This window comes from Pseudomonas sp. BMS12, assembly GCF_001592875.1.
Lineage (GTDB): Bacteria > Pseudomonadota > Gammaproteobacteria > Pseudomonadales > Pseudomonadaceae > Aquipseudomonas.
On the sequence record NZ_LSOF01000004.1, the window covers coordinates 100,421 to 154,764 of the forward strand.

General features: G+C 65.4%; 58 protein-coding genes and 1 pseudogene (1 of these 59 cut by a window edge). 32 read left to right on the forward strand and 27 right to left on the reverse strand.

Annotation, left to right across the window (positions count from 1 at the left end):
• From rluB to AYB31_RS02755, 6 genes are all read right to left on the reverse strand, one after another.
• Positions 1-907, reverse strand: a 907-nt coding sequence (rluB, locus tag AYB31_RS02730) for a 23S rRNA pseudouridine(2605) synthase RluB (RefSeq protein ID WP_068825546.1), incomplete at its 3' end; no start/stop codon positions are given.
• Positions 908-1,014: 107 nt separating this feature from the next.
• A complete protein-coding gene (locus AYB31_RS02735; RefSeq protein WP_068825548.1) occupies positions 1,015-1,200 on the reverse strand; it encodes a DUF1289 domain-containing protein in 186 nt (61 codons plus the stop codon).
• A gap of 91 nt (positions 1,201-1,291) precedes the next feature.
• Entirely contained in the window at positions 1,292-2,080 is a 789-nt protein-coding gene (gene scpB, locus AYB31_RS02740) for an SMC-Scp complex subunit ScpB (RefSeq protein WP_068825550.1), read from the reverse strand.
• Positions 2,080-2,778: a segregation and condensation protein A gene (locus AYB31_RS02745; protein WP_162492996.1), complete on the reverse strand. Its 699-nt coding sequence runs from the start codon at positions 2,776-2,778 to the stop codon at positions 2,080-2,082. Before AYB31_RS02745 ends, scpB begins: the two co-directional genes overlap by 1 nt.
• Before the next feature lie 110 nt (positions 2,779-2,888).
• Entirely contained in the window at positions 2,889-3,521 is a 633-nt protein-coding gene (locus tag AYB31_RS02750) for an L-threonylcarbamoyladenylate synthase (protein WP_068825554.1), read from the reverse strand.
• Between the two features lie 13 nt (positions 3,522-3,534).
• Positions 3,535-4,395 (reverse strand): PHP domain-containing protein, encoded by an 861-nt coding sequence (locus AYB31_RS02755; RefSeq protein WP_068825556.1) that lies wholly within the window; start codon positions 4,393-4,395, stop codon positions 3,535-3,537.
• A 66-nt stretch (positions 4,396-4,461) separates the two neighbouring features.
• Between AYB31_RS02755 and AYB31_RS02760 the strand changes: the two genes are divergently transcribed.
• From AYB31_RS02760 to AYB31_RS02785, 6 genes are all read left to right on the forward strand, one after another.
• A complete protein-coding gene (locus AYB31_RS02760; protein ID WP_068825558.1) occupies positions 4,462-5,052 on the forward strand; it encodes a septation protein A in 591 nt (196 codons plus the stop codon).
• 1 nt (position 5,053) lies between these two features.
• Positions 5,054-5,353, forward strand: a complete 300-nt coding sequence (locus tag AYB31_RS02765) for a YciI family protein (RefSeq protein ID WP_068825560.1) — start codon at positions 5,054-5,056, stop codon at positions 5,351-5,353.
• A 187-nt stretch (positions 5,354-5,540) separates the two neighbouring features.
• Positions 5,541-5,930, forward strand: coding sequence for a hypothetical protein (locus AYB31_RS02770; RefSeq protein WP_068825562.1), 390 nt, complete (start codon positions 5,541-5,543; stop codon positions 5,928-5,930).
• A gap of 25 nt (positions 5,931-5,955) precedes the next feature.
• Positions 5,956-6,633 carry a response regulator transcription factor gene (locus AYB31_RS02775; protein ID WP_068825564.1) on the forward strand — a complete coding sequence of 226 codons (678 nt, stop codon included), beginning with the start codon at positions 5,956-5,958 and terminating at the stop codon, positions 6,631-6,633.
• A gap of 105 nt (positions 6,634-6,738) precedes the next feature.
• The gene (locus AYB31_RS02780) at positions 6,739-7,185 is read left to right on the forward strand and encodes a Spy/CpxP family protein refolding chaperone (RefSeq protein ID WP_068825566.1); all 447 of its coding nucleotides are present in this window, start codon (positions 6,739-6,741) and stop codon (positions 7,183-7,185) included.
• Positions 7,186-7,233: 48 nt separating this feature from the next.
• On the forward strand, positions 7,234-8,544 hold the full coding sequence (locus AYB31_RS02785; protein WP_068825568.1) for a sensor histidine kinase: 1,311 nt from the start codon (positions 7,234-7,236) through the stop codon (positions 8,542-8,544).
• Positions 8,545-8,786: 242 nt separating this feature from the next.
• Here AYB31_RS02785 and AYB31_RS02790 read toward each other — a convergent pair whose 3' ends face one another.
• The gene (locus AYB31_RS02790) at positions 8,787-9,344 is read right to left on the reverse strand and encodes a nitroreductase family protein (RefSeq protein ID WP_068825570.1); all 558 of its coding nucleotides are present in this window, start codon (positions 9,342-9,344) and stop codon (positions 8,787-8,789) included.
• A 39-nt stretch (positions 9,345-9,383) separates the two neighbouring features.
• Positions 9,384-9,755, reverse strand: a complete 372-nt coding sequence (locus AYB31_RS02795) for a YkgJ family cysteine cluster protein (protein ID WP_068825572.1) — start codon at positions 9,753-9,755, stop codon at positions 9,384-9,386.
• Positions 9,756-9,908: 153 nt separating this feature from the next.
• Between AYB31_RS02795 and AYB31_RS02800 the strand changes: the two genes are divergently transcribed.
• The 3 genes from AYB31_RS02800 (at position 9,909) to AYB31_RS21005 (ending at position 13,789) form a co-directional block, all read left to right on the forward strand.
• Positions 9,909-11,363 (forward strand): TrkH family potassium uptake protein, encoded by a 1,455-nt coding sequence (locus AYB31_RS02800; RefSeq protein WP_068825574.1) that lies wholly within the window; start codon positions 9,909-9,911, stop codon positions 11,361-11,363.
• Positions 11,364-11,368: 5 nt separating this feature from the next.
• Positions 11,369-12,823, forward strand: a complete 1,455-nt coding sequence (locus tag AYB31_RS02805) for a TrkH family potassium uptake protein (RefSeq protein ID WP_068825576.1) — start codon at positions 11,369-11,371, stop codon at positions 12,821-12,823.
• Positions 12,824-13,096: 273 nt separating this feature from the next.
• Positions 13,097-13,789, forward strand: a complete 693-nt coding sequence (locus AYB31_RS21005) for a 4'-phosphopantetheinyl transferase family protein (protein ID WP_082805179.1) — start codon at positions 13,097-13,099, stop codon at positions 13,787-13,789.
• Positions 13,790-13,868: 79 nt separating this feature from the next.
• On the opposite strand, the gene cysK is transcribed toward AYB31_RS21005, so the two are convergent.
• Positions 13,869-14,843: a cysteine synthase A gene (gene cysK / locus AYB31_RS02815; protein ID WP_068825580.1), complete on the reverse strand. Its 975-nt coding sequence runs from the start codon at positions 14,841-14,843 to the stop codon at positions 13,869-13,871.
• A 211-nt stretch (positions 14,844-15,054) separates the two neighbouring features.
• On the opposite strand from cysK, the gene AYB31_RS02820 reads away from it, so the two are divergent.
• The 3 genes from AYB31_RS02820 to AYB31_RS02830 all read left to right on the forward strand — a co-directional run bounded on the left by AYB31_RS02820 (position 15,055) and on the right by AYB31_RS02830 (position 17,794).
• Positions 15,055-15,900 (forward strand): AAA family ATPase, encoded by an 846-nt coding sequence (locus AYB31_RS02820; protein ID WP_068825582.1) that lies wholly within the window; start codon positions 15,055-15,057, stop codon positions 15,898-15,900.
• A 141-nt stretch (positions 15,901-16,041) separates the two neighbouring features.
• The gene (locus tag AYB31_RS02825; protein ID WP_068825584.1) at positions 16,042-17,220 is read left to right on the forward strand and encodes a vWA domain-containing protein; all 1,179 of its coding nucleotides are present in this window, start codon (positions 16,042-16,044) and stop codon (positions 17,218-17,220) included.
• 79 nt (positions 17,221-17,299) lie between these two features.
• Entirely contained in the window at positions 17,300-17,794 is a 495-nt protein-coding gene (locus AYB31_RS02830; protein WP_068825586.1) for a PaaI family thioesterase, read from the forward strand.
• Positions 17,795-17,822: 28 nt separating this feature from the next.
• Here the strand turns inward: AYB31_RS02830 and AYB31_RS02835 are convergent, their stop codons facing one another.
• From AYB31_RS02835 to AYB31_RS02855, 5 genes are all read right to left on the reverse strand, one after another.
• On the reverse strand, positions 17,823-18,683 hold the full coding sequence (locus AYB31_RS02835; protein ID WP_068825588.1) for an SDR family NAD(P)-dependent oxidoreductase: 861 nt from the start codon (positions 18,681-18,683) through the stop codon (positions 17,823-17,825).
• A 270-nt stretch (positions 18,684-18,953) separates the two neighbouring features.
• A complete protein-coding gene (locus AYB31_RS02840) occupies positions 18,954-19,487 on the reverse strand; it encodes a DUF2937 family protein (RefSeq protein ID WP_068825591.1) in 534 nt (177 codons plus the stop codon).
• 2 nt (positions 19,488-19,489) lie between these two features.
• Positions 19,490-20,269: a class II glutamine amidotransferase gene (locus AYB31_RS02845; protein WP_068825592.1), complete on the reverse strand. Its 780-nt coding sequence runs from the start codon at positions 20,267-20,269 to the stop codon at positions 19,490-19,492.
• Between the two features lie 3 nt (positions 20,270-20,272).
• A complete protein-coding gene (locus AYB31_RS02850) occupies positions 20,273-20,716 on the reverse strand; it encodes an HIT family protein (protein WP_068825594.1) in 444 nt (147 codons plus the stop codon).
• 76 nt (positions 20,717-20,792) lie between these two features.
• Positions 20,793-21,278 (reverse strand): MFS transporter, encoded by a 486-nt coding sequence (locus AYB31_RS02855; RefSeq protein ID WP_068825596.1) that lies wholly within the window; start codon positions 21,276-21,278, stop codon positions 20,793-20,795.
• Positions 21,279-21,373: 95 nt separating this feature from the next.
• On the opposite strand from AYB31_RS02855, the gene AYB31_RS02860 reads away from it, so the two are divergent.
• Together AYB31_RS02860 and AYB31_RS02865 are read left to right on the forward strand one after the other, a co-directional pair.
• Positions 21,374-23,410: a S9 family peptidase gene (locus AYB31_RS02860; RefSeq protein WP_068825598.1), complete on the forward strand. Its 2,037-nt coding sequence runs from the start codon at positions 21,374-21,376 to the stop codon at positions 23,408-23,410.
• Positions 23,410-24,777 carry a TIGR01777 family oxidoreductase gene (locus AYB31_RS02865; protein WP_082805180.1) on the forward strand — a complete coding sequence of 456 codons (1,368 nt, stop codon included), beginning with the start codon at positions 23,410-23,412 and terminating at the stop codon, positions 24,775-24,777. Before AYB31_RS02860 ends, AYB31_RS02865 begins: the two co-directional genes overlap by 1 nt.
• A 7-nt stretch (positions 24,778-24,784) precedes the next feature.
• Here AYB31_RS02865 and AYB31_RS02870 read toward each other — a convergent pair whose 3' ends face one another.
• On the reverse strand, positions 24,785-25,087 hold the full coding sequence (locus AYB31_RS02870; RefSeq protein WP_068825600.1) for a hypothetical protein: 303 nt from the start codon (positions 25,085-25,087) through the stop codon (positions 24,785-24,787).
• A gap of 84 nt (positions 25,088-25,171) precedes the next feature.
• Between AYB31_RS02870 and AYB31_RS02875 the strand changes: the two genes are divergently transcribed.
• Positions 25,172-25,510 (forward strand): YajD family HNH nuclease, encoded by a 339-nt coding sequence (locus AYB31_RS02875; protein ID WP_068825602.1) that lies wholly within the window; start codon positions 25,172-25,174, stop codon positions 25,508-25,510.
• Positions 25,511-25,583: 73 nt separating this feature from the next.
• Positions 25,584-26,054: an RNA methyltransferase gene (locus tag AYB31_RS02880; protein ID WP_068825604.1), complete on the forward strand. Its 471-nt coding sequence runs from the start codon at positions 25,584-25,586 to the stop codon at positions 26,052-26,054.
• Positions 26,055-26,201: 147 nt separating this feature from the next.
• On the opposite strand, the gene AYB31_RS02885 is transcribed toward AYB31_RS02880, so the two are convergent.
• On the reverse strand, positions 26,202-27,422 hold the full coding sequence (locus tag AYB31_RS02885; RefSeq protein ID WP_068825605.1) for a hypothetical protein: 1,221 nt from the start codon (positions 27,420-27,422) through the stop codon (positions 26,202-26,204).
• Positions 27,423-27,453: 31 nt separating this feature from the next.
• The gene (locus tag AYB31_RS02890) at positions 27,454-27,903 is read right to left on the reverse strand and encodes a YcgN family cysteine cluster protein (RefSeq protein ID WP_068825607.1); all 450 of its coding nucleotides are present in this window, start codon (positions 27,901-27,903) and stop codon (positions 27,454-27,456) included.
• Positions 27,904-28,105: 202 nt separating this feature from the next.
• On the opposite strand from AYB31_RS02890, the pseudogene AYB31_RS22205 reads away from it, so the two are divergent.
• Together AYB31_RS22205 and AYB31_RS22210 are read left to right on the forward strand one after the other, a co-directional pair.
• Positions 28,106-28,639, forward strand: a pseudogene (locus AYB31_RS22205) (Tar ligand binding domain-containing protein); the annotation flags it as partial.
• A 384-nt stretch (positions 28,640-29,023) separates the two neighbouring features.
• Entirely contained in the window at positions 29,024-29,728 is a 705-nt protein-coding gene (locus AYB31_RS22210) for a methyl-accepting chemotaxis protein (protein ID WP_442961787.1), read from the forward strand.
• Positions 29,729-29,731: 3 nt separating this feature from the next.
• Here the strand turns inward: AYB31_RS22210 and AYB31_RS02900 are convergent, their stop codons facing one another.
• The 3 genes from AYB31_RS02900 to rnd are packed head-to-tail and all read right to left on the reverse strand — an operon-like array spanning position 29,732 to position 32,051.
• Positions 29,732-30,646: a D-2-hydroxyacid dehydrogenase gene (locus AYB31_RS02900; RefSeq protein ID WP_068825611.1), complete on the reverse strand. Its 915-nt coding sequence runs from the start codon at positions 30,644-30,646 to the stop codon at positions 29,732-29,734.
• A complete protein-coding gene (locus AYB31_RS02905; RefSeq protein ID WP_068825613.1) occupies positions 30,646-30,939 on the reverse strand; it encodes a YcgL domain-containing protein in 294 nt (97 codons plus the stop codon). Before AYB31_RS02905 ends, AYB31_RS02900 begins: the two co-directional genes overlap by 1 nt.
• The gene (gene rnd, locus AYB31_RS02910; RefSeq protein WP_068825614.1) at positions 30,936-32,051 is read right to left on the reverse strand and encodes a ribonuclease D; all 1,116 of its coding nucleotides are present in this window, start codon (positions 32,049-32,051) and stop codon (positions 30,936-30,938) included. The genes AYB31_RS02905 and rnd overlap by 4 nt, the downstream gene beginning before the upstream one ends.
• 123 nt (positions 32,052-32,174) lie before the next feature.
• Here rnd and AYB31_RS02915 point away from each other — a divergent pair, with 123 nt between their 5' ends.
• Positions 32,175-33,233: an SMP-30/gluconolactonase/LRE family protein gene (locus AYB31_RS02915; protein WP_068825616.1), complete on the forward strand. Its 1,059-nt coding sequence runs from the start codon at positions 32,175-32,177 to the stop codon at positions 33,231-33,233.
• Positions 33,234-33,291: 58 nt separating this feature from the next.
• Here AYB31_RS02915 and AYB31_RS02920 read toward each other — a convergent pair whose 3' ends face one another.
• Entirely contained in the window at positions 33,292-34,083 is a 792-nt protein-coding gene (locus AYB31_RS02920; RefSeq protein ID WP_068825618.1) for a lysophospholipid acyltransferase family protein, read from the reverse strand.
• A gap of 118 nt (positions 34,084-34,201) precedes the next feature.
• On the opposite strand from AYB31_RS02920, the gene AYB31_RS02925 reads away from it, so the two are divergent.
• Positions 34,202-35,056, forward strand: coding sequence for a sulfurtransferase (locus AYB31_RS02925; protein ID WP_068825620.1), 855 nt, complete (start codon positions 34,202-34,204; stop codon positions 35,054-35,056).
• A 131-nt stretch (positions 35,057-35,187) separates the two neighbouring features.
• Here AYB31_RS02925 and AYB31_RS02930 read toward each other — a convergent pair whose 3' ends face one another.
• Complete coding sequence (locus AYB31_RS02930; RefSeq protein WP_068825622.1) at positions 35,188-35,937, reverse strand: AraC family transcriptional regulator; 750 nt, start codon at positions 35,935-35,937, stop codon at positions 35,188-35,190.
• A gap of 666 nt (positions 35,938-36,603) precedes the next feature.
• On the opposite strand from AYB31_RS02930, the gene AYB31_RS22215 reads away from it, so the two are divergent.
• The 6 genes from AYB31_RS22215 to AYB31_RS02960 all read left to right on the forward strand — a co-directional run bounded on the left by AYB31_RS22215 (position 36,604) and on the right by AYB31_RS02960 (position 42,335).
• Positions 36,604-37,170 (forward strand): methyl-accepting chemotaxis protein, encoded by a 567-nt coding sequence (locus AYB31_RS22215; RefSeq protein ID WP_442961788.1) that lies wholly within the window; start codon positions 36,604-36,606, stop codon positions 37,168-37,170.
• Positions 37,167-37,913 (forward strand): hypothetical protein, encoded by a 747-nt coding sequence (locus AYB31_RS02940; protein WP_068825626.1) that lies wholly within the window; start codon positions 37,167-37,169, stop codon positions 37,911-37,913. Before AYB31_RS22215 ends, AYB31_RS02940 begins: the two co-directional genes overlap by 4 nt.
• Positions 37,910-38,623: a hypothetical protein gene (locus tag AYB31_RS02945; RefSeq protein ID WP_068825628.1), complete on the forward strand. Its 714-nt coding sequence runs from the start codon at positions 37,910-37,912 to the stop codon at positions 38,621-38,623. Before AYB31_RS02940 ends, AYB31_RS02945 begins: the two co-directional genes overlap by 4 nt.
• A 54-nt stretch (positions 38,624-38,677) precedes the next feature.
• Positions 38,678-41,050, forward strand: coding sequence for an endopeptidase La (gene lon, locus AYB31_RS02950; RefSeq protein ID WP_068825629.1), 2,373 nt, complete (start codon positions 38,678-38,680; stop codon positions 41,048-41,050).
• Positions 41,051-41,157: 107 nt separating this feature from the next.
• Positions 41,158-41,556, forward strand: a complete 399-nt coding sequence (locus AYB31_RS02955; protein ID WP_068825631.1) for a protease inhibitor I42 family protein — start codon at positions 41,158-41,160, stop codon at positions 41,554-41,556.
• Positions 41,557-41,651: 95 nt separating this feature from the next.
• Positions 41,652-42,335 carry a lysoplasmalogenase gene (locus AYB31_RS02960; protein WP_068825633.1) on the forward strand — a complete coding sequence of 228 codons (684 nt, stop codon included), beginning with the start codon at positions 41,652-41,654 and terminating at the stop codon, positions 42,333-42,335.
• Here the strand turns inward: AYB31_RS02960 and AYB31_RS02965 are convergent.
• Entirely contained in the window at positions 42,290-43,990 is a 1,701-nt protein-coding gene (locus AYB31_RS02965; RefSeq protein ID WP_068825635.1) for a diguanylate cyclase, read from the reverse strand. The genes AYB31_RS02960 and AYB31_RS02965 overlap by 46 nt on opposite strands.
• Positions 43,991-44,148: 158 nt before the next feature.
• Here AYB31_RS02965 and AYB31_RS02970 point away from each other — a divergent pair, with 158 nt between their 5' ends.
• The 3 genes from AYB31_RS02970 to cmoB all read left to right on the forward strand — a co-directional run bounded on the left by AYB31_RS02970 (position 44,149) and on the right by cmoB (position 46,501).
• Positions 44,149-44,718, forward strand: a complete 570-nt coding sequence (locus tag AYB31_RS02970) for a hypothetical protein (protein WP_068825637.1) — start codon at positions 44,149-44,151, stop codon at positions 44,716-44,718.
• 71 nt (positions 44,719-44,789) lie between these two features.
• Complete coding sequence (gene cmoA, locus AYB31_RS02975) at positions 44,790-45,533, forward strand: carboxy-S-adenosyl-L-methionine synthase CmoA (protein WP_068825639.1); 744 nt, start codon at positions 44,790-44,792, stop codon at positions 45,531-45,533.
• Positions 45,530-46,501: a tRNA 5-methoxyuridine(34)/uridine 5-oxyacetic acid(34) synthase CmoB gene (cmoB, locus tag AYB31_RS02980; protein ID WP_068825641.1), complete on the forward strand. Its 972-nt coding sequence runs from the start codon at positions 45,530-45,532 to the stop codon at positions 46,499-46,501. Before cmoA ends, cmoB begins: the two co-directional genes overlap by 4 nt.
• A 126-nt stretch (positions 46,502-46,627) precedes the next feature.
• Here cmoB and AYB31_RS02985 read toward each other — a convergent pair whose 3' ends face one another.
• Complete coding sequence (locus tag AYB31_RS02985) at positions 46,628-47,461, reverse strand: CvfB family protein (RefSeq protein ID WP_068825643.1); 834 nt, start codon at positions 47,459-47,461, stop codon at positions 46,628-46,630.
• Positions 47,462-47,630: 169 nt separating this feature from the next.
• Here AYB31_RS02985 and AYB31_RS02990 point away from each other — a divergent pair, with 169 nt between their 5' ends.
• Entirely contained in the window at positions 47,631-49,832 is a 2,202-nt protein-coding gene (locus AYB31_RS02990) for an LTA synthase family protein (protein WP_082805181.1), read from the forward strand.
• Between the two features lie 24 nt (positions 49,833-49,856).
• Here AYB31_RS02990 and AYB31_RS02995 read toward each other — a convergent pair whose 3' ends face one another.
• On the reverse strand, positions 49,857-51,005 hold the full coding sequence (locus tag AYB31_RS02995) for a PQQ-dependent sugar dehydrogenase (RefSeq protein WP_269085690.1): 1,149 nt from the start codon (positions 51,003-51,005) through the stop codon (positions 49,857-49,859).
• Between the two features lie 86 nt (positions 51,006-51,091).
• On the opposite strand from AYB31_RS02995, the gene AYB31_RS03000 reads away from it, so the two are divergent.
• The gene (locus tag AYB31_RS03000) at positions 51,092-51,814 is read left to right on the forward strand and encodes an rRNA pseudouridine synthase (protein ID WP_068825647.1); all 723 of its coding nucleotides are present in this window, start codon (positions 51,092-51,094) and stop codon (positions 51,812-51,814) included.
• A 9-nt stretch (positions 51,815-51,823) separates the two neighbouring features.
• Here the strand turns inward: AYB31_RS03000 and AYB31_RS03005 are convergent, their stop codons facing one another.
• Positions 51,824-52,552, reverse strand: coding sequence for a substrate-binding periplasmic protein (locus AYB31_RS03005; protein WP_068825649.1), 729 nt, complete (start codon positions 52,550-52,552; stop codon positions 51,824-51,826).
• 125 nt (positions 52,553-52,677) lie between these two features.
• On the opposite strand from AYB31_RS03005, the gene AYB31_RS03010 reads away from it, so the two are divergent.
• Positions 52,678-53,655 carry a zinc-dependent alcohol dehydrogenase family protein gene (locus tag AYB31_RS03010; protein ID WP_068825651.1) on the forward strand — a complete coding sequence of 326 codons (978 nt, stop codon included), beginning with the start codon at positions 52,678-52,680 and terminating at the stop codon, positions 53,653-53,655.
• A 215-nt stretch (positions 53,656-53,870) separates the two neighbouring features.
• Here the strand turns inward: AYB31_RS03010 and AYB31_RS03015 are convergent, their stop codons facing one another.
• Positions 53,871-54,344, reverse strand: the 3' end of a protein-coding gene (locus AYB31_RS03015; protein WP_068825653.1) for a DEAD/DEAH box helicase. 861 nt of this gene lie beyond the right edge of the window; 474 of the gene's 1,335 nt are visible here — the last part of the coding sequence; its start codon lies off the right edge, out of view; its stop codon occupies positions 53,871-53,873.

The following is a 54,344-nucleotide window of genomic DNA, read 5'->3' on the forward strand; positions in this document are numbered from 1 at the left end:
GTGCCCGCTCGGCCGCCGGCGCACCTTCCTCGGCCGGACGCAGCACGCGCTTGGGCCGCTCGCCACGGCCCAGCGGCTTGGCCGCCTTGCGCTGCAGACGATCGAGCTTGTCGCGCACCTTTTCCTTCATCGCCGGCAGAGCCACCGGCTTGAGGCCGACTTCCTCGCTGAGGATGTCCACCTCGCGCTGGCCCATCTCGCGCCAGCGACCCATGGGCAGGTCGGAGGTCATGAACACCGGACCGAAGCGCACGCGCTTCAGGCGGCTGACCACCACGCCCTGGGACTCCCACAGGCGACGCACCTCGCGATTGCGCCCTTCCATCACCACGCAGTGGTACCAGTGGTTGAAGCCTTCGCCGCCGGGCGCTTCCTTGATGTCGGTGAACTTGGCCGGACCGTCTTCCAGCATCACGCCGGCCTTGAGCTGTTCGATCATCTCCTCGGTGACTTCGCCACGCACGCGCACGGCGTACTCGCGGTCCATCTCGTAGGAAGGGTGCATCAGGCGGTTGGCCAGCTCACCGTCGGTGGTGAACAGCAGCAGGCCAGTAGTGTTGATGTCCAGGCGGCCGATATTGATCCAGCGGCCTTCCTTCGGCCGCGGCAGGCGGTCGAACACGGTCGGACGGCCTTCCGGGTCGTTGCGGGTGCAGATCTCGCCTTCCGGCTTGTTGTAGATCATGACGCGGCGCACCACTTGGGCGTCTTCGCGCTTCTGCAGATGGCCATCGACGCTGATCGCGTCCTTCGGACCGACCCGTGCGCCGAGGGTGGCGACGGCGCCGTTGACCTTGACCCGGCCTTCGCCGATCCAGGTCTCGATATCGCGACGGGAACCCAGACCCATGCGGGCCAGGACTTTCTGCAGCTTCTCGCCGCTGGGTTGGATCTCGGATTCGCTCATGCTGGGCACCTCCCGGTGTGGGGCGAACAAAGAATGGCGCTGCGCGCCAAAAGGTCGCGCATCATACGCGGATCGCCGGGCTCGCGCACCGGCTGACTATAGACCGCTCAGCGGTATTTGCGTCGCCCGGTGGCCTGCAGCGCCAGCAGGCGCATATCGGCCTGGGCCAGGGCCAGGCTGCGCTCTGCCGAGCCCAGGCGTTTCCACTGCTTGATTTCACGCGTGCTGCGCCCACAGCCGAGACAGATATCGTCGGCGAACTCGCAGACCTTGATACAGGGGCTCTTGCTCATCCCGATCATCCGTTGAGTGAATGTCGGGCCAGGATAGTGGCAGAGCAGGCCAGGCCGGCATTGGCAATTTCAATGTCGGCCTTGGGCAGATTCAATGCAACGGCGGCTCGCTCTCGGCGGTCTCGTCGGCGTCGACTTCCTCGTCCTGGCGCAGGTCGTCGAAGTCGGTCTTCAGCCCCTGCTCCATCTGATCCAGCTCGACCAGCAGGCTGCGGAAACTGGTTTCCTCGCGCGGTTCGGCGGCCTCCTCGCCCTCAGCCATATCGCCTGCCGCCGCATCGGCCAGCGCCTGCAGCTCGGGCGGCACCGGCAGGTCGTCCTCCAGCGCCAACATCGGCTCGGGCTCCAGCTCACGTAGGGCAGCCAGCGGCGGCAGCTCTTCCAGACTTTTCAGGTTGAAGTAGTCGAGAAAGGCCCGCGTGGTGGCGAGCATCGCCGGCCTGCCCGGCACGTCGCGGTAACCGACCACGCGAATCCAGTCGCGCTCCTGCAGAGTCTTGATGATCTGACTGTTGACCGCCACGCCACGAATATCCTCGATTTCGCCACGGGTGATCGGCTGACGGTAGGCGATCAGCGCCAGGGTTTCGAGCATGGCGCGGGAATAGCGCTGCGGGCGCTCCTCCCACAGACGACCAACCCAGGGGGCGAACTTCTCGCGTACCTGCAGGCGAAAACCGGACGCCACCTCCTTCAACTCGAAGGCGCGGCCCTCGCAAGACTGGCGCAACACCTCCAGTGCCTCGCGGATCTGCGCCGGCTCGGGGCGCTCACCTTCCTCGAACAGCTCGCCGAGACGCTCCAGCGACAGCGGACGGCCCAGAGCCAGCAGCCAGGCTTCGAGCAGGGAGGCGAGTTCCTTGGGGTCGTTCAGGTTCATCATTCGGCTCGGGCACGGACGTGGATGGGGGCGAAAGGCTCATTCTGCACCAGCTCCACCAGCTGCTCCTTGATCAGTTCGAGCACCGCCATGAAGGTGACCACCACGCCCAGGCGCCCCTCCTCCAGGGTAAACAGCACGACAAAGGGCACGAAGGCGCCGCCCTTGAGGCGTTCCAGCACTTCGCTCATGCGCTCACGGGTGGACAGGGTTTCACGGGTGATCTGGTGGCTCTCGAACATGTCGGCGCGGCGCAGCACCTCGGCCATGCACAACAGCACTTCCTCCAGACTGACATCCGGCAGCAGCTTGCGCGCCCGCGCCTCGGGGGCGTCCAGGCGCGGCACGCTGAGGTCGCGACCGACCCGCGGCAGTTCGTCCAGGCCCTCGGCGGCGGCCTTGTAGCGCTCGTATTCCTGCAGACGGCGGATCAGTTCGGCGCGCGGATCGTCCTCTTCTTCCTCGATATCGGCAGAGCGCGGTAGCAGCATGCGCGACTTGATCTCGGCCAGCATGGCGGCCATCACCAGGTACTCGGCGGCTAGCTCCAGGCGCACGGACTTCATCAACTCGACATAGCCCATGTACTGCTTGGTGATCTCGGCCACCGGGATGTCGAGGATATCGATGTTCTGCTTGCGAATCAGGTACAGCAGCAGGTCCAGCGGGCCCTCGAAGGCTTCGAGAAAGACTTCCAGGGCATCCGGCGGAATGTACAGGTCGAGCGGTAGCTCGGTGACGGCCTGGCCATAGACGAGCGCGAACGGCAGCTCCTGCTGCGCGTTGGCCTGGCTGTCGACCTGCTCGCTCACGCCGCGCCGTCCTGGAATGGTGTCGGGTCGCCACAACCCACGCGAATCAGCTCGGGCTCGCCATCGGCCAGATTGACCACAGTGGAAGCCTCCAGGCCGCCATAGCCACCGTCGATGATCAGATCGACATGGTGTTCGAGCACCTGGCGCATCTCGTAGGGATCGCTCATCGGCAGTTCTTCACCCGGCAAGATCAGGCTCACGCTCATCAGCGGCTCGCCCAGTGCCTCGGCCAGCGCCAGGGCGATGGGGTGGCCCGGCACGCGCAGGCCGATGGTGCGGCGCTTGGGGTGCAGCAGCATGCGCGGCACTTCGCGGGTGGCGTTGAGAATGAAGGTATAGGGGCCGGGCGTGTGCGCCTTGAGCTGGCGGAAGGCGCCGGTGTCGACCTTGGCGAACAGGCCGATCTGCGACAGGTCGCTGCACACCAGGGTGAAGTTGTGCTTGTCATCCAGCTGGCGCAGGCGGCGAATGCGCTCCACCGCGCCCTTGTCGCCGATCAGGCAGCCAATGGCGTAGGACGAGTCGGTCGGGTAGACGATCACCCCGCCGCTGCGCAGTATCTCCACCGCCTGCTTGATCAGGCGCGGCTGCGGGTTTTCCGGGTGGACCTGGAAGAACTGGCTCATGAACTCTCCCTGTTCAGGCGGTAGTAGCGCGTGCATGGTCGAAGCGCTCCCACAAAGGTGGCAGGTCTTCCGGCAACGGCCGGTACATGCCCAGTTCGGACCAGGCGCCCGGCGCATGGAAATCGCTGCCGACGCTGGCCAGCATGCCGAACTCGCGGGCCAGAATGGCCAGCCCGCCGACCTGCTCGGCCGGCTGCAGTCCATTCACCACTTCCAGGGCATGGCCACCGGCGGCGATGAAGTCGGCCACCAGGCGCCGGCGCTTGCTGCGGGTGAAGTCGTACTGCCAGGGATGCGCCAGGCTGATCCAGGCGCCGGCGGACCTGAGCGTGGCCAGGGCCTCTTCGAGGCTCGGCCAGTGCTGTTTGACGTCACCCAGCTTGCCCGAGCCCAACCACTTGCGGAACGCCTCGGCGTGGTCGCGCACATGCCCGGCACGCACCAGAAATTCGGCGAAATGCGGACGCGCCGGCGCATTGCCGCTGTCGCCGAGCCCCTGCTGTACGGCACGCGCCCCCTCGAGAGCGCCCGGCATGCCCTTGGCCGCCAGCCGTCGGTCGATTTCCTCGGCACGCAGCCAGCGCCCCTGGTGCAGATCGGCAATGGCCTGGCGCAAAGCCGGTGCCTCGCTGGCGAAGGCATAGCCAAGCACATGGATGGTCGCGCCACCCCAGGTGCAGGACAGTTCCACGCCGTTGATCAGGCGCATGCCCAAGGCATCGGCCGCCTGGCGCGCCTCGTCCAGCCCCTCAAGCGTGTCGTGGTCGGTCAGTGCCAGCACTTCGACGCCCCTTTCATGGGCGCGCGCGACCACCTCGGCGGGCGCTAGAACGCCGTCTGAAGCGGTGCTGTGGCAGTGCAGATCGACCTTCATGAGAGTCGCTTTCGCTGGGGATGATGTTTGTTATTATGCCGCCACATCCCGCTTCTGGCTGCCGCTGTGAAACAATTCATCGACTTCATCCCGCTTATTCTGTTCTTCATCGTTTACAAGCTCGATCCCCGCACCGTCGAACTGGCTGGCCAGACCTTCGAACTGGGCGGCATCTTCAGCGCCACCGCGGTGCTGATCATCAGCTCCGTGGTGGTCTACGGCATCCTCTTCGTCCTGCAGCGCAAGCTGGAGAAAGGCCAATGGCTGACTCTGGCCGCCTGCCTGGTCTTCGGCGGCATGACCCTCGCCTTCCACAGCGAAACCTTCCTCAAATGGAAAGCCCCGGTGGTCAACTGGCTGTTCGCCCTGGGCTTCGCCGGTAGCCACTTCATCGGCGACAAGGTGCTGATCCAGCGCATCATGGGCCATGCGGTGACTCTGCCGCAGATCATCTGGACCCGCCTGAACCTGGCCTGGATTGCCTTCTTCGTGTTCAGCGGCTGCGCCAACCTGTTCGTCGCCTTCACCTTTCACGAGTTCTGGGTCGACTTCAAAGTCTTCGGCAGCCTTGGCATGACCGTGCTGTTCCTGGTCGCCCAAGGCATTTATCTGGCGCGCCACGTCCACGACGACGCCCCTCAGCAAAGCAAGGACTGACATGCTCTACGCCATTATCGCCAGCGACGTGCCCGATTCCCTGGAGAAGCGCCTGGCCAGTCGCCCGGCCCACCTCGCCCGTCTGGAACAACTGAAGAGCGAAGGCCGCCTGGTACTGGCCGGCCCGCACCCGGCCATCGACAGCAACGACCCGGGCCCGGCCGGCTTCTCCGGCAGCCTGATCGTTGCCGAGTTCGAGTCGCTGAACGCCGCCCAGAGCTGGGCCGATGCCGACCCCTATCGCGCTGCCGGCGTATACGCCAGCGTGCTGGTCAAGCCCTTCAAGCTGGTATTGCCCTGATTCATCGCTGGCCCAGAAGAGCCTGTTCAAAGCCTTGCGAGCTAGAGCCAGGCTAGGCAAAAACAGGCGAGGAAGCGCAGTTTACGAAGGGTAAATGAGCATTCCGAGCCTGTTTTCAACGACGCATGGCCGACGCGCAGCAGACTTTGCACAAGCTCTAACAATAAATCGGAAACGGGAGTTCCCTATGCGCCAAGGCCCGCTCTACCTGCTGCTCGCCGCCCTATCTCTCACTCCCGTACTGCACGCCGAAGAGTCCACCGCTAGCACGCCCGCCAGCGAGGACAGCGCGGCACAGATCATCGCCCTGCAGCAGCAACTGGCCGAAAGCGAAAGCCAGCGTGAAGAGCTGCTGGCGGCCACCGGAGAGCGGGACGGCGCACAGATCAGTCGCCTGCGCCAGGACAACCAACGCCTCAAGCTGCAGCTCAAGCAGGCCCAGGCCCAGGAGCCGCAGCGCCTGCTCAGCGAACAGCAGCTGTGGTTCGTGATTGGTTCCGGCACCGCACTGCTCGCCTTTATCGTTGGCCGCCTCAGCGGTGGTGGGCGGAACAAAAGACGCAGCGAGTGGGTCTGAGCGCAACTGCGCAGATGAGCCCAACATGACCGAACTGCTACTGATCGACGACGACCAAGAACTTTGCGAGCTGCTGGCCAGCTGGTTGCAGCAGGAAGGCTTCGCTGTACGGGCCTGCCATGATGGCGTCAGCGCTCGCGCCGCCCTCGCCGGACACAACCCGGCGGCGGTGATCCTCGATGTCATGCTGCCCGATGGCAGCGGCCTGGAGCTGCTCAAACAGCTACGCAGCGAACACGCCGACCTGCCGGTACTTATGCTCTCGGCCCGCGGCGAACCGCTGGATCGCATTCTCGGCCTGGAACTGGGCGCCGACGACTATTTGGCCAAACCCTGCGACCCGCGCGAATTGACCGCCCGCCTGCGCGCCGTGCTGCGTCGCAGCCAGCCGGTGGCGACGCCTTCACGCCTGGAACTGGACGATCTGAGCTACAGCCCGGTGCGCGGCGTGGTGCAGATCAACGAGCAGGAAATCCCCCTGACCCTGTCCGAGAGCCGCATCCTCGAGGCTCTGCTGCAGCAACCCGGCGAGCCCCTGGACAAGCAGGCCCTGGCCCAGCTGGCCCTGGGCCGCAAGCTGACCCTGTACGACCGCAGTCTGGACATGCATGTGAGCAACCTGCGCAAGAAGCTCGGCCCGCACGCCGACGGCCGCCCGCGTATCGTCGCCCTGCGCAGTCGTGGCTACTACTACAGCCCCTGAAATTTTCTTTACCCAGCCTTTACCCACCCCTGACCGCGCCTGACCTTGCCCTCCCTAGACTGAGCTCATCCGGTAACCACCGGCCTCGAGACAAGGAGACACACCATGCGCAAGACTCTTATCGCACTGCTGCTCGCCACCAGCCTGCCGACCATCGCCCTGGCCATGCCCGAAAGCGGCCACGGCGAGCACGCACCCTGCAACAAGCCGATGCAAGGCGAGCACCGCGGCGGCCCCGGCGGCAAGATGTTCAAGGACCTCAACCTGAGCGCCGAACAGCGCGAGCAGATGGGCAAACTGATGCGCGAGCACAGGGGCGACCCGCGCGAAATCACCCAGAAGTACCTCAACAAGCTACCCAAGGCCGAGCAGGAGGCCATGCACAAAGAGCTGGAAACAGCCCGCCTGGAACATGACAAGGCCATCCGTGCGATCCTCACGCCGGAGCAGCAGAAGGCCTTCGACACGCGCAAGGCGGAGATGCAAGAGCGCCGCGCCGAACGCCAGGAGTTCGAAGCCTGGAAAGCCGAGAAGGACAAGAAAGCCCAGTAACCCCAAGGCCCGGCTCCCCAGCCGGGCCTCGCATTTCGAGGAAAACCCATGCGTTCACTGTTCTGGCGCATCTTCGCCAGCTTCTGGCTGGCCATCGCCCTGGTCGCAGGCCTGTCCCTGCTGCTGGGCCGCGCCCTGAACCAGGACGCCTGGGTACTCAGCCACCACCCCGCTCTGAAGAACTTTGCCGAACGCTGGAGCACGCTCTACGAACAGCAGGGCCCGCAGGCCGCCCAACAGCTGCTGGAGAAGCGCAAACGGCGCTTTCGCATCGACACCCAGGTTCTCGATGTCGATGGCCAGCCGCTGGTCCAGGGCACCTTTCCACCTCGCGCGGCCGCCTTCGAGGCCCGCGAAGACAAGAAGCGCCTGCCCTGGCGCCGCCTGACCGAGGAATACCGCAGTCCTGGCGGCGAAACCTACCTGTTCATCCACCGCATCCCGCACCCGGAGCTGGCGGCCTGGCAGCGCGACGGTCTGTTCTGGCCGCTCAGCGCCTTGCTCATCGCTCTGGTGGTGCTGACCGCCATCAGCCTGTTGCTGACCCTGTCCATTACCCGTCCCCTGGGGCGCCTGCGCGGTGCCGTACATGACCTCGGCCAGACCACCTACCAACAGAACAGCTTGGCGCGCCTGGCCAGCCGTGGCGACGAGTTTGGTGTACTGGCCCGCGACTTCAACCGCATGGGCTCTCGCCTGCAGGATCTGATCGGAAGCCAGCGCCAGCTGCTGCGCGATGTATCCCACGAACTGCGCTCGCCGCTGGCACGCCTGCGCATCGCGCTGGCCCTGACCGAGCGCGCGGGGCCTAACGAGCGCGAACAGTTGTGGGGCCGCCTGACTCAGGAATGTGACCGTCTGGAGGCGCTGATTGGCGAAATTCTCGCCCTCGCCCGCCTGGACGCCGACCCCGGTGCCGCCCAGCCTCTGGAGCTGCGCCAGCTAATCGACGAACTGCAGGCCAATGCGCGCCTGATCGCCCCCGAACAGTCGCTGCGGATTCGCATGGACAGCCGCCCACAGCCCTTGCAGGGCTGGCCGGACATGCTCAGGGGCGCTCTGGACAACCTGCTGCGCAATGCCCTGCGCTTCAACCCGCAGGAGCAACCCATCGATATCGAGGTAACGACAGGCAACGGCGTGCTGCTCATTACCGTGCGCGACCATGGTCCCGGGGCGCCGGATGACGTGCTGGCACGTCTGGGCGAACCCTTCTTCCGTGCGCCCAATCAGCAAGCCGCAGGCCACGGCCTGGGTCTGGCCATCGCCCGCCGCGCCGCCGAACGCCATGGCGGACGCCTGCTGCTGAACAACCATCCGCAAGGCGGCTTCGTCGCCACGCTGGAGTTGCCGTTGTAACAGCCGTAGCAGCCGGGCTATGTGTCCGTCAGGAGTTCTGGCTGTAACGCTGTTTCAGCGGGAGCTTCAGCCGCGAACGGCCACTCGGAGTGACTCCTGACAGCGCTATCGCGGCTAAAGCCGCTCCCACAAAAGACAGCAGGCAAACAGGAACGGCGTCGGCCGCGATGCAGGCTGCCCAGAGCAGCCTCAGGCATCGCCATCGCGACTAAAGCCATGCCCACTAAAGGGGAACAGCGCCTTCAGTTGGGCCAGGCGCTGACGAAATCGGCCGGTTCCAGGGCCGGCGGGTTGCGCCGCTCGCCCTCGAAGCTGCCGATGTAGAGGAAACCGACTATCTGCTCGTTGACGCCTACCCCCAGGCCCGCCAGGACCACGGGATGATGGGACAGATCGCCGGTGCGCCAGATGGCGCCGAAGCCCAGCTCCTGTGCCGCCAGCAACAGGCTGTGAGCGGCACAGCCGGCGGACAGCACCTGTTCCTGGCGTGGCACCTTGGGGTGCTCGCTGAGGCGCGCCACCACCAACATCAGCAGCGGCGCCCGCATTGGCATGGCCCGAGCCTTGTCCAGCGCCTCCGGCTTGCAGGCAGGGTCGCTGGCCAGCGCACTGGCAAACAGCTCGCCCAACTGCTCACGACCCGCGCCTTCCACCGTGATAAAGCGCCAGGGGCGCAGCTGGCCGTGATCCGGCGCGCGCAGGGCGGCACGCACCATCAGCTCGCGCTGGGCGGCGTCGGGCGCCGGCTCCAGCAGGCGACCCACGGAAACACGGTTGAGCAACAGATCGAGGGCTTGCATCGGCCTACTCCATGACGGAAAGGCCAGCATTCTAGCCGATTACGCGACCCGCTCCGGACTCAGTTCCGGCCGTTGCGGCGGCGTCAAAGGCGGCAGACCGTGCGCGGCGCGGGCTGCATCGCAACGCGGATTGTGCTGACCGTCCTCCCAGCTGGCGGCGAACTCCCGACAGCTACTGGAACGGTTCTCGTACATGGTGCAACGCACCCCGTCGCCGATATCGCCCAGCAAACTCACGCAGCGCGCGGGCTTGGCCGTAGTACCGATCATGGCGACATGGTGCGGGCCGATCTGCTCGACCAGCTGATCGGGCACCGTGCCACCCGCAGATTGGCACTCGCCCCAGAAGAACGACACACGAAAAAAGGCGCAGCAGGCGCCACAGTTGAGGCAGGGACTATTTTGCGACATGAAGGAGGGAACTCAGAAAACCGGCAAGGGCCGGCACCTGAGGCGCCATTCTATGCATCGGCATGCCGTTTGGAAGCCCCCTGCAGCAGATTTACAGCACGCCCGCCAGGCAGGCTAGAATGACGGCCTTCGCCTGCAGCCAGAGCTTCCTACATGGCCTTGCCGACCCTACGCGTCATCGGCTTCATCATCGGCATCTTCCTCATCACCCTGGCAGTCAGCATGGTCCTCCCCATGCTGACCCTGCTGAGCTATGAGCGCACCGACGACATCACCGCCTTCCTCTGGTCCAGCATGCTCACCTTCGTCGCGGGCATGGCCCTGGTGCTGCCGGGCAAGCCCAAGAACGTGCAGCTGCGTCCGCGCGACATGTATCTGCTGACCACCTCCAGCTGGCTGGCGGTCTGCCTGTTCGCCGCCCTGCCGATGTTGCTCATCGCCCATATCAGCTACACCGATGCCTTCTTCGAGACCATGTCGGGCATCACCACTACCGGTTCCACCGTGCTTTCCGGGCTCGACGATATGTCGCCGGGCCTGCTGGTGTGGCGTTCGATGCTCAACTGGCTGGGTGGCATCGGCTTCATCGGCATGGCCGTGGCCATCCTGCCGCTGCTGCGGGTCGGTGGCATGCGCCTGTTCCAGACCGAGTCCTCGGACTGGGGCGAGAAAGTCGTACCGCGCTCGCACGTAGGCGCCAAATTCATCCTGCTGATCTATCTGGGGCTGACCCTGATCGGCTTCCTCGCCTACTGGGTCGCCGGCATGACGCCGTTCGAGGCGCTCAACCACGCCATGACCTCGATCTCCACCGGCGGTTACTCCACCTCGGATTCGTCGTTGGCCCACTGGCCACAACCGGCCGTGCACTGGGTCTCGGTGGTGTTGATGATCGCCGGCGGCCTGCCGTTCATGCTCTACGTGGCGGCCCTGCGCGGCCACCGCAGGGCTCTGCTGCGCGACCACCAGGTGCGTGGCTTTCTCGGTTTTCTGGTACTGACCTGGCTGGTGTTCGGCACCTGGCTCTGGCTCAACTCGGATCAGTCCTGGCTGGATGCGGTGCGCATCGTTGCGGTCAACGTCACCTCGGTAGTCACCACCACCGGCTACGCCCTGGGCGACTACACCACCTGGGGCAGCTTTGCCGTACTGCTGTTCTTCTACCTGACCTTCGTCGGCGGCTGCTCGGGCTCGACCTCCGGCGGCCTGAAGATCTTCCGCTTTCAGGTCGCTTACGTGCTGCTGCGTGCCAACCTGCAGCAACTGGTACATCCACGCGCGGTGATCAAGCAGCAGTACAACAACCACAACCTGGACGAGGACATCGTCCGCTCGCTGATCACCTTTTCCTTCTTCTTCACCATCACCATCGGCGTGCTGGCCCTGGCCCTGACCCTGGTCGGCCTCGACTGGGTCACCGCGTTGACCGGCGCCGCCACCGCAGTGTGCAACGTCGGCCCCGGCCTGGGCCCGATCATCGGTCCGGCCGGCAACTTCGCCAGCCTGCCGGACAGCGCCAAGTGGCTACTGACCGCCGGCATGCTGCTCGGCCGTCTGGAAATCCTCACCGTGCTGGTTCTGGTCACCCGCACCTTCTGGAAACACTGATCCGGATGAAGTTGCCCACCCTGCGCACCATTGCCTTCATCAACGGCATTTTCCTGATCACCCTGGCGGTGAGCATGCTGATCCCCGTGGCTACCCAGCTGCTGTACGCCAATCCGATGGGCATCAACGCCTTCCTCTGGTCCAGCCTGATCACCTTCATCGCCGGCATCACCATGGTCGCCCAGGGCCGCCCTGCGGACAGTCACCTGCGTCCGCGCGACATGTACATGCTGACGGTATCCAGCTGGCTGGTGGTGTCGATCTTCGCCGCCCTGCCCTTCATCCTCATCCGCCACATCAGCTTCACCGACGCCTATTTCGAGAGCATGTCCGGCATCACCGCCACCGGCGCCACCATCTTCAGCGGCCTGGACGACATGGCTCCGGGGTTGCTGATCTGGCGCTCGCTGCTGCACTGGCTGGGTGGTATCGGCTTCATCGGCATGGCCGTGGCGATTCTGCCGATGCTGCGCATCGGTGGCATGCGTCTGTTCCAGACCGAGTCGTCGGACCGCTCGGAGAAAGTCATGCCGCGCTCGCACATGGTGGCCAAGTACATGGTGCTGGCCTATGTCGGTCTCAGCGCCCTGGCGGTGCTGGCCTTCTGGCTGGCCGGCATGGGCCTGTTCGACGCCATCAACCACGCCATGTCGGCCATCGCCACGGGCGGCTTCTCCACCTCGGATTCATCGCTGGGCAAATGGCAGCAACCGGCGGTGCACTGGGTGGCGGTGCTGGTGATGGTTCTCGGCAGCCTGCCCTTCGTACTTTATGTCTCCATGCTGCGCGGCAACTACCGAGCACTGTGGCGCGACGAGCAGGTACGCGGCTTCCTGCTGATCCTGCTGTGCAGTTGCCTGGCGCTAAGCCTGTGGAAATGGCTGACCACCGACCTGCACTGGCTGGATGCCCTGCGCCACGTGACGGTGAACATCACCTCGGTGATGACCACCACCGGCTTCGCCGTGGGTGACTACCACCTGTGGGGCCCCTTCGCCAGCATGCTGTTCTTCTACCTGGGCTTCGTCGGCGGCTGTTCCGGCTCAACCGCCGGTGGCCTCAAGGTATTCCGCTTCCAGGTCGCCTTCATCCTGCTCAAGGCCAACCTCAAGCAACTGGTGCACCCGCGCGCGGTGATCCGCCAGAACTACAACCGTCACCGCCTGGACGAGGACATCGTTCGCTCGATCCTGGCCTTTGCCTTCTTCTACACCATCACCATCGCCGGCCTGGCGCTGGGCGTGGCGATCTGCGGCGTGGACTGGATCACCGCCCTTTCCGGCGCCGCTGCCATGGTCTCCGGCGTCGGTCCCGGCATGGGTGAAGTGATCGGCCCAGCCGGCAACTACGCCAGCCTGCCGGACCTGGCCAAATGGGTACTGACCTTCGGCATGCTGCTGGGTCGCCTGGAAATCCTTACCGTGCTGGTTCTGCTGTTCCCCGCCTTCTGGCGCCACTGACAGAAAGATGCATGCCCGGTAACAGCGCACTGCCCTCACACATACCATTTGGGTAGCAAAAAAAACGGGAGTCCAACTGGACTCCCGTCATCGATCATCAGAGTAAAGCCACGGGGCAATACCGACCGTAGTTACAACCTCACCTGCGTCCACTTGGAACGCACGCACCAAGTCTGTCAAAAACGAGCGTTTGCTTTGTTGCTGCTTGGTTACCATGGTGCAAAGAAATGTAAACGGCTGGCCCACCCACCAGGCCCAAGGCAGAATGCTGCAATGACTCTTCCGCCCTTCTGCCAACTGCTCCCCCCCCCTCCCGAACTGCTGCCCGGCACGCGCGTGGTTCAAGCGAGTTTCGATCCGGCACAACTGCACAGCGAAGACTTCCTGCACAGCGGCGTGCCACCCGTAAATGGCGTAGCCAAACGCCAGGCAGAGCATCTGGCTGGCCGCCTGTGCGCCCGAGAAGCGTTGCACCAGCTCTGCGGACAGCGAGAGCTCCCGCGACGAGACAGTGATGGCGTACCAGTCTGGCCAGTGGGTACGGTCGGCTCCATTAGCCATGGAGCTGGACGCGCAGTGGCCCTGGTGGCCCGTCGCGCTGACTGGCGAGGACTGGGTATCGATCTGGAGCAGATACTGAGCACAGAACGTGCGGCACGACTGGCTGGAGAAATTCTCACGGTCACTGAACTTGAACGAGCCGCAGAACTGACACCCAGTGAATTCGCCAAGCGAGTAACCCTGACCTTTTCGCTCAAGGAGAGTCTGTTCAAGGGACTCTACCCGCTGGTACGCGAGCGATTTTACTTCCACGATGCTGAGTTGCAGGCACCCGATGCTACAGGGCGTGCATCCCTAAAACTGTTGATCGATCTTCACCCGGATTGGCCGACCGGAAGCACACTGCCGGGGTACTTTGTGGAATTCGATGGCTATCTGCTGAGTCTCGTGGCTATTGCCAACTAGGTTACGAAGAGAGTAAGCCGATTACCTCTATATACGAGAAAGCCGCCAAAGGCGGCTTTCTCGTATCCGGGTGCAAGCCTTACTGCTGCAACTCCTGCTCGGTAAACAGATCACTGAACAGCATGCTCGACAGATAGCGCTCGCCCGAGTCCGGCAGGATCACGACGATGGTCTTGCCCTGCATCTCCGGCTTCTGCGCCAGGCGCACCGCCGCCGCCATCGCCGCGCCGCAGGAAATGCCGCAGAGAATGCCCTCTTCCTGCATGAGGCGCAGGGCCATGGCCTTGGACTCCTCGTCCGTCACCTGCTCGACGCGATCGACGATGGACAGGTCGAGGTTCTTCGGCACGAAACCGGCACCGATGCCCTGGATCTTGTGCGGGCTGGGTTTGATCTCCTCACCGGCCATGGCCTGGGTAATCACCGGGGAAGATACTGGCTCCACGGCCACCGAGAGGATCGGCTTGTGGCGGTTGTTCTTGATGTGGCGCGACACGCCGGTAATGGTGCCGCCGGTGCCGACGCCGGCCACCAGCACGTCGATGGCGCCGTCGGTGTCGTTCCAGATCTCCGGACCGGTGGTCTTCTCGTGAATGGCCGGGTTGGCCGGATTGTCGAACTGCGCCGGCATGAAATACTTGCTCGGATCGGAGCTGGCGATCTCGTTGGCCTTCTCGATGGCGCCCTTCATGCCTTTAGCCGGCTCGGTCAGCACTAGCTCGGCGCCCAGGGCCTTGAGCACCTTGCGCCGCTCCAGGCTCATCGACGCGGGCATGGTCAGCACCAGCTTGTAGCCACGAGCGGCGGCGACGAAGGCCAGGCCGATGCCGGTATTGCCGGAGGTCGGCTCAACCAGGGTCATGCCCGGCTTGAGCACACCGCGCGACTCGGCGTCCCAGATCATGCTCGCGCCGATCCGGCATTTGACCGAATAGCCCGGGTTGCGCCCCTCGATTTTCGCCAGAATGGTCACGCCCTTGGGGCCGAGGCGATTGATCTGAACCAGCGGCGTGTTGCCGATGGATTGGGCGTTGTCGGTATAGATGCGGCTCATGGCAGGGTCCTTGGCAGGCAGAGACTAGATCGCCAAGCCTATGCCCAGCCCGTCCGGCCGTCCAGCCGTGGCCGCAGAGCGGGTGACCCGCCATTCAGTGACTGAATGGCGCGTCTGCGTTCACAGTCCGCCAGGGTGCGGGGTATAGTCGGTTTTTCAGCTTTTCGCCGTGCCGGGCCGTGCCCGCGCGTTACCGTTCGAGGATTACACGATGAAGTTCGAAGGCACTCAGTCCTACGTCGCCACCGACGACCTGAAGCTCGCGGTCAACGCCGCCATCACCCTGCAGCGCCCGCTGCTGGTCAAGGGCGAGCCGGGCACCGGCAAGACCATGCTCGCCGAGCAACTGGCCGACGCCTTCGGCGCCAAGCTGATCACCTGGCACATCAAGTCCACCACCAAGGCCCACCAGGGCCTGTACGAGTACGACGCGGTCAGCCGCCTGCGCGACTCGCAGCTGGATTCGGACAAGGTTCACGACGTCAAGAACTACATCAAGAAGGGCAAGCTGTGGGAGGCCTTCGAGGCCGAGGAGCGGGTCATCCTGCTGATTGACGAGATCGACAAGGCCGACATCGAGTTCCCCAACGACCTGCTGCAAGAACTCGACAAGATGGAGTTCTACGTTTACGAGACCAACGAGACGATCAAGGCCAAGCAGCGCCCGATCATCATCATCACCTCGAACAACGAGAAGGAACTGCCGGACGCCTTCCTGCGCCGCTGCTTCTTCCACTACATCGCCTTCCCGGATCGCGACACCCTCAAGCAGATCGTCGACGTGCACTACCCGAACATCAGCAACTCGCTGGTGGCCGAGGCGCTCGACGTGTTCTTCGACGTGCGCAAGGTGCCGGGCCTGAAGAAGAAGCCCTCCACCAGCGAACTGGTCGACTGGCTCAAGCTGCTGATGGCCGACAATATCGGCGAAGCCGTGCTGCGCGAGCGCGATCCGACCAAGGCCATCCCGCCGCTGGCCGGAGCCCTGGTGAAGAACGAGCAGGATGTGCAGCTGCTCGAGCGCCTGGCCTTCATGAGCCGTCGCGCTTCGCGCTGATCGCTTGTCTCCCCTCTCCTTCCGGGAGAGGGGCCGGGGGTGAGGGATGCTCCTGGCAGCTGCGAGTTGCCGACAAGCCCCTCACCCTAGCCCTCCCCCAGGGGGAGAGGGGATGTCCGCAACAAACTTGAGGGTGCAGCCATGCTGCTCAACCTGTTCAATGAAATGCGCGCGGCCAAGGTGCCGGTGTCGGTACGCGAGCTGCTCGACCTGATCAACGCGCTGAAAAATCACGTGATCTTCGCCGATATGGACGAGTTCTACTTTCTCGCCCGCACGGTGATGGTCAAGGACGAGCGCCACTTCGACAAGTTCGACCGCGCCTTCGCCGCCTACTTCAAGGGCCTGGAAAAGCTCGACGACTTCCTCGAAGCCATGATCCCCGAGGACTGGCTGCGCAAGGAGTTCGAGAAACACCTGACCGACGAGGAACGCGCGCAGATCCAGTCCCTCGGTGGCCTGGACAAGCTGATCGAAGAATTCAAGAAGCGCCTCGAAGAGCAGAAGGAGCGCCACGAGGGCGGCAACAAGTGGATCGGCACCGGCGGCACCAGCCCATTCGGCTCCGGTGGCTACAACCCGGAAGGCATCCGCGTGGGCGATGCAGGCAAGCGCCAGGGCCGCGCCGTCAAGGTGTGGGACCAGCGCGAGTACAAGAACCTCGACGACCAGGTCGAACTGGGCACGCGCAACATCAAGGTGGCCCTGCGCCGCCTGCGCAAGTTCGCCCGTGAAGGCGCGGCGGAGGAATTCGACCTCGGCGGCACCATCGACCACACGGCCAAGGACGGTGGCCTGCTCAACATCCAGATGCGCCCGGAGCGGCGCAACACGGTGAAGCTGCTGTTGCTGTTCGACATCGGCGGCTCGATGGATGCGCATGTGAAGGTGTGCGAGGAGTTGTTCTCGGCCTGCAAGACCGAGTTCAAGCACCTGGAGTACTTCTACTTCCACAACTTCATCTACGAGAGCGTGTGGAAGAACAACCTGCGCCGCACCAGCGAGCGCTTCTCCACCCTCGACCTGCTGCACAAGTACGGTGCCGACTACAAGGTGATCTTCATCGGCGACGCCGCCATGGCGCCCTACGAAATCACCCAGGCCGGCGGCAGCGTCGAGCACTGGAACGAGGAGGCCGGCTATATCTGGATGAAGCGCTTCATGGAGAAGTACAAGAAGCTCATCTGGATCAACCCCTACCCCAAGGACGCCTGGAACTACACCGCCTCCACCAACATCGTCCGCGAGCTGATCAACGATCAGATGCACCCGCTGACGCTGCGCGGACTGGAAGAAGGGATGCGCTTCCTCTCCAAATAACCAACGGGCCTACGGGCCCGTTCTGCTTTGCGGCGCAAGCGGTTAGGCTTGCCCGGGTATTGGCGCAACGAGCATCCCCATGAACGACCTTTCCCTACAGGACGCCGCCGCCCCGGACGGCGTCTGCTTTGGCTGCGGCAGCCGCAATCCACACGGCCTGCACGTCAAGAGCCACTGGCACGAAGACGGCATCCATGTGGTCGCCGAGCACCTGCCCGACCCCATGCACTGCGGCTGGCCCAACCTGGTCTACGGCGGCCTGCTGGCCATGCTGGTCGACTGCCATTCGAACTGGACGGCGATGGCCTACCACTACCGCACCGAGGGTCGTGAACCCGGCAGCCTGCCGCGCATCGAGTGCGTCACCGGCAACCTGGGTCTCAAGTTCATCAAGCCGACACCCATGGGCGTACCCCTGCGCCTGAGCGCGCGGGTGGATGGCGAGGTCGGGCGCAAATCCCGGGTGATTTGCGAGATTTACGCCGGCGACCAGCTGACTGCCATCGGTGATTCCGTCTTCGTGCGGGTGGACACCAGTCAACTGGCTGCTGCCGCCCATAGCCGCGAGGCCTAAGGGCAGCGGCCACCACCTACCACAGCAATCAGCTGTCCAGGCGCTGCACGTTACCCGGATCGATATCGGCACTCCCCTGTTCGGCCCGCTCGCGGGCCAGGCGCGCACCTTCGGCGGCGGTCAGAGCAAACAGGCGCTCCGGATCGGCCACACGTAACTGCAAGGCCATCTTCTCGGTACCTTCGGCAACGTCGATGGTGTGCTGCCCGGCCAGCAAACCGGCGATGATGCGCTGCGCGGCCTCCTCGGCCGGCATGCCGTTGTCGATATTGACGTCGCTGCGGCCACGACGCTGGCCGTCGCCGCCCAGGGCGTTGGTCGCCACCCCGGTGCGCACCGAGCCTGGCAGAATTACGCTGACGCCGATGCCATGGGCCTGCTCGACTTCGGCACGCAGCGCCTCGAAATAGCCGATCACGGCATGCTTGGCACCACAGTAGCCAGTACGTAGCGGCGCGCCGACCTTGCCGGCCACGGAGCTGACCACGGCCAGCTGACCGCCACCAGCGGCAACCATGCGCGGCAGCAGCAACTGGGTCAGCGCCACGGGGGCCAGGTAATCGACTTCCATGAGCTGGCGATAGACCTCGAAGCTGGTATCCAGCGCCAGGCTGCGCTGGCTGATGCCGGCGTTGTTGATCAGGCAGTCGATGCGACCCTGCCAGCCCCAGGCCTGCTCCACCACGTCAGCCAGCATCGCGTAGTCGGTAGTTTCGAAAGGCAGCACCAGGCTGCGCTCTGGCGCCTGCGCGGCGACCGCCTGCAGCGCGTCCGCCCGCCGGCCGGAGAGCACGACCCAGGCTCCCTGCTGCAACAGCGCACGCGCCAATGCCTCACCGATACCCGACGAGGCGCCGGTAATCCAGACCACTTGCTTGTCGAACGTCATGGGCAAACCCTCTTGTTGGTTTGCCCCAGGCTAGCCGCTGCACTGCGCGCCGCCCATGGCCCAGCGCGCCAAGCTGCTGGCCTCGGCTGGCCGGTAGCTGAACAAGGCTATGTACCGGTTGCATGTTGTCGCTGTGACGCTGCTTTAGCGGGGCGATTGGCACCCCGCTTTCGCCGCGATAGCGAGGCAACCAGGGTGTTGCCTGCATCGCGGCTAAAGCCGCTCCCACGAAGGGCTTCGAGGGCATCAATTCAACGGGGGTATCAACGGCTAGCGCCAGTGGCGTTTCTCGTAGGCAATGGCTTTGTGCTTGCGCCCGATACCGAACGTCCAGCCGATGCCCAGCGCCAGCAACTCCACCAGCCAGGCCAGCAGGAGTGCAACGCCCAGGCCCCAGGCGATGGCTTGCGGCGCCAGCAGCACCTGGTAGCTATAGGCATCCAGGGTTTCCTGCAGCAGCACCGGATCGGCTCCCGTGGCCAGGTGTAGCACCTGGCCATACCAGGGGCCCTGCATGGCCAGCCACTCGGCCTCCAGCAACTCGGAACGGCTGACCAGATGCGCAACGCTCTCGGCATCGCTGCGCATTACATCGTCGGTGCTGGCACGGTAGTGGGCAACCAAGGCATTGAGATCGCCATTGAAGAAACGCGCGGCCGTTTCGCGAAAGCCCAGCAGGCTCTGCTCGGACTCGGCGCGATGGGCATCCACCCGCTTGGCGTAGTCGTCGATGAACCCCGGTACCTGCACACCGACCAGCAGACCGAAGGCGAACACCAGCAAACGCAAGTAGCCTCGAAACATCCTCAATCCCCCATCTGCCCGTGGGCGATGCGCTCACCACGCCGCCACAGGCTCCATTGTCCCGGCTGAAACAGGTTCCAGCGCTCGTTGTCGGTCAACGGCTCGGTAGCGATCACCGTGACCACGTCATTCGGCGTGGTTTCCGCCTGGAAGTCCACGGTCACATCCACATCCTTCAGGCTGGCCGGGCCAAATGGCGCGCGGCGAGTAATCTGCGCCAGCTTGGTCGAGCAGAAGCAGAACAACCAGTCGCCGTCGCTGAGCAGGCAATTGAACACGCCCTTGCCGCGATACTCCTGGGCCGCCTGCACCAGCACCGGCAGCAGTACTTCAGCCGGCACCGGCTCGGGAAAGGCGCTGCGTACCCGGTTGAGCAAGTCGCAGAACGCCGCCTCGCTGTCGGTATCACCGACCGGGCGGTAGAAATCGAAGCCCGGCGTGAAACCGACCAGCTGGCCATTGTGGGCGAAGCACCAGTTGCGCCCCCACAGCTCGCGCACGAAAGGATGGGTATTGGCCAGGCAGACCTTGCCGACGTTGGCCTGGCGGATATGGCCGATCACCGTCTCGCTCTTGATCGGATAACGCTGCACCAGGCGCGCCACCTCGGAGTCGACGCTGGCCGTCGGGTCCTGGAACAGACGCAGGCCGCGCCCCTCGTAGAAGGCGATGCCCCAGCCGTCACGGTGTGGGCCACTACCGCCACCGCGCTGCATCAGCCCGGTGAAGCTGAAGACGATATCGGTAGGCACGTTGGCACTCATGCCGAGCAGCTCACACATGCTTCAGACCTCCGCCAGCGCCGCGCGCAGGCGTTCGGCCTCACGCGCCAGGCGTGCTTCCAGGCGCTGGCGGCCAAACGGCAGAAAGCGCGTGAGAATGCGCCAGCACAACATTGGCAGGTCGCCACGACGTCGCGGAATCAGATGCAGGTGCAAATGGGGGACGTGCTGGTTGGCGACGGGCCCGTCGTTGAGCAGCAGGTTGAGGCCCAGCACACTCGGATCGCTGCGATACAGGGCACGCGCCACACGGTCGGCCAGCGTCAGCAGAACCTGCCGCGGTGCCGCTGGCAAATCCGCAAGAAAGGGGGCATGACCCTTGGCGACTATCAGAAGGTGGCTGGGGCGCAACGGGAAGATGTCCAGCAGCACGAGGAAGTGCTCGTCCTGGTGCAGGATATGAGCCGGCTGTTGGCCGTCGGCGATGGCGCAAAACACGCAGGTCATGGGCTCTCCTTGGCGACTCGCAGCATGCTGAACGCCTGCGCCAGCATCTGCAACCGGCGCATCGCACGAACTCAGGTCAGAGGCGTGGTTCGATCCGCAGGCGGCGCTCGCCCTGGGCGCCCATGCGGGTATCGGCTTCGTCGTAACGCTCGTCACGGCTCATCAGTTCGCGCAGGGTCGGTTCGTCCTCCTCCGCAACCGCCGCTGCAGCAGGAGCGCGACGCGCCTGCCACCAGCGTTCGACCGGCCAGCGCAATGCGCAGAAAGCCAGCCACACGGCAAAGGCGATAGCGCCGTAGATCGCCAGATCGGCAACCGCACGCCAGGCGTTGTTGCCGACCTTGAACAGCAGGTCCAGCGCAGTGATGGCGATGGCCGGGGCGAACAGCTCCTTGGCCGGATCGACGATGGTCGGCGTCAGCAGCAGCACGGCGACCAGCACGCGCAGGGGCTCGCGCAACCAGCGCCACATCCAGCCGGTCATGCGGCACCACACCAGTAAGCAGCCCAGCGCGGCAATAGCGTAGGCGGCCCAGGCAAGCAGATAGTCTTGTTCGGTCATGGTGTTTCGTGGCTTGGCCGGCAAAGGGGCGCTTATGATAACGGCTTTTGCGCGACCTGCGCCTCCCCGTGGTCGCCCCGCAGCCGAGAACCACCATGACCGATGCCCCGATGGCCCGCCGCGAGACCGGCACCGACCCTTACCGCTGGCTGGAACAACGCGACAGCGACGAGGTGCTAGCGCATCTGCAGGCCGAGAACGCCTACCTCGAAGCGCAACTGGCCGAACAGGCCGAGATGCGCGAAACGCTGTTTCAGGAGATCAAAGGGCGCATTCGCGAGACCGACCTGTCGCTGCCGACGCCTTGGGGCCCTTGGCTGTACTACCAGCGCACTACCGCCGGCGACGAATACCCAAGGCATTACCGCTGCCCGCGTCCGGCCGACGGCTCACTGATGGTGGACGAAAGTGCCGAGCAACTGCTGCTCGACCCCAACGCCCTGGCCGGCGGCGGCTACCTGGCCCTCGGCGCCTTCACCGTCAGCCCCGACCACCGCCTGCTCGGTTACAGCCTGGATACCGCCGGCGACGAGATCTATCGCCTGTTCGTCAAAAACCTGGAAAGCGGCGCGGTCGACGAACTGCCCTTCGAGGACTGCGACGGCCAGATGACCTGGGCAAACGACAATCAGACGCTGTTTTTCGTCACCCTGGACGACACTCATCGCCCGCACCGCCTATACCGCCACAAGCTTGGCAACAGCGCTGCCGCCCTGGTCTTCGAGGAGGCCGACGGCCGCTTCTTCCTCAGCTGCTACCGCAGCAGCTCCGAGCGCCAGCTGATCCTCAGCCTGGGCAGCAAGACCACCAGCGAAGCCTGGGTGCTGGACGCCGCCACGCCGCAGGGTGAATTCAGCTGCCTGGCACCGCGCCAGGAGGATCACGAATACGATGTCGACCACGGCCTGCTGGACGGCCAGTGGACCTGGTTCATCCGCAGCAACCAGGCCGGCATCAACTTCGCCCTGTATGTCGCGGACGAGGCCCAGCAGAGCCGCGAGCACTGGCGCGAGCTGATCGGCCATGATCCGCAACGCATGCTCGAAGGCGTCACCCTCAACCAGGAGGCCTTCGTCCTCAGCCTGCGCCAGGGCGGCCTGCCGATCATCGAGGTGCACCCGCGGGGCCTGCCGCCCTACCCCGTACAACTGCCGGACGCCGCCTACAGCCTGTACGTGCAGGACAGCCTGGAGTTCCACAGCCCGGCGATCCGCCTGCGCTACGAGGCGCTGGGGCGCCCGGCCCAGGTACGCCAGCTGGACCTGGCCACGGGCGAACAGCAGGTGCTCAAACAAACCCCGGTGGAAGGCCCGTTCGACCCCGACGCCTACGAGAGCCGCCGCCTCTGGGCCACGGCAGCCGATGGCACGCAAGTGCCGATCAGCCTGGTGGCGCGCAAGGACGTGCTCAGCGCAGGCGCACCCGCCCCGCTCTACCTGTATGGCTACGGCGCCTACGGCGAGAGCCTCGACCCCTGGTTCAGCCATGCGCGCCTGAGCCTGCTGGAGCGCGGCTTCGTTTTCGCCATCGCCCATGTGCGTGGTGGCGGCGAGCTGGGCGAGGCCTGGTACCGCGCCGGCAAGCTGGAGCACAAGCAGAATACCTTCGACGACTTCATCGCCTGCGCCGAACAACTGATCAGCGAAGGCCTGACCACCCCCGCGCAACTGGCCATCAGCGGCGGTAGCGCCGGCGGCCTGCTAATCGGCGCCGTGCTCAACCAGCGCCCGCAGCTGTTCGCGGCAGCCATTGCCGAGGTGCCCTTCGTCGACGTACTCAACACCATGCAGAACCCCGACCTGCCGCTGACCGTGACCGAGTACGACGAGTGGGGCGATCCCAAGCAGCCCGAGGTGTACGAGCGCATCAAGGCCTATGCGCCCTACGAAAACGTGCGCACCCAGGCCTATCCCGCCATCCTCGCCGTGGCCGGCTACAACGACAGCCGCGTGCAGTACTGGGAAGCGGCCAAGTGGGTAGCACGCCTGCGCGAACTGAAGAGCGACGACAACCTGCTCCTGCTCAAGACCGACCTCGGTGCCGGCCACGGCGGCATGAGCGGCCGCTACCAGGCCCTCAAGGACGTGGCGCTGGAATACGCCTTTCTGTTCAAAGTGCTGGGAGTCCGTTGATGCAGCGCTTTCTCTACCGCTGGCTGCTACTGGTCGGCCTGGGGCATGTGGCGCTGGGCATCGCCCTGGCCTTCTCCGCTCATCTTTCGCTCACCCAGCCGTACTTCGACTACCTCTACGCCAGCGTCTCAAGCTCGCCCGCTTCGGCCGAGCACCAGACGCTGCTGCGCACCATGGTCGGTCTGTTCGGACCGACCGTGGCAAGCTGGGGGCTGCTGTTCTGCGGCCTGATCTACCTTTACCGCCAGCACGGCTCGCCCGTGATCAAACCGCTGATATTCGCCGCACTGCTGGTCTGGTGTGTGCTCGACAGCAGCATTTCCCTTTATTTCGGCCTGCATCTGCACGCCTACCTGAATGCATCGGCCGCACTGTCCATCGCCATTCCCCTGTTCTTTCTGCGCCCCTGCAATCGCTCAGCGCAAAGGGTTTTCCAGCTGAGCTACAACGCCGAGCGCCGCCTGCGGGTGCTGCTCACGGGCGGCAGCGGCTTTATCGGCAGCCCGCTGGCCAGCGCCCTGAGCCAAGCCGGGCACGAGGTGCTGATACTGACTCGCAACCCTGCCAACCTCGGCAATATCCAGGGTCGGGTGACCTGCCTCACCAGCCTCGAGCAGATCGCTGACGACGAGCGCATCGACTGCATCATCAACCTGGCCGGCGAGCCCCTTGCCGGGCAACGCTGGAGCGCCGCCCGCAAGCAGCGCTTCCTCGACAGTCGGCTACAGGTCACCGACCAGCTGCTGCAGCTGGTACGGCGCCTGGAACAGCGCCCAGAGGCAATGCTCAGCGGCTCGGCCGTGGGCTACTACGGGCACTGGCAGGACGAGCCGCTCGACGAGAACAGCGCACCTCGCGACTGTTTCTCCCACCAGCTTTGCGCCCAATGGGAAGCGCGCGCGCGGCAGATGGAAAGCCTGGGCGTGCGCGTCTGCCTGTTGCGCATAGGCATAGTGCTCGGCCAGGGCGGTGGCCCGTTGGCGGAACTGCGGCGGCCCTTCGAGCTGGGTATCGCCAGCCAACTGGGCACTGGCGGCCAGTGGATGCCCTGGATTCACCTGCAGGATGTGCTGGATATCTGCGCCATGCTCATGACCTCGCCGCAGATCAGCGGCGCGGTCAACCTCAGCGCCCCCGCACCGGTGACCAACGCCGAATTCTGCCAGGCCATGCAGCGCCAGCTGCCCCGCGCCCGCCTCAAGGTAAGGGTGCCGGCCTGGCTGGTTCGCCTGCTGCTGGGGGAAATGGCCGACGAAGTGCTGCTCAGCGGCCAGCGGGTTCTGCCGAGCAAACTCCTGGAGCATGGCTACCGGTTTCACTATCCGGCGCTCGACGACGCTCTTGGCCAGCTAATGCCATCTCGCTAGGCAGGCCTCAGGGCCTGTCGATCGTCTCCGCCGGATGCGAGGAGTTGCGCTGGCGCTGCTCTTCCAGCTGCGGCAGGGGGCGATCCTTGGGCAGAGGCTGGGGCATGCTCTGCGGGCGCGGCTGTGTCGGATTGACCAACAGCGGCGGCCGGCTGGGACTACCACCCAGCGGGCGCATCTGGGGTTGGCCATAGGGTTGCGGCGTGGCGGTGCCCGGTGAGCCAGGCGCAGGACCGCCGAGCGAGTTGGCCGCAGAGGCGACGACCGAGAGCATGGCCAGGGCCAGCGTGAGCACAGGAAAAAGTCGCATGAGGGGGCTCCAGCCAGGTGGGCTTTGGCTTTATTCTGGCAGCCTCGGAACCGCCGCGTTCACCACCCGACCACAGGCCCTGCCATGAGCACCAAGCCCAGCTACACCATTTCGGCCAAGGCCGAAGCAGACTACCGGCAGAAAGCCCTGAAGATGTACCCGCACGTCTGCGGCCGCTGCGCCCGCGAGTTCAGCGGCAAACGCCTGAGCGAACTGACCGTGCACCACCGCGACCACAACCACGACAACAACCCGGCCGATGGCTCCAACTGGGAGCTGCTGTGCCTGTTTTGTCACGACAACGAGCACTCGCGCTACACCGACCAGCAGTATTTCGCCGAAGGCTCCACCGCCAGCCCGCAAGCGGCGAAGACCACCTACAAGGCCTTTGGCGACCTGGCCAGCCTGCTGAAGAAAGACTGACAGCCGCTCCCACTAAAACAGCGTAGGTATCGCGCGCCGCCGTATAATCGCGTCTTTTTACGCGAGCCCTACCGTGGCCAACAAACGATACAGCTGCATCGGCCTGTTCAATCCCAAGTCGCCGGAGAACGTCGGCTCGATCATGCGCGCGGCCGGCTGCTATGGCGTCAGCTCGGTGTTCTACACCGGCACCCGCTATGACCGCGCCAAGGATTTCGTCACCGACACCAAGAAGGTCCACCAGGACATTCCGCTGATCAACATCGACGACCTGCGCCGTATCGTGCCGCTGGGCTGTACCCCAGTGGCGGTGGAGCTGGTGGAAGGCGCCCGCGCCCTGCCCAACTACACCCACCCGGATCGGGCGCTGTACATCTTCGGCCCGGAGGACGGCTCGCTGGACAAGGACATCCGCGCCTGGTGCGGCGACGAAGTGGTGTATATCCCCACCAACGGCTGCATGAACCTGGCGGCCACCGTCAACGTGGTGCTCTACGACCGCCTGGCCAAGGGCAACAATACGCGCTCGGGCCCGCAGTTCTAAGAGGCTGGTTACGGCACAGCTGCAGGAACTGAATCGAGTCGGGTGCGCATGACGCCCGGCTTACCCACCCGCCTGCGCGCGGTTCACCTGAACACAGAACAGCCGAGAGACAGGCGCCGCCCGGCAGCGCGTGCGCGTGCGGACCAGTTAGCGCAGCAGCTTGCTGTCCAGCACTTCGGAACCGCGGCCCATGACGTTCTCGCTGATCTCGATGAAGTCCTGAGTGGTGACCTTGTCCAGACGCATCAGACCGCGCGTGACGTCATCCAGCGAGCGCTGGTTGTCGGTGGTCTTGCGGATTTCCCGATCCAGTTCCTGCAATAGCAGCACCGCGCGCGCGGTCACCGGGCCGGTGGAATTTTCGGTGCGCAGGCTGCCGACCTTCTTGCTCCACTTCGTCAGTTTCTTGCGGATCACCTGATAGCGATCCTCGCTCATGCCGCCAGCACGGCGCACCAGCTCGATGGCGTAGTACTCGGCCAGGCCCTCGCTGATCCAGTCGCTTTTCTCAGCATCGCGAATGCGGCTGAACACATGCACCAGCTCATGCACCAGCGAGCTGGTGCCGTTCTCGCTGACCAGCGGGCGTTCGGCCTGGAAATAGATCGAGTTGGGCGCCGACAGGCCGCCGCGCCACATGGGGTCACCGGCACCGACGATCAGCAGCTTGGCCGGGTCGCGCGGAAACAGCGCCTGGGCTTCGGGCCAGACGAAGGTCAGCAGGGTGAGGATGTCCATGCGCCGCATGCCCTCGCCCACCGGCGCGGCCACCGTCACGTCGGTGTCGCCGAGCTGGGCGCGGCGGCTGCCGATCTTGCCGGCCAGCATCCAGCCGGTGGGGCGATCGAACTTGCGGCTCGGGTTGTCGATGCGGAACTTGTTGGTGCCGATCTTGGGCCAGCCGGTCTCGACGCCATTCCAACCCTTGGGCAGGTCGAACTGCAGGCGCGCGACCAGCTCGATCTTGTCGTCCTTGATCATCCGTGCGCTGGGCACCAGATCGTCGCCACGCAGCAGAACCCAGTCCGGGGTCATCCGCGCATCGAACTTGCCGTTGTCACGGGCATGACTGATGCGCACCTTGTAGCTCAGGCTGGCCTTGCCCTTGGCTGGCTTCCAGGTACCGTCCCCGGGGCTTTCCTGCAGCCACTCGCCGTCGGCCTGGAAGTCGCTGTAGTAGCCCTTGCTGCCCAGGTTGAAAGCCAGGCTACGCACCGCCTCGCCCTTTTCCAGGGTCAGGCGCACTTCGGCCTGGTCGGTCTCTGGCAGAAAGCGTACGCGGTAGTCCAGGTCGACATGCTTGGCCGCCCACAGGGGCGCGCTCAAACCGAACAACAGGGTGAAGGTCAGCAGCTTGCGGGCAGGCATCGACAAGGCTCCATGCGCAGGGAATGCCGGCTCAGCCGGCGCGGAAAATCAGGTGATCCTCCCAGTCTTCCTCGGCCACGCTGCCTTCGGCAAGCATGCGTCCGGACTGGGAGATGCGTTCGTGGTGCACCGCATCGGGGTCGCCGCTGACCAGGTGATGCCAGAGAGGCAGATCCTTGCCCTCGCTGACCAGACGATAGGCGCAGGTCGGCGGCAACCACTTGAACTGGTCGGCCTGGGCCGGGGTGAGCTGCACACAGTCGGGCACATGCTGGCGGCGATTGGCGTAGTCGCTGCAGCGGCAGGTCTTGAGATCGAGCAGTTTGCAGGCGATACGCGTGTAGTAGACGCTGCCGTCGTCCTCGTCCTCGAGCTTCTGCAGGCAGCACAGGCCGCAGCCGTCGCACAGGGATTCCCACTCGTCCTGATCAAGCTGGGCGAGTGTCTTGCGTTTCCAGAAGGGTTGAACGATAGCGGCCATGAGCATCAGTACAGCGGGTAAAGGCGCGGCAGTCTAGCCGGTGCGCAGCAGCCGGCCAAGCAGGACCGACTGGCGGCCATGCCAGCTTTGCTGACCGTTCGAGCAGATTCTGCATGGGAGGTCATGAAACTGATCTAGGCTGACCTCACTCATGGCCAGTAGCCAGTCATGGGGCCTTCAAACTGCCAGGGAAGACGTCTTCATGAACAGCTGGAAGATTCGTACTCACTTGTCCTTATTGGTCGGCGTGTTACTCCTGAGCCTGCTGCTAACGGGGCTGCTCGGCCTGCAGGGGCTCAGATCCACCGTGCGGGGCCTGGAAACGGTCTATCAGGATCGCGTCGTACCGCTGCACGACCTCAAGCTGATTGCCGATCTGTACGCGGTGAATATCGTCGACGCGACGCACAAGGCCAACAGTGGCAGCCTGCCGGCCAGCCGCGCCGCCGAGCTGGTGGCCCAGGCCCGCAGCGAGATCAGGCAGACCTGGGAAGCCTACCTGGCCACGCAGCTGATCGCCCAGGAAAGCGCGCTGATCGAGCAGATCAGGCCCATGATGCTGGCCGCCGAACAGCCGCTGGACGAGTTGCAGGAGCTGCTGCGCAATGACCGCCGCGCGGCCATGCGCGAATTCGCCGATCAACGCCTGTATCCCCTGATCGACCCGCTATCCGGCAAGTTCGCCGAGTTGATCGACGTCCAGCTGGGCGAAGCCAAGCGCCAATATGACCTGGGCCAGGCCACCTACAACGCCAACCTGCGGCTGAGCTCCGGGGTGCTGCTGGTGGCACTGCTGCTGGGCGCCCTGCTCGCCCTGCACTTCTCCAACCTGCTCAGGCGCCAGCTGGGGGCGGAGCCGGGTGAACTGGCAGCGATCAGTGCGCGCATCGCCGAGGGCAACCTGGGCCAGCAGTCGATCCTCCAGCGCGCCAGCACCGGCGTGATGAACTCCGTGCAAAGCATGCACCGCGGATTGCGCGACATGATCGGCAACATCGGCGCCGCCTCCGAACAGATCGAAACCGCCTCCCTGCAGCTCGCCGCCTCCTCCGAGCAGGTGCTCAACAGTGCGAATATCCAGAGCGACACCGCCTCGGCCATCGCCGCGACCATGGAGGAAATGGCGGTGAGCATCAGCCAGATCGCCGAGAACGCCCAGGACACCAGCGACCGTGCGCAGAAAGCCGCCGACCTCAGCGACAACGGCATCCGCATCACCGCCGCGGCCAGCGAGGAAATCCTGCAGATCGCCGAGCTGGTGGCGCAGAGCTCCGCGGACATCGAGCGGCTTGCCGCCCAGTCGGCCGACATCAGCACCATAGTCGACGTGATCAAGGGCATCGCCGAGCAGACCAACCTGCTGGCCTTGAACGCCGCCATCGAGGCTGCGCGCGCCGGGGAGCAGGGCCGCGGCTTTGCCGTGGTCGCCGACGAGGTACGCGGCCTGGCCAGTCGCACGGCGCAATCCACGACGGAAATAGTGGCCCTGGTGGACTCCATCCAGAGCGGCGTGGGCAAGGCCAGGCAGAGCATGAATGCCGGCCGCGAACGACTCGATAGCGGCACCCGCCTGGTCGCCCAGGCCGGCACTGCGATGCAGGATATTCGCGGTGCGCTGGACGAATCGCTGCAGGCCGTCAGCCTGATTTCCAACGCCCTGCAGGAACAGCGCGCAGCCAGCGAAGAAGTAGCCGCCAATGTCGAGCGGGTGGCGCAGATCGTCGAAGAGAACTCCGCCGCGCAAGGCAGCATCGTTCAGGCCATCCAGGCCCTGCAGTCGATGTCCGAGCAGCTGCAGGGCATGCTGCGGCGCTTCAGCTTCTAGCCGCTAGTAGCCGCGGGCGAAGTCCACGGAACCACGCAACGCCTGGCCCGCGCGGTAGCGTTGCAGGTTGTCGACAAACAGCTGCGCCATGGCTGCCGGTTCGGTGGGTGCGGAGCTGTGCCCGGTGAGCAGCAGTCGCGGCGCATCCCAGAACGGATGGCCCGGTGGCAGCGGCTCCTCGCGGCATACATCGATCACCGCGCCGGCCAACTGCTCGGCCCGCAGGGCCTGCACCAGGTCGGCATCAACCAACGAGGTGCCGCGCCCGGCATTGATGAACAGCGCCTCGCCGCGCATCCGCTCGAACAGTGCGGCGGTGTACAGATCACGACTGGCCGGCGTATCCGGCAACAGATTGACCAGGCAGTCGGCCCAAGCGGCCTGCTCGCCCAGGTCCTGTAAGCCATGCACTTGCGTAAACGGCTCGATCGCCCGCGGTTCACGCGCGATACCGCGCAGCTCCACGCCGAAGGGCGCCAGAAAACGGCCGACGGTGCAGCCGATGTCACCCGCGCCGACGATCAACACCCGGCAGCCGCGCAGACTGACGGGCGCCTGGTTATCCCACTGCTGCGCCACCTGGCTGGCCAGGCGTGGCAACAGGCGACGCCGATGGGCCAGCAGGTAGGTCAGCACGTATTCGGCCATGACCTGGCCGAAGATGCCGACCGCCCGGCTCAGGCTGTAGTCGCGAGGCAGATCATCGGCCAGCAGCGGCGTGATGCCGGCCCAGGTGGACTGCAACCAGGCCGGCCGCAGCCCCTGGCGCAACAGCGGCACGGCCAGGTCCGGCTCGGCCAGCCAGACAGGGCAGCTCGCGGCCTGCGCTGCATCCGTACACAGCTCCAGCTCGGCATTCGCCGCCTGCAGCAGCTCGGCGTAGCGCGCCTGATCGCGCTCCAGCAGCAGAACGCGCATCAGACCGGATCGTTACGGCGCAGCAGTTCTTCCGGCAGGTGCTCGATGTAGTCGTCCTCGGGCGGCGGCATCTGCAGGTGATAGCCCTGGGTTTCGAGGTTCTCCAGCACCTTGTGGATGTCTTCGCGGGCCAGCGGTTTTTCCGGGGTCAGCACCAGGCTGAAGGCCAGCTGCGGCGGGCCGAAGGCGGCCAGCAGCGCTTCGGGTACGCGTTTCAGCTCATCGCTCTTGAGCACGTAGAGGTACATCTCGTTCTTGCGCGGGCTTTTGTAGATGGAGCAGATCTTCTTCATTGCAGTTCGTCCAGCAGGGCTTGGCCCATCAGTTCGCGGCGCCAGCCGCGCAGGTTGTCCGGCAGGGTCCAGGGGCCGTCGGGGTAGCCGCTCTTGAGCAGGGCTTCCAGGGATTTCTTGCGCAGCATCAGTTCCGGCGCCATCTGCAGGCGCTCGGCCTCACGCTGGCCGACTGCACGCAGCTTCTTCAGCAAGGCGCCGGCCTCGATCGGCAGCGGCAGCGGCAAAGACTCCGGCCACTGCTCGGGCGGCAGCGCGCCGGCCTCGCGAATCAGCTTGAGGATGGTCTCGCCATCCTGGCGCACGGTGCGCGGGTGCATGTCTTCGATACGCGCCAGGGCTACGGTGTTGTCCGGCTGGAACCGCGCCAGCGGCCACAGCGAATGCTCGCGCAGGATGCGGTTGCGCGGCTGGTTGCGCGCCCGCGCCTGACGTTCGCGCCAGGCGCACAGGGCACGCAGCACGGCGAGCTGCTGCGGCGACAGCTTCCAGGCCAGCTTGGCGTCGAGGTAGGCTTCGTCCGGGTCGATCTCGCGGCGCAGGTTGAGCACCAGCTCGGCGCCGTCCTCCAGCAGCCAGGCCAGCTTGTCGGCCGGCAACTTCGGCAGCAGTTCCTGGTATAGCTCGGCCAGGTGCTGGGCATCCTCGGCGGCATAGCTGATCTGGGTCGGCGACAGCGGACGCTGCAGCCAGTCGGAACGGGTCTCGCCCTTGGGCAACTCGATACCGAGCACTTCCTGCACCAGGCGCGAATAGCCCATGGAGAAGCCGATGCCGAGGTAGCCGGCGGCCAGTTGGGTGTCGAACAGCGGCGCCGGCAGCGCGCCGGTCAGGCGCAGGAAGACTTCCAGGTCCTCGCTGCAGGAATGCAGGACCTTGGTCACGTTGCGGTCTTCCAGCAGTTCCGCGAACGGCGCCCAGTCCTGCACTTGCAGCGGGTCGATCAGGTAGGCGCTCTGGCCGTCGCCGACCTGCAGCAGGCCGGCAATCGGGTAGAAGGTGTCGACCCGCATAAATTCGGTGTCGAGAGCGACGTAGGGCAGCTTGCGCCATTCGGCACAGTGACGCGCCAGACTGGCGTCGTCGAGGATCCATTGAATATCGATAGCCACGCGGCACTCCTTCGGCAATGCCGCGCAGTATATATGCCTGGCACGCAGGCCGGGCATTCAGCGCCCGTATCGGCGACCGCAGGCGTGTACACTGCCGGCCAGCCAACCACAGGGAATAACAAAATGAAGAAACTCCTTGGCCTGCTGCTCGTTGTGATCGGCGCAGCCTTTGCCTACCTCGTCCTCACCCCCAGTCCCATCGAGCCACTGGCCTGGCAGCCGCAACCGGCGCCGCCAATGCATGGCGTGCTGGAACCCAACGACACCCTGATGAAGGCCGAGCTGCTGGCCCAGGGGCAGATCCACGGCCCGGAAGACACTGCGGTAGACGCCCAGGGGCGGGTCTACGGCGGCCTGCATGATGGGCGGGTGATTCGCATCACCGACGGCCAGGTGGAAACCTTCGCCGATACCGGTGGCCGCCCCCTGGGCATGGACTTTGATGCCCAGGGCAACCTGATCGTCGCCGATGCCTACAAGGGCCTGCTGCGCATCGACCCGGCCGGCAAGATCGTGGTGCTGGCGAGCGAGGCAGACGGCGTGCCCTTCGCCTTCACCGACGACCTGGATATCGCCAGCGACGGGCGCATCTATTTCAGCGATGCCTCCAGCAAGTTCCAGCAACCGGATTACCTGCTCGACCTGCTCGAAGGCCGCCCCTACGGTCGCCTGATGGTCTTCGACCCGGTCACGGGCAAGACCCAGGTGCTGCTCAAGGACCTGTACTTCGCCAACGGCGTGGCGCTGTCGCAGAACGAAGACTTCGTGCTGGTCAACGAGACCTACCGCTACCGCATCCAGCGCTACTGGCTGAAGGGCGACAAGGCCGGCAGCCATGAGATCTTCGCCGACAACCTGCCGGGTATGCCGGACAACCTGCAGGGCGACCGCGCCGGCACCTTCTGGGTGGCCCTGCCGACGCCGCGCAAGGCCGACGCCGACTTCCTGCAGAACCAGCCCTGGATCAAGGCGCAGCTGGCCAAACTGCCGCGCGCGCTGTGGCCGAAACCGGCCTCCTACGGCCTGGCCATCGCCCTCGACGAACAGGGCGAGATCATCCGCAGCCTGCACGACACCAGCGGCACTCACCTGCGCATGGTCACCTCGGTGAAACCGGTGGGCGACTACCTGTACCTGGGCAGCCTGGACAACGACCGCATCGGCAAGCTGAAGATTCGCTGATCAACCGTGACGAAAAGCCCGCCAATCGGCGGGCTTTTTTGTTGCAGTGCAGCGTCACTCAGGCAGGTTGCTGGCTGAGCGACGGACTCGACACCGGCTCCAGCGAATCCCCCAGCAGTGCCTGCATGCTCAGACGGGTCTGCATCATCAGCTCCGGCAACTGCTCGACACTGTAGCGGCTGGTATCGATAGGCGCGCCGACATGCAGTTGCACCGGCTGACCCAGGTTGAAGCGCCAGGTACGCGCCGGCAGCACATTGTGGATACCGCGAAAGGCGATGGGCAGGATGATCGCATTGGTATCCAGGGCCAGATGGAAGCAGCCCTTCTTGAACGGCAGCAGCTGACCATCCCTGGAGCGCGTGCCTTCTGGCGCGGCCCATAGCACGATGCCGCTCTCCATCATCTGCCGGGCCTTGTCCAGGTCCTTCACCGCCTGGTGGCGATTGTGCCGATCCACCGAGGGGAACTCGGCAGCGCGAATCGCCGCACCGAATACCGGAATGCCGAACAGCTCTTTCTTCGCCAGCATGCGGATCGAGCCCGGCATGGCGACGAAGGTGGCGGGAATGTCGTAATGACTGGCATGGGTGCTGAGCAGGATATAGCGCCGGCCATCGCTGAAATCCGGCACCTGGCCGTGCACGCTGAGGTTCATCCGCACCAGACGCAGCAGCAGGCCGGACCAGCGCCGCGTATAGCGATCGACATCGGTGCGCGTCAGACGTCCGCAGACGGCACGCAGCAGCACTTTGCTGCAGTAGTACAGGGTGACCAGCGCCGAACCCAGGATCACGCCGATACGGCGGGCGAGGTTGGCACTTTCAACGACAGGGTGCAGGCCGGACATGGGTACTCCTCGTCTGGCGCTCGCCGAAACAGTTGGGAGCGCTTCTCTTCATAGGCACGACAGGTCGCGCACGTGTTCTTATGATGCCCATAGTCCCGAATTCGACACAGGAGTTCCCATGCCGCTCGCCCAACTGATCAGCGCCGACCAGCTGCACGCTCGCCTACAGGAGCCCGGGCTGGTCATTCTCGACTGCCGCTTCGCCCTCGATGCCCCTGCCTATGGCGCCCGCAGCTACGCCGAAGGGCATATTCCCGGCGCCCGTTTCGCCGACCTGGAACAAGATCTATCAGGCCCGGTGACCAAGGGCGTGACCGGCCGCCACCCGCTGCCGGACGCCAACGCCCTGGTGGAAAAATTGCGTGTCTGGGGCATCAGCAACGACTCGCAGATCGTGCTCTACGACGACGCGCCTGGCGCCTTCGCCGCGCGGGCCTGGTGGTTGCTGGCCTGGCTGGGCAAGCGCGAGGGGGTCTATCTGCTCGACGGCGGTCTCAAGGCCTGGAAGGAGGTCGACCTGCCGCTGGATAGCGCGGCGCCGCCGATGGTGGCCGGCAGCTTCACCGGCCAGGCAGACGCCAGCCTGCTGCTGGAGGCCGGACAGCTGCAACAGCGCCTCGGCAACGTCGAGCTGACCCTGCTGGACGCCCGTGCCCTGCCGCGTTTTCGTGGCGAAGTGGAACCGCTGGACCCGGTGGCCGGCCACATCCCCGGCGCCCGCTGTGCGGTGTTCACCGACAACCTCGACGAGAACAGCCGCTTCCTCCCTGCCGAGCAGTTGCGTAGCCGCTTCGATGCCCTGCGCGACGGCAAACCGGTGGAGGCGCTGGTGGCCTATTGCGGCTCCGGGGTCACGGCCTGTCACAACCTGTTCGCCATGAGCCTCGCCGGTTATCCGCTGGCGCCGCTGTACGCGGGCTCCTGGAGCGAGTGGATCACCGACCCGGCGCGCCCGGTGGCGACCGGCGACTGAGTAACGCCGCACTACGTGGGCTAAGAGCTCTGTAGGAGGGGTTGGACGGCACTCCGCCCTGGCCGCGACAGGGGACTGCACGAACGCTCCGGTCGCGGCCAAGGCCCCTCCTACCAAGGGGTGCGCCGGGATTACAAACCGCGCAGCCGCTTCGGCGTCAGCCCCAGGTAGCGGCGCATGGCCGTGGTCAGTGCGCTCTGGCTGGAAAAACCGCATTCCTCGGCGATCCGCACCAGCGGCAGCGGGCTCTCGCGCAGCAAGCGCGCGGCATGGTCGAGACGGGTCTTGAGCAGGTATTGGTGCGGCGTCAGGCCGACGCTGTCCTTGAACTGGGCATGGAAGTGACTGGGGCTGAGACAGGCCACCTGGGCCAGTTCCACCACCCGGATACGCCGCGCCAGGTGCTCGCCGATGTAGCGGTCCAGACGCGGCAGATCGAGGCCCGTGGCCACGGCCGGCTTTCTCTCGCCGAACATGCGCAGGTGCAACGCTCGCAGCAGCACGCCGCCGAGGGCGCGGGCCAGGTGCGGGTCGCTGCCATAGCGGTCGAGCTCGGCACCGGCATAGCTGAGCAGGTGCTGGAAATCGGCGTCCAGGGTCGGGTAGCGCGGACTCTCGAACAGCTCGGCGAGCAGGCTGAGGTCGGCGGCGGGAGTGCCCTGCTCGTCCAGGTCGAGGATCAGCATGCGGTTGTCACCCATGCCGGCGAACTCGTGGGCGGCATCGCCCGGCACCAGGCAGGCGCGCATGCGGCAGACCTCGCCACCCCGCCCGCCTACCTCGAATTCCGCACGCCCGGCCAGCGACAACACCAGTTGATGGTGGTCATGGGCATGGACGTGGGCCTGGTCATCCAGGCGCATCAGGCGCGCTGCGAGCATCTCGGCATACCGGGGAAAGACGAACGCGCACTTTACCGGGTTGCACCCTGAAACAACATTGGTTGCGACAAGTGGCACCAGATTCCGTGGCCTCCATCTTGCTTGACCACAGGCATTAACTGCCCGCTCCGGAATACCGCAATGTTCGAACTCGGCGTCTACTGCCTGCAGCGCTGTGGCCCTGCCCGCTCCTGGTTGCTGCTGGCCATGGTCCTGTGCAGCACCGCATTGGCCCTGTTCGACCAGGCCAGCGCCTCCATCTGCCTGCTCCTGTTGCTGGTCTACCTGGGCTGCGCGCAAAGCCTCAGCTGGCATCGCCAACAGCAGGAGCAACGGCAACTGCTGCAGCAACTGGCCCGTCTGTTCGGCGGCGACACGGAGAAGGCACGCCTGCTGGTGCAATGCGACGACGAGCAGCGCAGCGCCGAGCGTCTGCGCAGCGAGGTGCAGTTCGCCGCCCGCTCGCTGGAACAGATGGCCGAGCACACCAGCCGCCAAGGCGAGGCGCAGAGCCTGCGGGTCAACGGCATCGCCGCTGCCAGCGAACAGATCAGTCAGACCCTGCAGCACATCGGCGAGCTCACCGAGCAGGCCCTGCACGCATTCGAGCGCACGCACCAAATGAGTGACGAGGGTCGCCGCGACGCACAAACACTGGGCGGCGACATGCGCAGCATCCAGCTCAGCCTCGACCGCACGGCCGGCGCGGTCAGCCAGTTGCTGCAACACAGCGCGGCCGTCGAGCAGGCGGTGCAACTGATCCAGGCCCTGGCCAAGCAGACCCAGTTGCTGGCACTGAACGCTTCCATCGAGGCCGCACGTGCCGGCGAGCAGGGTCGCGGTTTCGCCGTGGTCGCCGAGGAAGTGCGCAACCTGGCGCAATCCACCTCCGCAGCGGCCGTGGAAATCACGGCCGCGGTCGGCGCCATCGGTCAGGCCGTCGAGCATGTGCAGAGCGAAGTCGGCGAGCATAGTCAGCTACTCGACCAGGGCTGCCAGCGCAGCCAGAGCCTGGCCGAGTGCCTGCAGGCCCAGGCCGATTTCAGCCACGCCAGCCTGGACAACTTCGCCAGCGTGCGTCAGGCCCTGAGCGAACACACCCAGGCCAATCAGGAACTCAACCTGCAACTGCACGAGATCGACACCGCCCTGGCCCAACAGAATGCGCAGAACCATGAGCTGCTCGACCTCACCCACTACCTCACCAGCCTGACCGGGGGAGCTCGCACATGATCGAGCTGCAGCTGACAGCCGGCGCCCTGCTGGTGCTGGTCATGCTCTATCGCCACTACGCCAAGCGCCGCGCCGCACGCCATAGCGAGGCGTTGCGCCAGGCCCTGATGCACTGCCTGGAAGTGCTGCAGCGCCTGCAGAAGCACCGCGGCCTGGGCGGCCAGCGTACGCCCGAAGCACGCCAGCAGTGCCGCCTGCAGGCACAGGAACTGGACGGCCTGTGGCGCAGCCCGCCGCCGGCCGCCGATGAGCTGAAGGAACTGTTGCCGGCCTGGCAGTCACTGCGCAGCGAACCGAGCGACTTCGACGGCCACTGCCGCCTGATCGACCGTTTGCTGACCCTGATCCAGGTGCTGGAAATGCGCTTGACCGAAGATGTCGACATCGCTCACGGCTGTCGCGAACTGGAAGACCTGGGCCGTCTGCGCGGCCTGGCGGTACGCGGTGCCAACGAGCAGCGCTGCCCGCTGCCGCTGCAGATCCAGCTGCGCTACCTGAGCCAGCGCCTGCAGGGCCGTTGCGCGAGGAGCAGTGCCCTGGCCATGGCCCTGGAGCGCCTGCGCCTGCAACTGATCGAGCCACTGCAGGTCGCCATCAACCCGGCCGACTGCTACGCCCTGCTCACTCCCTTGATCGACGAACAGCTCGGTCAGCTGCGCCAGCGCCTGATCGCCAACACCCGCAGCGCCATGGCAAAGGACTTGCTTGAACCCGGTACCACCCAGATGAGCCGCACCGTATGAGCCCCGAACTGTTCTTCGCCCTGGCCCTCGGCCTTGCCCTGCTGATCCTCGGCCAACTGCTGACCCGCCGCGCCAGCCAGCTGCATCGCGCCACCCTGAGCGAACTGGAAGGCCAGTGCCTGCAACGCAGCCTGGAACTGCTGCGCGCCCTGCAGAAACACCGTGGCCTTGGCGCCCAGAACGACGTGGTCAGCGTCAGCCAGCGTAACGCCCTGGCCCGCCAGCTCGACCAGCTGTGGCTGAACTGGCCCGGGGAAAGCCTGGAGCTGGCGCCATTGCATCAGGAATGGCCGCTGCTACGCATGAAACCGGCCGATTTCGACGCCCACAGCCGGGTGATCGGCGAGCTGCTGCAGGTTATCGAACAGCTGGAAAGCCGCCTGGCCACCCGCCAGCACGGCAGCATTCGCGGCCTGGCCCAGGCCTGCCGCAACCTCGAAGACCTCGCCCGCCTGCGCGGCCTGGCGGTACGCGCCGCCAACTATGGCAAGTGCCCGCCGGTGCTGCAGGAGCAGATGCGCACGCTGTGCCTGCAGATCGCCGCCAGCGACAGCGACCAGCAACTGCAGGCCCTGCTGGAGCAACTGCGCAGCGAACTGATCGAGGCGCAGGCCACGCGCATCGGCCCGGCGGCCTGCTTCGCCCTGCTCACTCCATTTATCGAACAACGCCTGCAGGGCCTGCAGGTGCACGGCCAGGCCGTCGGTTGAAAAGCCCGGAGCACCGCCCCATCTAGCACTGCATAGTGCAAACGAAGGTGCTCCATGAACGATCAGGACCCGCAAGACCACGCCACCGGCCTGGTGCTCCCCGCCCAGCGCCTGCCCGACAAGCTGTACATCCTGCCCATCCACAATCGCCCGTTCTTCCCGGCCCAAGTGTTGCCGGTGATCGTCAACGAGGAGCACTGGGCCGAAACCCTGGACCTGGTGGCCAACACCGAGCACAAGTGCCTGGCGCTGTTCTATGTCGACCAGCCGGTGACCGACCCGCGCCACTTCGACCCCTCCAGCCTGCCCGAACACGGCACCCTGGTGCGTCTGCACCACGTCAGCCGTGAAGACGGCAAACTGCAGTTCGTCGCCCAGGGCCTGTCGCGGGTGCGCGTGCGCGGCTGGCTCAAGCGCCATCGCCCGCCCTACCTGGCCGAGGTGGAATACCCGCAGAGCCCGGCCGACCCGCGCGACGAGGTCAAGGCCTACGGCATGGCACTGATCAACGCGATCAAGGAGCTGCTGCCGCTCAACCCGCTGTACAGCGAAGAACTGAAGAACTACCTGAACCGTTTCAGCCCCAACGACCCCTCGCCGTTGAGCGACTTCGCCGCCGCCCTGACCACCGCTCCGGCCGCCGTGCTGCAGGAGGTGCTGGACTGCGTGCCGATCCTCAAGCGCATGGAGAAGGTGCTGCCGCTGCTGCGCAAGGAAGTCGAAGTGGCACGCCTGCAGAGCGAGCTGTCTGCCGAGGTCAACCGCAAGATCAGCCAGCACCAGCGCGAGTTCTTCCTCAAGGAGCAACTCAAGGTGATCCAGCAGGAGCTGGGCCTGAGCAAGGACGACCGCAGCGCAGACCTCGACGAGTTCCGTGCCCGCCTGGCCGGCAAGACCCTGTCCGAGCAGGCGCGCAAACGCATCGACGAAGAACTGAACAAGCTGGCCATCCTGGAGACCGGCTCGCCCGAGTACGCGGTGACCCGCAACTACCTGGACTGGGCGACCAGCCTGCCCTGGGGCGTGCTCGGCCAGGACAAGCTCGACCTCAACCATGCGCGCAAGGTGCTGGACAAGCATCACGCCGGCATGGACGACATCAAGCAGCGCATCACCGAATTCCTCGCCGTCGGCGCCTTCAAGGGCGAGATCGCCGGCAGCATCGTGCTGCTGGTCGGCCCGCCTGGCGTGGGCAAGACCAGCATCGGCAAATCCATCGCAGAATCCCTCGGCCGGCCGTTCTACCGCTTCAGCGTCGGCGGCATGCGCGACGAGGCGGAGATCAAGGGCCACCGCCGCACCTACATCGGCGCCATGCCTGGCAAGCTGGTGCAGGCGCTGAAGGAAGTCGAGGTGATGAACCCGGTGATCATGCTCGACGAGATCGACAAGATGGGCGCCAGCTACCAGGGCGACCCGGCCTCGGCGCTGCTGGAGACCCTCGACCCGGAACAGAACGTCGAATTCCTCGACCATTACCTGGACCTGCGCCTGGACCTGTCCAAGGTGCTGTTCGTCTGCACCGCCAACACCCTCGACTCCATCCCCGGGCCGCTGCTCGATCGCATGGAGGTGATCCGCCTGTCCGGCTACATCACCGAGGAAAAGCTGGCCATCGCCAAGAAGCATCTGTGGCCGCGCCAGCTGGAGAAAGCCGGGGTAAAGAAGGCGCAGCTGGCCATCAGCGACGCCGCGCTCAAGGCGGTGATCGAGGGCTACGCCCGCGAGGCCGGCGTGCGCCAGTTGGAAAAGCAGCTCGGCAAGCTGGTGCGCAAGGCAGTGGTCAAGCTGCTCGACGCCCCGGACAGCAAGGTGAAGATCAGCCCAAAGGACCTGGAAGACTACCTGAGCATGCCGCATTTCCGCAGCGAGCAGGTGCTCAGCGGCATCGGCGTGATCACCGGCCTGGCCTGGACCAGCATGGGCGGCGCCACCCTGCCGATCGAGGCCACGCGCATCCACAGCCTCAGCCGCGGTTTCAAGCTCACCGGCCAGCTCGGCGACGTGATGAAGGAGTCCGCGGAGATCGCCTACAGCTACCTCACCGCGCACCTCGCCGAGTACGGCGGTGCGCCCGGCTATTTCGACCAGGCCTTCATCCACCTGCATGTACCGGAAGGCGCCACGCCCAAGGATGGCCCCAGCGCCGGCATCAGCATGACCAGCGCCCTGCTGTCCCTGGCTCGCCAGCAGGCGCCGAAGAAAGGCGTGGCCATGACCGGCGAGCTGACCCTGACCGGTCAGGTGCTGGCCATCGGCGGCGTGCGCGAGAAGGTGATCGCCGCGCGCCGGCAGAAGCTGCATGAGCTGATCCTGCCGGAGGCCAACCGTGGCGACTTCGCCGAACTGCCCGACTACCTCAAGGAAGGCCTGACGGTGCACTTCGCCCGGCGCTATGAAGATGTGGCCAAGGTGCTGTTCGACTGAGCACCGCCCCTCTCGTGTAGTGCGCGAGGGGTAAAGCGCGGTCAACCTCGCCCGCCAGCAGCGGCAGCCGCTATGCTGTGCGGGTTTCCGATCGACAGGAGTCCGCCATGAACCTCGCCAACCGCCTGCTGCTGCCCGCCGCCATCGTGCTGCTGGCGGCCTGTTCCAGCCAGCCAAGCAGCGTGATCGTGCAGGAAAAACAACTCGGCAGCTGCCCCATGCAGCTGCGCAAGGGCCAGACCGTGACAATTACCTTGCCGAGCAACCCCACCACGGGTTTCCGCTGGATAGTCGCCGACGCCGCGCCCGGCGTGCTGCGCAGCCTCGGCCCGGAGGTCTACACCACCCCGGAAGATGCCGGCCTGGTGGGCAGCGCAGGCAAATCCACCTGGCGCTACGAGGTCTACCAGAAAGGCGACGGCCGCCTGCTGATGCAGTATCGCCGGCCCTGGGAAGTGGAAGTGGCACCGGCCAAGGTCATCGATTGCCCGATCAGCGTGCGCTGATGACGCCATAGGCCAGTCGTCCTGGCACATCCTGCCGCGCTGCCGACCGGCTGCACGGGAAACAATCGGCGCAGCCCAATAACAAGAGAATCCGCATGCGCCCTCTCCCCTGCTGCGTCGCCATCGCAGGCGTCGTCCTGTTCCTGCTCGGTCTGCACTTCGAACTCAAGTGGCTGACGCTGCTGAGCAAGCCGCTGCCGGTAATCTGCCTGCTGATCTGGCTACACGGCGCAGCAGCCGGCGCCTATCGGAACTGGATCGCCATCGGCCTCGGCTTTTCCCTGCTGGGCGACATGCTGCTGGAATGGCCGGCGGACCTCTTCGTCTTCGGCCTCGGCGCCTTTCTGCTGGCCCACCTGGCCTACCTGGTCGCCTACCTGGGTGACAGTCGCCGCCTCGCGCCAGGCGCCCTGCTGCTTGCAGCGCTGGTGGCCGGCAGTATGTTCGCCCTGCTGGCCAGTGCCGGCCTCGGCTCGCTGCTGCTGCCGGTAGCGCTGTACAGCCTGGCCATCGGCTGCATGCTGTGGCGGGCGCTGGCGCGCCTGGGGGATACGGCAATTGCACGGCAGTCGGCCTGGCTGGCGGGCTTTGGCGCACTGCTGTTCGTGCTGTCGGACAGTCTGATCGGCATCAATCGCTTCGTCGCGCCGTTCGAAGGCGCCCGCTACGCCATCATCCTCACCTACTGGCTGGGCCAGCTGGGCATCGCCGCCTCGGCATTTGCCTGCCGGCCTCAGGCAGAGGCCTCCGGCTCGGCATCACCCATCTCGCGACTGTAGACACACAGACGATTGCGCCCGCCGCGCTTGGCCCGGTACAGAGCCAGGTCGGCGGCATGCAGCAGGGCGTCCATCTGCTCGCCGTCCTCGGGGAACCAGGCCAGGCCCAGGGAAATATTGATCGGCCCCAGCGGCTGGCCGCCGTAGCGCACCTGCAGGCGGCTGACGGACAGGCGCAGCATCTCGCAGCGCTCGATGGCCTCCTCGCGGCCGATCTCCGGCATCACCAGGGCGAACTCCTCGCCACCGAAGCGGCAAGCCAGATCGCTGGCGCGCACATTGCGCTTCATCTCGACCGCCAGATGGCGCAGCACAATGTCGCCGGCCTCATGACCGAAGGTGTCGTTGAAGCGCTTGAAGTGATCGACATCGAGCAACACCATGGCCACCGGCGACTGCTTGCGCCCGGCACGCAGCAGCTCGCGGCGCAGCGTCTCGTCGAGGAAGCGCCGGTTGTGCAAGCCGGTCAGGGCATCGACCAGCGACTGCTGGCGCAGACTCTCACGCAGCGACAGGTTGGAGACGCCCAGCGACACCTGCTCGGAAAAGGCCTCGGCCAATTCCAGATCGACCTGCTTCACGCCGCCCAGGGTGAGCACCCCCAGCGGCTCCCCCTGGGCCATCAGCGGCACGCAGGTATAGCCCTGCTGGGTGATGCTGCTGCCATGCAGGTGTGGGCACAGCAGATCTTTGTCCGGGTCCTGCACCTGATGGCTCTGTCCACGACGCACGGCCCAGCAGGCCTGTGGTTCGAACAGGTCCAGCCCCTCCGGCCAGGCGCCCCAGTGCGCGACATCCTCGATGACATCCCGCGACGGATGGTAGAGCGCCAGGCTGCCCTCGTTCTGAGGAAACAGCTGTGCGGCGAAGCGGCCAATGATGCTGTAGCACTCGTCGAAACTGCTGATCGACTGCAGTGCCCCGGTCATTCGCCCGAGCAGGGATATCTCGCGGTTGCGCAGCTCCAGGCGCTGCAGGCCGCTGGACAGCTGCTCGCTGAGATTGCGCAGGTTATCGCGGCTGTTGCGCCCCTGGCGCAGCACGCTGAAGGTGAAATGGAACAGCAAGCCCAGCAACAGCAGATCGACTACGGCGAGCAACAGCAACAGGCCGAGCAACAGGTTCTCCTGCCAGCGCTGCCGTGCCTCGAGCAGCTGCAGGCGGGTCGTGAGAATGGCCTGCATGTCGCCCACCAGCAGGCGGGTACTGTCCATCAGGGCCTTGCCTTCACCCTGCTGCACGCGCTCGATGGCCATTTGCAGTCCGGCCGTACGGCGCAGCTCGACGACCTCGCTCAGATAACCGCGCTGCTTGGCCACCTGCGCCTTGAGCGCCGTCAGTGCCGGTGCCAGTTCGACATCCGCATGCAGCGCCGCCTGCAGATCCTGAAGCAGTCGATCGACTTCGGCGAAGCCTTGGTAGAGCGGCGCGAGAAAGTCTTCCCGACCGCTGATGACAAAACCTCGTTGCCCCGTCTCACCGTCCTTGAGCGCCGACAGCAACTGCTCGCTCTGCACCAGCAGGTGCTCCTCACGTTCGTAGGCTTGCTGCGTGTCGCCCAACCACATCGCGCCGAACAACGGCGCCAACAGGTTGATGCTGAGCATGCTGATGGCCAGCACGAAGCCGGCCTGCAGTCGAGTTGTCGTGCGCATCCAGACGCATCCCTAGCCAAGTCCTCAGCAGCAAGCTTAGGCCCTGTTGCCCCAATGGCCAGGCAGAGGAGTGCCGACAGCCGCGCCTCACATCGACACGGCACTACGGCCGCAAATCGTCTATAGAGAGAAAGCGGTGCACACAAAAGGAGTCGGTCATGCGCAGTACCCGTTGGATCACGCTGTGGTTGTCCGTGGGATTGATGGCCGGTTGCGGCAGCCTGTTACCCAGTGAGCGCGCCGAAGTGCTGTCGCCCTTCAACGATTATCTCGATGCGGAAATTCGCTATTCCCAGGCCGAGCCCGGCAAGACCACGCGTTCGGAGCTGTTCTCCCTGGGCTTCGACCCGCTGGCCCAGGGCAACGGCAAGATGCTCTCGTTCATCGACCTGCGCCTGATGTTCATCCAGCCCAACGTGCCCATCGAATACCTGCCGGATGGCCTGCTCAAATGCCTGGAGGCCAAGGATCGCTGCATCGGCTACGCCTTCGATTTCAACAAGACCGACACCCAGCGGGTCGGCAACTTCTGGGCCGACGTGTTCAACTTCCGCAAGAAGCGCGAGTTGCAGGGTTGGGCCTTTCGCGCCGTGTTCGTGCTGGTCGACGACACCCTGGTGCACAAGGTCAGCAATGGCGAGCCGAACATCCGCCGCTACGAAGTCAAGCGCAACCCGCTGGGGCCGCTGCAGGGTGCTGGCGAGTTCTTTTCCGACCAGTTGAAGTGATGACGGTTGGGCCGTGCCGCGCTCTTGGCTAGAATGCCGGCCTTTTCCGCAGCGGAATCAGCGTGACAGCCGTGAGCAAGCAACCCGACCGCCTCTTCGCCCAGCCCCTGGATCAGGTGCCGGATTTCGTCTTCAACGAAGACGTGGCCAAGGTCTTTCCGGACATGATCAAGCGTTCGGTGCCGGGCTATCCGACCATTGTCGAGAACCTCGGCGTGCTGGCCGGACAGTTCGCCCAGCCCAACTCCGTGCTGTACGACCTCGGCTGCTCGCTCGGTGCAGTGACCCAGGCCCTGCGCCGCCATGTGCGCACCGACGGCTGCCGGGTGATCGCAGTGGACAACTCGCCGGCCATGACCGAGCGCTGCAGCGAATACCTGCACGCCCAGGACGCCATGTTTCAGGAGCTGCTGCCGGTCGAGGTGATCGAGGCCGACATCCTCGCCCTGCAGTTCCAACCCGCCTCATTGGTGGCGCTGAACTTCACCCTGCAGTTCATCGCGCCGGAACAGCGCCTGGAGCTGCTTGGCCGCATCCGCCAAACGCTGCTGCCCGGCGGCGCACTGATCCTCTCGGAGAAGCTGCGCTTCGCCGACGACGCCGAGCATGATCTGCTCAACGAACTGCATCTGGCCTTCAAGCGCGCCAATGGCTACAGCGAACTGGAAATCGCCCAGAAGCGCAGCGCCATCGAGAACGTGATGAAGCCGGACAGCCTGGAGCAGCACCGCGAGCGCCTGCTGGCCGCCGGTTTCAGCAAGGTCGTGCCCTGGTTCCAGTGTCTCAACTTCGCCTCGCTGATCGCCCTGCCATGATCTTTTCCCGCCTAGACCTCGACGCCCTGCAACAGCAACTGGCCGGCAGTCCGCTGCAGGACTGGGCCGCCGACCTGCCGGGCCAGCTCGACGCCAAGCTGGCGGTCGGCCACGGCGACCTGCAGCGCTGGTTTGCCGCCGTCGAAGCGCTCCCCCCGATGCCACTCGAACACGCCGAACTGCGCGATGCCCTGCGCCTGGATGGTGACTGCGACGAAGTCACGCGTGCTGCGCTGAAAAGCGCCCTGCAGGGCCTGATTCCCTGGCGCAAGGGCCCGTTCGACCTGTTCGGCGTGCACATCGACACCGAATGGCGTTCGGACTGGAAGTGGTCACGGGTCGCCCCGCATCTGGAGCTGGCCGGCAAGCGCATCCTCGATGTCGGCTGCGGCAATGGCTACTACATGTGGCGCATGCTCGGCGCCGGTGCCGATGCGGTGGTCGGCGTCGACCCCAACTGGCTGTTCCTCAACCAGTTCCTCGCCGTGAAAAACTACCTGCCCGACGCCCAGGCCTGGCACCTACCGCTGGCCCTGGAAGAGCTGCCACCCAGGCTGGAAGGCTTCGACACCGTGTTTTCCATGGGCGTGCTCTATCACCGCCGCTCGCCCATCGACCACCTGCTGGAGCTGAAGGACTGCCTGCTCAAGGGCGGCGAACTGGTGCTGGAAACTCTGGTGGTGGAAGGCGATGCCCAGCAGGTACTGATGCCGGAAGACCGCTACGCGATGATGCGCAACGTCTGGTTCCTGCCCTCGGTGCCGGCGCTGGAGCTGTGGCTGCGCCGCGCCGGCTTCGTCGACGTGCGCTGCGTGGATGTCTCGGTCACCAGCGTCGAGGAGCAGCGCGCCACCGACTGGATGCGTTTCCAGTCGCTGCCGGACTTCCTCGACCCGGCCGATCACAGCCGCACCCTCGAAGGCCTGCCCGCACCGAGTCGCGCCGTGCTGCTGGCACGTAAACCCTAGTCGGATTGGCTGGGTTAGACCGCAGGCCGCAGCCCATCATTCGCCTTGTCCGTACCCGCTAGGCTGGGTTTCGCCGCGTTGCGGCCAACCCAGCCTCGATGCACCGAGATAAGCGGCGCGGCGGCCTCAGAGCAGCTCGATGCGATCGTCGTGAATGGCGATCAGGCCCTGCTTGAACAACCCGCCGATGGCCTTCTTGAAGTTGCCCTTGCTCACGCCGAAAGCTTTGCTGATGGCCTCGGGCGGGCTCTTGTCGGACAGGGCCAGGTTGCCGCCGGCATCGCGCAGGGCCTTGAGGATCTGCTCGGACAGCTCGTCGCGGGCCTGCTGGCCGACCGGCTGCAGGCTCAGGCTGATCTTGCCGTCTTCGCGCAGTTCCTTGATGAAGCCTTTTTCCTGAGAGCCGCCACGCAGGAACTTGAACACCTCGTTCTTGTGGATCAGGCCCCAGTGCTGGCCGTTTATGATGGCCTTGAAGCCCAGGTCGCTCTGCTCCACCACCAGCAGGTCGACGGCCTGGCCGACCTGGTAGTTCGGCGGCGTCTTGTCCAGGTGGCGGTCCAGCCGCGCAGTGGCGGTGATGCGTCGGCTGCGGTCGAGATAGACGTGCACCACGCAGTAGTCGCCGACCTGTAGCGGGCGCTTCTCCTCGGAGTGCGGCATCAGCAGGTCCTTAGGCAGGCCCCAGTCGAAGAACAGCCCGATGCGGTTGATATCCACCACCTTGAGGCTGGCGAAGCCGCCGACCTGCACCTTGGGCTTCTCGGTGGTGGCGATCAGGCGATCCTCGCTGTCCAGATAGACGAACACGTTGAGCCAGTCGCCGACCTCGCAGGGCTCGTCCTTGGGGATGTAGCGCTTGGGCAGGAGAATCTCGCCATCGCTGCCGCCGTCCAGGAAGAGGCCGAAGTCGGCCACTTTGGCCACCTGCATTGAATTGAAGCGCCCGATCAGAGCCATGTTCACCACCTTGTCGAAGAGCCCGGCATTCTACCCTCTGATTGCCGCGCCTGCCGCAGCACTGTGGACGACCGGCAGCTCGGGCGCTGGCATATAGCACGGGCATGTTTCAGAATCATGGCAGTTCTTTCGGCCATTCAGGCCCCTGCCGTTCCCTCCCGGAGTTCCCTTGCGCCCTTCCAGCCCCTGGCTGCCCTACCCCGCCGCATCGCTACTGGCCCTTGGCATGCTATTCCTCGTGTTGCCGCTGGCCTGCCGTTACTGGCTGGGCTGGTCGAGTTGGCCGGGCTATGTTTCCGACCTGGGCAGCGGCAGCCTGCTCCTACTGCTGTGCTATCGCCGTCCCTGGCTGGCGGCGCCGCTGAGCGCAATCTGGGCGCTGCTACTGCTGGGCAACGCCGAGCTGGTCAACGCCGTCGGGCGCATGCCGGAGCCCAGCGACCTGAAATACCTGAGTGACCCGCAGTTCGTCAGCCAGTCCACCCAGGGCGGCGGCATTCGCTATCCGTTGCTGGCCGGCGCGCTGGTCATCGCCGTGCTGGCCTGCCTGCTCAGCGGCCGACGCCAGGGGCCGGCGCTGCCCCGTGCGCTGTACGCCCTGCCCCTGGCCCTGCTGCTCGGTCATGCCGTCGACCAGTATCAGCACCCCAGCGAAGACGACCAGTGGCAGCTGTTCAACCTGCCGCACAAGGCCATGGCCGAGGGCATCAGCCGCGGCCGCCTGGCCCTGGAGGACTGGTATGCCGGTGACGACTCCGGCCTGCCGCCGGATATCGACGGCCTGAGCAAACTGGACCTCAAGGGCACACCGCTGCTGCCGAACGGCGGCAAGGCGCGCAACCTGCTGGTCATCACCCTGGAAGGTATCCCCGGCGCCTATATCGCCGCCAGTCGCCAGGCTCTCGGCAGCCATTACAGCGAAGACCTGATGCCGCGCCTGAGCCGCTGGGCCGAACGCGGCATGCTCACCCCGGACTATGTACTGCACAGCCACCAGACCATCCGCGGCCTGTACGCCATGCTCTGTGGCGACTACGGCAAGCTCGACTCGGGCACGCCCAAGGGCGTCGAGTTGCTCAACAGCCAGACCCGCAACCTGCAGTGCCTGCCGCACCTGATGTCGAGCATGGGCTTTCGCACCCACTTCCTGCAGGGTGCCGGGCTGCGCTTCATGGCCAAGGACCAGATCATGCCGCACATGGGTTTCCAGCAGACCCACGGGCGCGACTGGTTCAAGAACAAGCCTTACCTGGAATTCCCCTGGGGCATGGACGACAAGGCCTACTTCGAGGGTGCGCTGCAGTACGTCAAGCAGCTGCGCCAGGATAAACAGCCATGGATGCTGACCCTGCTCACCGTCGGCACCCACCAGCCCTACTCCGCTCCGCCGGAATATCTGGCCCGCTTTCCCACCGCCAAACAGGCTGCCATCGGCTACCTGGACGATGCCGTGGCCGACTTCCTCGACGCGCTGAACAAGCAAGGCGTGCTCAAGGACACCCTGGTGGTGGTCACCTCGGACGAGTCCCACGGCCTGGAGAACGTGCGCCTCGCCTCGGCCTGGGGCTTCAACCTGCTGCTGGCTCCCGAGCAGGAGCAGCTGCCGAAGCTCAAGCAAGGGGTCTACGGCCATGTCGACCTGACCGCCTCGCTGCTCGACTACTTTGCCCTGCCGCTGCCGGACAACATCGCCGGGCGCTCGCTGCTGCGCGACTACAGCACGCCGCGCGAGATCATCTCCTACACCAACGGCCTGCTCCGCCAACATGACGGCAAGACGTTCACCGAGTGCAACTTCCAACAGGTTTGCCGACGCTACGCCAGCCGTGGCTTCATCGCGCCGCAGGCCGAGTACCTGGGTCGGGTCAGCGGGCGCCAGGCACGCCTGGTCGGCCAGCGCGCAGCCCTGCTCGACCAGTCCGTCACCGGCGGCCAGGTTGGCCAGCGCTACCAGTTCGCCAATCGCGAGCGCATCGAACTGCGCCCCGAGGCCCGCGACGAGTGGGCGGACAACCTGATCGGCGCCCAGTATCTGGAACTGCCCAAGGGCACCCGCACCCGCGTGACCCTGAAGATTGATGCCCTGCGCATGGATCGCCAGGGCGCGGCGTTGCGCTTGATCACCAAGGAATATGACCGCAACACCAGCCTGGCCATCCCGGCGCTGCCGACGCTCAAGCGCGGCGGGAGCGTGGAGTTGAGCTTCGACTTCGACAACCCGCAAACGCGCAAGGCCTTCTCCTTCCACTTGCTCGGCGAGGGGCATGGCGCCATCCGCATCAGCGATTTCAGCGTGGTCACCGAGCCGCTGCCGCCGGAGCTGCTCGCCGTGCAGGCCGAGGAAGCCGAGGCCGAAGCCCTGGCGCACTGATCGCCGCCCATCCTGTCTACGGGGCTAGCGGTCGCCAGCCAGCCCCAGGCGCAGCAACTTGCCGTCCGCCGCATCGGTGAGCAGGTACAGGTAGCCGTCCGGGCCCAGGCGCACGTCACGGATACGCCAGTCGCGATCCTCCAGCAGACGCTCCTCATGTACGACCCGGTCGCCCTCCAGCTGCAGGCGGATCAGCGCCTGACTGGCCAGGGCACCGATAAACAAGTTGTGCTGCCAGGCCGGAAAACGCTCGGCATCATAGAAGGCCATGCCGGAAATGGCCGGCGACTTTTCCCACACGTGATGCGGCGGCTCGGTACCGGCGACCCGTTCGCCCGCGGCCTCGGGTATCGGCAGGAAGCTGTAATTGACGCCGTGGGTGGCCAACGGCCAGCCGTAGTTGCGGCCCTTGTCGGGGATATTGATCTCGTCGCCGCCCCGCGGGCCATGCTCGTGCAGCCACAGCCGGCCGCTCCAGGGATTGAGCGCCAGCCCCTGGGGATTGCGGTGGCCATAGGACCAGATCTCCGCCCGCGCGTCCGCCCGGCCGGTGAAGGGGTTGTCCTCGGGCACGCTGCCATCGGCCTGCAAGCGCACCAACTTGCCCTGCAGCTTGTTCAGGTCCTGGGCAGTGCTGCGCTGGTTGTTCTCGCCCAGACTGACGAACAGATAACCCTCGCGATCGAAGGCCAGACGCGAACCGAAGTGGATGCCGCTGGAGAGCTTGGGCTGCTGGCGGAAGATCACGCGGAAGTTCTCCAGCGCCATGCCGTCATCGCTCAGGCGCCCATGCCCGACTGCGGTGCCGGCCAGCTCACCGTGGGCATCCGCCTCGGCATAGCTCAGGTAGACCAGGCGATCCGTGGCGAAACCCGGCGACAGCGCCACGTCCAGCAGGCCACCCTGACCCTTGGCGAACACCGCCGGCACACCGGCCAACGCTGCCCCGAGCCGCCCCTGGGCATCCAGCAGGCGCAAGCGCCCTGGCCGTTCGGTGATCAGGCTGCCCTGGCCATTCGGCAGAAAGGCCAGGGCCCAGGGATGCTCCAGGCCGCCCACCACCTCGGTCACATGCAGCTCGCCCAACTCGCTGCGCTCGGCCATGGCTGCCGACACCAGCAACAGACCTGCGATTGCGCTTGCCACTACCCGCTTCATGCTCTGCCCCCTGATCGCCAGACTTTCCTTGTAGCCCAATCCCGACGCCAGCCCCAGGCCGGGTACAATGCCTTTCATTTCCCGATGTGACACTCGCCACCATGACCGAAGCCGAACGCCTGTCGAAACGCCTGATCCAGCAAATTGCCTGCTCGCGGCGCGAGGCCGAGCTGTATATCGAGAACGGCTGGGTCACGGTGGATGGCGTGGTGGTCGAGGAACCGCAGTTCCCGGTGCAGGACCAGCAGATCGCCCTGCTGCCGGGCGCCAAGGCCGAAACCCAGCCGCCGATCACCCTGTTGCTGAACAAACCCGCCGGGCTCGGCTGCGGCCTGGGCGCCAACTCCTGCCAGCAACTGCTGGCCCACGCCTATCGCTGGAGCGAAGACGCCAGCGGCATTCGCCCGCTGCAGCGTCACCTGCGCCGCCTGGAACTGCTCACGCCCCTGGAGACCGACGCCAGCGGCCTGCTGGTGTTCAGCCAGACACCTGGGGTGATCAAGCTGTTCAAGGACAAGGGCGCGACGCTGGAACAGGAATACCTGGTGGAGGTCGAGGGCACGCTGGATGCCAGCGGCCTCAAGCGCCTGGCCTTCGGTCTCAGCTACAAGGGCACCACCCTGGCGCCCTGCAAGGTCAGTTGGCAGAGCGAGAACCGCCTGCGCTTCGCCATCAAGGCCGTGCAACCGGGGCAGCTAAGGTACATGTGCGAGAGCCTTGGCCTGCGGGTGCTGGGCATCCGCCGTCTGCGCTTCGGCCGTACCGGGTTGGCCAAGCTGCCGGTCGGGTACTGGCGCTACCTGGGCGCCGCCGAGAAGTTCTAAGCGCCTGTTTCAGTAGTAATCCGCGTAATGCCGCTCGATCTGCAGGTATTCGCCGCTGGCGCGAATGGCCTGTAGCCCCTGGTCGAAGCGATCCCGCTGCAGCGGTTGGCGAAAACCCACGCTGTAGGGCGTTGGCGGGAAGAGCATATACAGGGTCAGCGGCTGGCCCGTATCGACCTGGTCCGCCACCTCGGGGTTGAAGTAGCGCAGGATGCGCGGATCGCCGATCACCACATCGACCCGCCCGCTGTACAGCAGGCGATTACGATTGATCTGCTGGGCTTCCTCGCGATAGCGCGGGTTGCTTGCGGCCATGGCCTGGAACTCGCTGCCGAGCAGAAAACGCGAACGCTGGAAGCTGCTGACCGAAAAGCGCCCGAGATCGGCGATGCTGTCAATACGATAACCGCGCGAGGTGAGGGCCACCGCCACGTTGTGGTACTCGATATAGGGGGCCGAATAATGCGCCTCGATCCCGCTGTGCGGATTGGTGGTGGCGATGCCATCCAGCTCGCCACGCCGCAGCGCCAGGTGCAGGCGCTCCATCGGCGCATGGCGCACCTCCATCTGGTAGCCCGCTGCCCGCAGGGCGGCCGCAACGATGTCGAACTCCAGCCCACGATTCTCGCCCTCGAATACATAGGGCGGCTTGTGCGTACCAAAACCGATGCGCAGCGTCTCTGCCATGGCGACGGGCGCCAACAGCAAACACAACAGCGGCCAGGCGCGTAGATACATGCCATTCCTCCCGAGCGATGGGCCAAGCATAGGCCGGGGGCCATCACCAAGGCCAATGCCGCGCGATTCATCCCGCCATGCCGGGCAAGCGCTAGACTCAGCGCCTTACTGCCAGGAGAGCCATCATGTTCAAAGCCGAATACCAACAGCGCGGCCGGGTGCCGCAGGACGTCATCGCCGCCGTCGAACTGCAGCTGCCAGCGCTGGCCGCCGGCCAGGTGCTGGTCAAGGTACTGGCCGCCCCGATCAACCCCTCCGACGTACTCACCCTGACTGGCGAATACGGCATGCTGCCGCCGCTGCCGGCCATCGGCGGCAACGAAGGTGTCGGCCGCGTCGAGCAGCTCGGTGACGGCGTCAAACACCTGAAAGTCGGCCAGACCGTGCTGCTGCCGGTCGGCTGTGGCACCTGGGTGACTCACCTGCATGCGCCCGCCGACAAGCTGATCCCGCTGCCCGACGCCGACCCGCAGCAGTTGGCCATGATGACCGTCAACCCGCCCACCGCCTCCTTGCTGCTGAGCCAGTTCGTTGACCTGCAGCCCGGCGACTGGGTGATCCAGAACGCGGCCAACTCCGGCGTCGGCGGCTATCTGATCCAGCTGGCCAAGCTGCGCGGCTTCAAGACCATCAACGTGGTACGCCGCGAGTCGGCAGTAGCCGGCGTCAAGGCCGAAGGCGGCGATGTGGTGCTGGTCGACGGCCCCAACCTGCACAAGCAGGTACGCGAGGTCATCGGCGACGCCAAGCTGATGCTGGGCATCGATGCCGTGGGCGGCGCCGCCACCGACCATCTGGCCGCCTGCCTGAGCGAGGGTGGCACCCTGGTGAACTACGGTCTGATGAGTGGCGAGCCGTGCCAGGTTTCGGCCAGCTCCTTCGTGTTCCGCGACATCACCCTGCGCGGCTTCTGGCTGGCCAAGTGGTTCCGCAAGGCCAGCCCTGCCGAGCAGATGAAGGTGTTCGGCGAACTGACCCAGCTGATCGCCAGCGGTAAGCTCAAGGCGCGCATCGCTGCCACCTACAACATCAGCCAGATCAAGGAAGCCGTCGCCGCAGCCGCCAGCGGCGAGCGCGACGGCAAGATCCTGATCGTGCCCTGAGCCTGGGCGGCACTGCGTTGCAGGCTGCCCCTATCGCGACCAAGGCCACCGCCCTACTCGCTGCGTTTTTGTAGGAACGGCTTTAGCTGCGATTAGCAGGCGACTCGGAGCTGCCCCAATCGCGGCTAAAACGGAGTGCCGCCCAGCCGCTCCCACGGATTCGAGACGAGCGATGCGGCAACATGAAAAAGGGGGCCTTGCGGCCCCTTCTGGTTTTACTCCGCCGCCGGCTTCTTGCGCTTGAGCGGTGCCATGCCGTCCTGGCTGACCAGGGTTGAAGGCGCGCTCTTCGGCGAACTCGGCCGGCGCTTGGCGCTGGCCTTGGCGGCGGGCTTCTTGGCCGTGTCCTTCTTGTCGGTCTTTTTCTTCTTCACGCCGGCCGCCTTGCCGGACGCCTTGACGTTCTTCGGCCCCTGGTAGCTGCCTTTCAGTTCCTTGACCACCCGGCGCTCGAAGCGCTGCTTGAGGTAGCGCTCGACGCTGGACATCAGGTTCCAGTCGTTGTGGCAGATCAGCGATACCGCCAGGCCCTCGGCGCCCGCGCGCCCGGTGCGGCCGACACGGTGTACGTACTCGTCGCCGGAACGCGGCATGTCGAAGTTGATCACCAGATCCAGGCCATCCACGTCCAGGCCACGCGCGGCCACGTCGGTGGCCACCAGCACCTTGGTGCCGCCCTGCTTGAGGCG

Excerpts from the sequence above, each read along its gene's own strand:
- AYB31_RS02775 (WP_068825564.1), top strand. The coding sequence starts at position 5,956 with ATGACCGAACTGCTACTGATCGACGACGACCAAGAACTTTGCGAGCTG.
- AYB31_RS03010 (WP_068825651.1), top strand. The coding sequence starts at position 52,678 with ATGTTCAAAGCCGAATACCAACAGCGCGGCCGGGTGCCGCAGGACGTC.
- AYB31_RS02915 (WP_068825616.1), top strand. The coding sequence starts at position 32,175 with ATGAAGAAACTCCTTGGCCTGCTGCTCGTTGTGATCGGCGCAGCCTTT.
- AYB31_RS02845 (WP_068825592.1), bottom strand. The coding sequence starts at position 20,269 with ATGTGTGAGCTGCTCGGCATGAGTGCCAACGTGCCTACCGATATCGTC.
- AYB31_RS02940 (WP_068825626.1), top strand. The coding sequence starts at position 37,167 with ATGATCGAGCTGCAGCTGACAGCCGGCGCCCTGCTGGTGCTGGTCATG.
- AYB31_RS02945 (WP_068825628.1), top strand. The coding sequence starts at position 37,910 with ATGAGCCCCGAACTGTTCTTCGCCCTGGCCCTCGGCCTTGCCCTGCTG.
- AYB31_RS02870 (WP_068825600.1), bottom strand. The coding sequence starts at position 25,087 with ATGCGACTTTTTCCTGTGCTCACGCTGGCCCTGGCCATGCTCTCGGTC.
- AYB31_RS02755 (WP_068825556.1), bottom strand. The coding sequence starts at position 4,395 with ATGAAGGTCGATCTGCACTGCCACAGCACCGCTTCAGACGGCGTTCTA.
- AYB31_RS02905 (WP_068825613.1), bottom strand. The coding sequence starts at position 30,939 with ATGAAGAAGATCTGCTCCATCTACAAAAGCCCGCGCAAGAACGAGATG.
- AYB31_RS02930 (WP_068825622.1), bottom strand. The coding sequence starts at position 35,937 with ATGCTCGCAGCGCGCCTGATGCGCCTGGATGACCAGGCCCACGTCCAT.
- AYB31_RS02780 (WP_068825566.1), top strand. The coding sequence starts at position 6,739 with ATGCGCAAGACTCTTATCGCACTGCTGCTCGCCACCAGCCTGCCGACC.
- AYB31_RS02970 (WP_068825637.1), top strand. The coding sequence starts at position 44,149 with ATGCGCAGTACCCGTTGGATCACGCTGTGGTTGTCCGTGGGATTGATG.
- AYB31_RS22215 (WP_442961788.1), top strand. The coding sequence starts at position 36,604 with ATGCGCAGCATCCAGCTCAGCCTCGACCGCACGGCCGGCGCGGTCAGC.
- AYB31_RS02805 (WP_068825576.1), top strand. The coding sequence starts at position 11,369 with ATGAAGTTGCCCACCCTGCGCACCATTGCCTTCATCAACGGCATTTTC.
- cysK (WP_068825580.1), bottom strand. The coding sequence starts at position 14,843 with ATGAGCCGCATCTATACCGACAACGCCCAATCCATCGGCAACACGCCG.
- AYB31_RS02850 (WP_068825594.1), bottom strand. The coding sequence starts at position 20,716 with ATGACCTGCGTGTTTTGCGCCATCGCCGACGGCCAACAGCCGGCTCAT.
- AYB31_RS22210 (WP_442961787.1), top strand. The coding sequence starts at position 29,024 with ATGGCGGTGAGCATCAGCCAGATCGCCGAGAACGCCCAGGACACCAGC.
- AYB31_RS02795 (WP_068825572.1), bottom strand. The coding sequence starts at position 9,755 with ATGTCGCAAAATAGTCCCTGCCTCAACTGTGGCGCCTGCTGCGCCTTT.
- AYB31_RS02865 (WP_082805180.1), top strand. The coding sequence starts at position 23,410 with ATGCAGCGCTTTCTCTACCGCTGGCTGCTACTGGTCGGCCTGGGGCAT.
- AYB31_RS02840 (WP_068825591.1), bottom strand. The coding sequence starts at position 19,487 with ATGTTTCGAGGCTACTTGCGTTTGCTGGTGTTCGCCTTCGGTCTGCTG.
- AYB31_RS02920 (WP_068825618.1), bottom strand. The coding sequence starts at position 34,083 with ATGTCCGGCCTGCACCCTGTCGTTGAAAGTGCCAACCTCGCCCGCCGT.
- AYB31_RS02825 (WP_068825584.1), top strand. The coding sequence starts at position 16,042 with ATGCTGCTCAACCTGTTCAATGAAATGCGCGCGGCCAAGGTGCCGGTG.
- AYB31_RS02790 (WP_068825570.1), bottom strand. The coding sequence starts at position 9,344 with ATGCAAGCCCTCGATCTGTTGCTCAACCGTGTTTCCGTGGGTCGCCTG.
- AYB31_RS02955 (WP_068825631.1), top strand. The coding sequence starts at position 41,158 with ATGAACCTCGCCAACCGCCTGCTGCTGCCCGCCGCCATCGTGCTGCTG.
- scpB (WP_068825550.1), bottom strand. The coding sequence starts at position 2,080 with ATGAACCTGAACGACCCCAAGGAACTCGCCTCCCTGCTCGAAGCCTGG.
- AYB31_RS02875 (WP_068825602.1), top strand. The coding sequence starts at position 25,172 with ATGAGCACCAAGCCCAGCTACACCATTTCGGCCAAGGCCGAAGCAGAC.
- AYB31_RS02830 (WP_068825586.1), top strand. The coding sequence starts at position 17,300 with ATGAACGACCTTTCCCTACAGGACGCCGCCGCCCCGGACGGCGTCTGC.
- AYB31_RS02960 (WP_068825633.1), top strand. The coding sequence starts at position 41,652 with ATGCGCCCTCTCCCCTGCTGCGTCGCCATCGCAGGCGTCGTCCTGTTC.
- AYB31_RS02765 (WP_068825560.1), top strand. The coding sequence starts at position 5,054 with ATGCTCTACGCCATTATCGCCAGCGACGTGCCCGATTCCCTGGAGAAG.
- AYB31_RS02835 (WP_068825588.1), bottom strand. The coding sequence starts at position 18,683 with ATGACGTTCGACAAGCAAGTGGTCTGGATTACCGGCGCCTCGTCGGGT.
- AYB31_RS02820 (WP_068825582.1), top strand. The coding sequence starts at position 15,055 with ATGAAGTTCGAAGGCACTCAGTCCTACGTCGCCACCGACGACCTGAAG.
- AYB31_RS02985 (WP_068825643.1), bottom strand. The coding sequence starts at position 47,461 with ATGGCTCTGATCGGGCGCTTCAATTCAATGCAGGTGGCCAAAGTGGCC.
- AYB31_RS03005 (WP_068825649.1), bottom strand. The coding sequence starts at position 52,552 with ATGTATCTACGCGCCTGGCCGCTGTTGTGTTTGCTGTTGGCGCCCGTC.
- AYB31_RS02860 (WP_068825598.1), top strand. The coding sequence starts at position 21,374 with ATGACCGATGCCCCGATGGCCCGCCGCGAGACCGGCACCGACCCTTAC.
- AYB31_RS02890 (WP_068825607.1), bottom strand. The coding sequence starts at position 27,903 with ATGGCCGCTATCGTTCAACCCTTCTGGAAACGCAAGACACTCGCCCAG.
- AYB31_RS02735 (WP_068825548.1), bottom strand. The coding sequence starts at position 1,200 with ATGAGCAAGAGCCCCTGTATCAAGGTCTGCGAGTTCGCCGACGATATC.
- AYB31_RS21005 (WP_082805179.1), top strand. The coding sequence starts at position 13,097 with ATGACTCTTCCGCCCTTCTGCCAACTGCTCCCCCCCCCTCCCGAACTG.
- AYB31_RS02750 (WP_068825554.1), bottom strand. The coding sequence starts at position 3,521 with ATGAGCCAGTTCTTCCAGGTCCACCCGGAAAACCCGCAGCCGCGCCTG.
- AYB31_RS03000 (WP_068825647.1), top strand. The coding sequence starts at position 51,092 with ATGACCGAAGCCGAACGCCTGTCGAAACGCCTGATCCAGCAAATTGCC.
- AYB31_RS02885 (WP_068825605.1), bottom strand. The coding sequence starts at position 27,422 with ATGCCTGCCCGCAAGCTGCTGACCTTCACCCTGTTGTTCGGTTTGAGC.
- AYB31_RS02770 (WP_068825562.1), top strand. The coding sequence starts at position 5,541 with ATGCGCCAAGGCCCGCTCTACCTGCTGCTCGCCGCCCTATCTCTCACT.
- AYB31_RS02925 (WP_068825620.1), top strand. The coding sequence starts at position 34,202 with ATGCCGCTCGCCCAACTGATCAGCGCCGACCAGCTGCACGCTCGCCTA.
- AYB31_RS02965 (WP_068825635.1), bottom strand. The coding sequence starts at position 43,990 with ATGCGCACGACAACTCGACTGCAGGCCGGCTTCGTGCTGGCCATCAGC.
- AYB31_RS02800 (WP_068825574.1), top strand. The coding sequence starts at position 9,909 with ATGGCCTTGCCGACCCTACGCGTCATCGGCTTCATCATCGGCATCTTC.
- cmoB (WP_068825641.1), top strand. The coding sequence starts at position 45,530 with ATGATCTTTTCCCGCCTAGACCTCGACGCCCTGCAACAGCAACTGGCC.
- AYB31_RS02855 (WP_068825596.1), bottom strand. The coding sequence starts at position 21,278 with ATGACCGAACAAGACTATCTGCTTGCCTGGGCCGCCTACGCTATTGCC.
- AYB31_RS02900 (WP_068825611.1), bottom strand. The coding sequence starts at position 30,646 with ATGCGCGTTCTGCTGCTGGAGCGCGATCAGGCGCGCTACGCCGAGCTG.
- AYB31_RS02785 (WP_068825568.1), top strand. The coding sequence starts at position 7,234 with ATGCGTTCACTGTTCTGGCGCATCTTCGCCAGCTTCTGGCTGGCCATC.
- lon (WP_068825629.1), top strand. The coding sequence starts at position 38,678 with ATGAACGATCAGGACCCGCAAGACCACGCCACCGGCCTGGTGCTCCCC.